The sequence below is a fragment of the Streptomyces silvisoli genome, assembly GCF_029269905.1.
GTDB lineage: Bacteria > Actinomycetota > Actinomycetes > Streptomycetales > Streptomycetaceae > Streptantibioticus_A > Streptantibioticus_A silvisoli_A.
The window spans coordinates 57,672-113,797 of the sequence record NZ_JARJBC010000025.1 but is presented as its reverse complement, the minus strand read 5'-3'; the positions used below and the strand labels follow the sequence as shown (position 1 = coordinate 113,797).

The 56,126-nt window shown below is 69.3% G+C and carries 51 protein-coding genes, 1 tRNA gene and 3 pseudogenes (2 of these 55 cut by a window edge); 27 read left to right on the top strand and 28 right to left on the bottom strand.

The features are described 5' to 3' along the window. A protein-coding gene (locus tag P3G67_RS30055) for an AfsR/SARP family transcriptional regulator (RefSeq protein WP_276096304.1) crosses the window boundary here: on the top strand, positions 1–479 show its 3' portion. It extends 316 nt beyond the left edge of the window; the window shows 479 of its 795 coding nt (coding positions 317–795); its start codon lies beyond the left edge, outside the window; the stop codon is at positions 477–479. Between the two features lie 48 nt (positions 480–527). Continuing rightward, positions 528–1,454 carry an MBL fold metallo-hydrolase gene (locus P3G67_RS30050; RefSeq protein ID WP_276096303.1) on the top strand — a complete coding sequence of 309 codons (927 nt, stop codon included), beginning with the start codon at positions 528–530 and terminating at the stop codon, positions 1,452–1,454. A gap of 60 nt (positions 1,455–1,514) precedes the next feature. Here P3G67_RS30050 and P3G67_RS30045 read toward each other — a convergent pair whose 3' ends face one another. Both P3G67_RS30045 and P3G67_RS30040 read right to left on the bottom strand, forming a co-directional pair. Continuing rightward, the gene (locus P3G67_RS30045; RefSeq protein WP_276096302.1) at positions 1,515–2,432 is read right to left on the bottom strand and encodes an NAD-dependent epimerase/dehydratase family protein; all 918 of its coding nucleotides are present in this window, start codon (positions 2,430–2,432) and stop codon (positions 1,515–1,517) included. Next, complete coding sequence (locus P3G67_RS30040; protein ID WP_276096301.1) at positions 2,429–3,025, bottom strand: dTDP-4-dehydrorhamnose 3,5-epimerase family protein; 597 nt, start codon at positions 3,023–3,025, stop codon at positions 2,429–2,431. The genes P3G67_RS30045 and P3G67_RS30040 overlap by 4 nt, the downstream gene beginning before the upstream one ends. Before the next feature lie 223 nt (positions 3,026–3,248). On the opposite strand from P3G67_RS30040, the gene P3G67_RS30035 reads away from it, so the two are divergent. Next, positions 3,249–4,514, top strand: coding sequence for a nucleotide disphospho-sugar-binding domain-containing protein (locus P3G67_RS30035; RefSeq protein ID WP_276096300.1), 1,266 nt, complete (start codon positions 3,249–3,251; stop codon positions 4,512–4,514). Here the strand turns inward: P3G67_RS30035 and P3G67_RS30030 are convergent. Beyond that, positions 4,490–5,236 (bottom strand): FkbM family methyltransferase, encoded by a 747-nt coding sequence (locus P3G67_RS30030; RefSeq protein ID WP_276096299.1) that lies wholly within the window; start codon positions 5,234–5,236, stop codon positions 4,490–4,492. The genes P3G67_RS30035 and P3G67_RS30030 overlap by 25 nt on opposite strands. A 75-nt stretch (positions 5,237–5,311) precedes the next feature. Further along, positions 5,312–6,298: a twin-arginine translocation signal domain-containing protein gene (locus P3G67_RS30025; RefSeq protein ID WP_276096298.1), complete on the bottom strand. Its 987-nt coding sequence runs from the start codon at positions 6,296–6,298 to the stop codon at positions 5,312–5,314. 174 nt (positions 6,299–6,472) lie between these two features. On the opposite strand from P3G67_RS30025, the gene fabD reads away from it, so the two are divergent. Further along, the gene (gene fabD / locus P3G67_RS30020; RefSeq protein WP_276096297.1) at positions 6,473–7,426 is read left to right on the top strand and encodes an ACP S-malonyltransferase; all 954 of its coding nucleotides are present in this window, start codon (positions 6,473–6,475) and stop codon (positions 7,424–7,426) included. Positions 7,427–7,507: 81 nt separating this feature from the next. Here fabD and P3G67_RS30015 read toward each other — a convergent pair whose 3' ends face one another. From P3G67_RS30015 to P3G67_RS30000, 4 genes are all read right to left on the bottom strand, one after another. Continuing rightward, positions 7,508–8,287 (bottom strand): SDR family NAD(P)-dependent oxidoreductase, encoded by a 780-nt coding sequence (locus tag P3G67_RS30015; RefSeq protein WP_276096296.1) that lies wholly within the window; start codon positions 8,285–8,287, stop codon positions 7,508–7,510. Continuing rightward, positions 8,284–9,489 (bottom strand): serine hydrolase domain-containing protein, encoded by a 1,206-nt coding sequence (locus P3G67_RS30010; protein ID WP_276096295.1) that lies wholly within the window; start codon positions 9,487–9,489, stop codon positions 8,284–8,286. The genes P3G67_RS30015 and P3G67_RS30010 overlap by 4 nt, the downstream gene beginning before the upstream one ends. Next, positions 9,482–10,468 carry an aromatase/cyclase gene (locus P3G67_RS30005; RefSeq protein ID WP_276096294.1) on the bottom strand — a complete coding sequence of 329 codons (987 nt, stop codon included), beginning with the start codon at positions 10,466–10,468 and terminating at the stop codon, positions 9,482–9,484. The genes P3G67_RS30010 and P3G67_RS30005 overlap by 8 nt, the downstream gene beginning before the upstream one ends. A 171-nt stretch (positions 10,469–10,639) precedes the next feature. Beyond that, positions 10,640–11,572 (bottom strand): nitroreductase/quinone reductase family protein, encoded by a 933-nt coding sequence (locus tag P3G67_RS30000; protein ID WP_276096293.1) that lies wholly within the window; start codon positions 11,570–11,572, stop codon positions 10,640–10,642. Between the two features lie 359 nt (positions 11,573–11,931). Here P3G67_RS30000 and P3G67_RS29995 point away from each other — a divergent pair, with 359 nt between their 5' ends. Then, on the top strand, positions 11,932–13,080 hold the full coding sequence (locus P3G67_RS29995; protein ID WP_276096292.1) for an acyltransferase family protein: 1,149 nt from the start codon (positions 11,932–11,934) through the stop codon (positions 13,078–13,080). Positions 13,081–13,123: 43 nt separating this feature from the next. Then, complete coding sequence (locus P3G67_RS29990) at positions 13,124–14,326, top strand: cytochrome P450 (RefSeq protein WP_276096291.1); 1,203 nt, start codon at positions 13,124–13,126, stop codon at positions 14,324–14,326. Positions 14,327–14,398: 72 nt separating this feature from the next. On the opposite strand, the gene P3G67_RS29985 is transcribed toward P3G67_RS29990, so the two are convergent. The 3 genes from P3G67_RS29985 to P3G67_RS29975 are packed head-to-tail and all read right to left on the bottom strand — an operon-like array spanning position 14,399 to position 16,664. Beyond that, positions 14,399–15,433: an LLM class flavin-dependent oxidoreductase gene (locus P3G67_RS29985; RefSeq protein WP_276096290.1), complete on the bottom strand. Its 1,035-nt coding sequence runs from the start codon at positions 15,431–15,433 to the stop codon at positions 14,399–14,401. A gap of 18 nt (positions 15,434–15,451) precedes the next feature. After that, entirely contained in the window at positions 15,452–16,186 is a 735-nt protein-coding gene (locus P3G67_RS29980; RefSeq protein ID WP_276096289.1) for an SDR family NAD(P)-dependent oxidoreductase, read from the bottom strand. A gap of 40 nt (positions 16,187–16,226) precedes the next feature. After that, positions 16,227–16,664, bottom strand: a complete 438-nt coding sequence (locus P3G67_RS29975; RefSeq protein WP_276096288.1) for a nuclear transport factor 2 family protein — start codon at positions 16,662–16,664, stop codon at positions 16,227–16,229. Positions 16,665–16,882: 218 nt separating this feature from the next. On the opposite strand from P3G67_RS29975, the gene P3G67_RS29970 reads away from it, so the two are divergent. Both P3G67_RS29970 and rfbB read left to right on the top strand, forming a co-directional pair. Next, positions 16,883–17,950, top strand: a complete 1,068-nt coding sequence (locus P3G67_RS29970) for a glucose-1-phosphate thymidylyltransferase (RefSeq protein WP_276096287.1) — start codon at positions 16,883–16,885, stop codon at positions 17,948–17,950. Continuing rightward, positions 17,947–18,927, top strand: coding sequence for a dTDP-glucose 4,6-dehydratase (rfbB, locus tag P3G67_RS29965; protein WP_276096286.1), 981 nt, complete (start codon positions 17,947–17,949; stop codon positions 18,925–18,927). Before P3G67_RS29970 ends, rfbB begins: the two co-directional genes overlap by 4 nt. 63 nt (positions 18,928–18,990) lie before the next feature. Here the strand turns inward: rfbB and P3G67_RS29960 are convergent, their stop codons facing one another. Then, positions 18,991–20,505 carry an NDP-hexose 2,3-dehydratase family protein gene (locus tag P3G67_RS29960; protein ID WP_391858382.1) on the bottom strand — a complete coding sequence of 505 codons (1,515 nt, stop codon included), beginning with the start codon at positions 20,503–20,505 and terminating at the stop codon, positions 18,991–18,993. After that, positions 20,396–21,628, bottom strand: a complete 1,233-nt coding sequence (locus P3G67_RS29955) for a nucleotide disphospho-sugar-binding domain-containing protein (RefSeq protein ID WP_276096284.1) — start codon at positions 21,626–21,628, stop codon at positions 20,396–20,398. Before P3G67_RS29955 ends, P3G67_RS29960 begins: the two co-directional genes overlap by 110 nt. A 193-nt stretch (positions 21,629–21,821) precedes the next feature. Here P3G67_RS29955 and P3G67_RS29950 point away from each other — a divergent pair, with 193 nt between their 5' ends. Next, on the top strand, positions 21,822–22,568 hold the full coding sequence (locus tag P3G67_RS29950) for an FkbM family methyltransferase (protein ID WP_276096283.1): 747 nt from the start codon (positions 21,822–21,824) through the stop codon (positions 22,566–22,568). Here P3G67_RS29950 and P3G67_RS29945 read toward each other — a convergent pair. Further along, complete coding sequence (locus tag P3G67_RS29945; protein ID WP_276096282.1) at positions 22,552–23,082, bottom strand: NADPH-dependent FMN reductase; 531 nt, start codon at positions 23,080–23,082, stop codon at positions 22,552–22,554. The genes P3G67_RS29950 and P3G67_RS29945 overlap by 17 nt on opposite strands. Before the next feature lie 104 nt (positions 23,083–23,186). Between P3G67_RS29945 and P3G67_RS29940 the strand changes: the two genes are divergently transcribed. The 3 genes and pseudogenes from P3G67_RS29940 to P3G67_RS29935 form a co-directional block, all read left to right on the top strand. Beyond that, positions 23,187–23,408 (top strand): hypothetical protein, encoded by a 222-nt coding sequence (locus P3G67_RS29940; protein ID WP_276096281.1) that lies wholly within the window; start codon positions 23,187–23,189, stop codon positions 23,406–23,408. Positions 23,409–23,578: 170 nt separating this feature from the next. Further along, positions 23,579–23,731, top strand: a pseudogene (locus P3G67_RS36230) (IS3-like element ISMasp3 family transposase); the annotation flags it as partial. 56 nt (positions 23,732–23,787) lie between these two features. Continuing rightward, a pseudogene (locus tag P3G67_RS29935) lies at positions 23,788–23,877 on the top strand (integrase); the annotation flags it as partial. 4 nt (positions 23,878–23,881) lie between these two features. Here the strand turns inward: P3G67_RS29935 and P3G67_RS29930 are convergent. Then, positions 23,882–24,031, bottom strand: a pseudogene (locus tag P3G67_RS29930) (M15 family metallopeptidase); the annotation flags it as partial. A gap of 151 nt (positions 24,032–24,182) precedes the next feature. Between P3G67_RS29930 and P3G67_RS29925 the strand changes: the two are divergent. Continuing rightward, complete coding sequence (locus tag P3G67_RS29925) at positions 24,183–25,115, top strand: trypsin-like serine peptidase (protein WP_276096280.1); 933 nt, start codon at positions 24,183–24,185, stop codon at positions 25,113–25,115. 140 nt (positions 25,116–25,255) lie between these two features. Here P3G67_RS29925 and P3G67_RS29920 read toward each other — a convergent pair. The 3 genes from P3G67_RS29920 to P3G67_RS29910 all read right to left on the bottom strand — a co-directional run bounded on the left by P3G67_RS29920 (position 25,256) and on the right by P3G67_RS29910 (position 27,350). Continuing rightward, positions 25,256–25,328: transfer RNA gene (locus tag P3G67_RS29920), tRNA-His, on the bottom strand. Between the two features lie 100 nt (positions 25,329–25,428). Continuing rightward, complete coding sequence (gene orn / locus P3G67_RS29915) at positions 25,429–26,031, bottom strand: oligoribonuclease (protein WP_269859298.1); 603 nt, start codon at positions 26,029–26,031, stop codon at positions 25,429–25,431. Between the two features lie 5 nt (positions 26,032–26,036). Continuing rightward, the gene (locus P3G67_RS29910) at positions 26,037–27,350 is read right to left on the bottom strand and encodes a helix-turn-helix domain-containing protein (RefSeq protein ID WP_276096317.1); all 1,314 of its coding nucleotides are present in this window, start codon (positions 27,348–27,350) and stop codon (positions 26,037–26,039) included. 1,083 nt (positions 27,351–28,433) lie between these two features. Between P3G67_RS29910 and P3G67_RS29905 the strand changes: the two genes are divergently transcribed. Next, the gene (locus P3G67_RS29905) at positions 28,434–28,955 is read left to right on the top strand and encodes a universal stress protein (RefSeq protein ID WP_269859297.1); all 522 of its coding nucleotides are present in this window, start codon (positions 28,434–28,436) and stop codon (positions 28,953–28,955) included. Between the two features lie 99 nt (positions 28,956–29,054). Here the strand turns inward: P3G67_RS29905 and glmS are convergent, their stop codons facing one another. From glmS to P3G67_RS29875, 6 genes are all read right to left on the bottom strand, one after another. After that, positions 29,055–30,869: a glutamine--fructose-6-phosphate transaminase (isomerizing) gene (gene glmS, locus P3G67_RS29900; protein ID WP_276096279.1), complete on the bottom strand. Its 1,815-nt coding sequence runs from the start codon at positions 30,867–30,869 to the stop codon at positions 29,055–29,057. A gap of 72 nt (positions 30,870–30,941) precedes the next feature. Further along, the gene (locus P3G67_RS29895) at positions 30,942–31,217 is read right to left on the bottom strand and encodes a hypothetical protein (protein WP_269859295.1); all 276 of its coding nucleotides are present in this window, start codon (positions 31,215–31,217) and stop codon (positions 30,942–30,944) included. A gap of 128 nt (positions 31,218–31,345) precedes the next feature. Next, on the bottom strand, positions 31,346–32,512 hold the full coding sequence (locus P3G67_RS29890; protein ID WP_276096278.1) for an acyl-CoA dehydrogenase family protein: 1,167 nt from the start codon (positions 32,510–32,512) through the stop codon (positions 31,346–31,348). Between the two features lie 5 nt (positions 32,513–32,517). Beyond that, entirely contained in the window at positions 32,518–33,483 is a 966-nt protein-coding gene (locus P3G67_RS29885) for a hydroxymethylglutaryl-CoA lyase (RefSeq protein ID WP_391858381.1), read from the bottom strand. Next, positions 33,480–35,498 carry an acetyl/propionyl/methylcrotonyl-CoA carboxylase subunit alpha gene (locus P3G67_RS29880; RefSeq protein WP_276096277.1) on the bottom strand — a complete coding sequence of 673 codons (2,019 nt, stop codon included), beginning with the start codon at positions 35,496–35,498 and terminating at the stop codon, positions 33,480–33,482. Before P3G67_RS29880 ends, P3G67_RS29885 begins: the two co-directional genes overlap by 4 nt. Before the next feature lie 13 nt (positions 35,499–35,511). After that, complete coding sequence (locus tag P3G67_RS29875) at positions 35,512–37,149, bottom strand: carboxyl transferase domain-containing protein (RefSeq protein WP_276096276.1); 1,638 nt, start codon at positions 37,147–37,149, stop codon at positions 35,512–35,514. A gap of 95 nt (positions 37,150–37,244) precedes the next feature. Between P3G67_RS29875 and P3G67_RS29870 the strand changes: the two genes are divergently transcribed. The 3 genes from P3G67_RS29870 (at position 37,245) to tesB (ending at position 40,002) form a co-directional block, all read left to right on the top strand. Next, the gene (locus P3G67_RS29870) at positions 37,245–37,844 is read left to right on the top strand and encodes an SACE_7040 family transcriptional regulator (RefSeq protein ID WP_276096275.1); all 600 of its coding nucleotides are present in this window, start codon (positions 37,245–37,247) and stop codon (positions 37,842–37,844) included. Positions 37,845–37,925: 81 nt separating this feature from the next. Continuing rightward, entirely contained in the window at positions 37,926–39,083 is a 1,158-nt protein-coding gene (locus P3G67_RS29865) for an acyl-CoA dehydrogenase family protein (RefSeq protein WP_276096274.1), read from the top strand. Between the two features lie 10 nt (positions 39,084–39,093). Beyond that, positions 39,094–40,002: an acyl-CoA thioesterase II gene (gene tesB, locus P3G67_RS29860; RefSeq protein ID WP_276096273.1), complete on the top strand. Its 909-nt coding sequence runs from the start codon at positions 39,094–39,096 to the stop codon at positions 40,000–40,002. Here tesB and P3G67_RS29855 read toward each other — a convergent pair. Together P3G67_RS29855 and P3G67_RS29850 are read right to left on the bottom strand one after the other, a co-directional pair. Next, on the bottom strand, positions 39,969–40,766 hold the full coding sequence (locus P3G67_RS29855; protein ID WP_276096272.1) for a phosphatase: 798 nt from the start codon (positions 40,764–40,766) through the stop codon (positions 39,969–39,971). The two genes, tesB and P3G67_RS29855, sit on opposite strands and share 34 nt — an antisense overlap. Before the next feature lie 101 nt (positions 40,767–40,867). Next, the gene (locus P3G67_RS29850) at positions 40,868–42,424 is read right to left on the bottom strand and encodes a PucR family transcriptional regulator (RefSeq protein ID WP_276096271.1); all 1,557 of its coding nucleotides are present in this window, start codon (positions 42,422–42,424) and stop codon (positions 40,868–40,870) included. Positions 42,425–42,538: 114 nt separating this feature from the next. Here P3G67_RS29850 and P3G67_RS29845 point away from each other — a divergent pair, with 114 nt between their 5' ends. The 7 genes from P3G67_RS29845 (at position 42,539) to P3G67_RS29815 (ending at position 52,497) form a co-directional block, all read left to right on the top strand. Then, on the top strand, positions 42,539–43,987 hold the full coding sequence (locus P3G67_RS29845; protein WP_276096270.1) for a sodium:solute symporter: 1,449 nt from the start codon (positions 42,539–42,541) through the stop codon (positions 43,985–43,987). A 110-nt stretch (positions 43,988–44,097) separates the two neighbouring features. Continuing rightward, positions 44,098–45,057, top strand: coding sequence for an agmatinase (gene speB / locus P3G67_RS29840; protein WP_269859285.1), 960 nt, complete (start codon positions 44,098–44,100; stop codon positions 45,055–45,057). After that, positions 45,054–46,670 carry a thiamine pyrophosphate-binding protein gene (locus P3G67_RS29835; RefSeq protein ID WP_276096269.1) on the top strand — a complete coding sequence of 539 codons (1,617 nt, stop codon included), beginning with the start codon at positions 45,054–45,056 and terminating at the stop codon, positions 46,668–46,670. Before speB ends, P3G67_RS29835 begins: the two co-directional genes overlap by 4 nt. A 93-nt stretch (positions 46,671–46,763) precedes the next feature. Beyond that, on the top strand, positions 46,764–48,014 hold the full coding sequence (locus P3G67_RS29830) for an AAA family ATPase (protein ID WP_276096268.1): 1,251 nt from the start codon (positions 46,764–46,766) through the stop codon (positions 48,012–48,014). Further along, positions 48,014–48,682 (top strand): RloB family protein, encoded by a 669-nt coding sequence (locus tag P3G67_RS29825; protein WP_276096267.1) that lies wholly within the window; start codon positions 48,014–48,016, stop codon positions 48,680–48,682. Before P3G67_RS29830 ends, P3G67_RS29825 begins: the two co-directional genes overlap by 1 nt. Positions 48,683–48,776: 94 nt before the next feature. Further along, complete coding sequence (locus P3G67_RS29820) at positions 48,777–51,344, top strand: type I restriction-modification system subunit M (RefSeq protein WP_276096266.1); 2,568 nt, start codon at positions 48,777–48,779, stop codon at positions 51,342–51,344. Beyond that, a complete protein-coding gene (locus P3G67_RS29815) occupies positions 51,337–52,497 on the top strand; it encodes a restriction endonuclease subunit S (protein ID WP_276096265.1) in 1,161 nt (386 codons plus the stop codon). Before P3G67_RS29820 ends, P3G67_RS29815 begins: the two co-directional genes overlap by 8 nt. 18 nt (positions 52,498–52,515) lie before the next feature. Here the strand turns inward: P3G67_RS29815 and P3G67_RS29810 are convergent, their stop codons facing one another. Both P3G67_RS29810 and P3G67_RS29805 read right to left on the bottom strand, forming a co-directional pair. Beyond that, on the bottom strand, positions 52,516–52,728 hold the full coding sequence (locus P3G67_RS29810) for a DUF397 domain-containing protein (protein WP_276096264.1): 213 nt from the start codon (positions 52,726–52,728) through the stop codon (positions 52,516–52,518). Next, positions 52,725–53,540: a helix-turn-helix domain-containing protein gene (locus P3G67_RS29805; protein WP_276096263.1), complete on the bottom strand. Its 816-nt coding sequence runs from the start codon at positions 53,538–53,540 to the stop codon at positions 52,725–52,727. Before P3G67_RS29805 ends, P3G67_RS29810 begins: the two co-directional genes overlap by 4 nt. Before the next feature lie 137 nt (positions 53,541–53,677). Here P3G67_RS29805 and P3G67_RS29800 point away from each other — a divergent pair, with 137 nt between their 5' ends. From P3G67_RS29800 to P3G67_RS29790, 3 genes are all read left to right on the top strand, one after another. Continuing rightward, entirely contained in the window at positions 53,678–53,878 is a 201-nt protein-coding gene (locus P3G67_RS29800) for a hypothetical protein (protein ID WP_276096262.1), read from the top strand. After that, complete coding sequence (locus P3G67_RS29795) at positions 53,875–54,123, top strand: hypothetical protein (protein WP_276096261.1); 249 nt, start codon at positions 53,875–53,877, stop codon at positions 54,121–54,123. Before P3G67_RS29800 ends, P3G67_RS29795 begins: the two co-directional genes overlap by 4 nt. Positions 54,124–54,221: 98 nt before the next feature. Next, positions 54,222–56,126 carry the 5' portion of a type I restriction endonuclease subunit R gene (locus tag P3G67_RS29790; RefSeq protein WP_276096260.1) on the top strand. Its footprint extends 1,665 nt past the window's final position, so the window shows 1,905 of its 3,570 coding nt (coding positions 1–1,905); the start codon lies at positions 54,222–54,224; its stop codon lies off the right edge, out of view.

The window sequence follows — 56,126 nt, the reverse complement described above, 5'->3', positions numbered from 1 at the left end:
ACCTGCGCGAGTTCGAGCGGCTCACGGTCGAGGGCGACGCCGCGCTGGCGGCCGGGGACGCGGAGACCGCCTCCCGCCAACTGGGACGCGCACTGGAGCTGTGGAGCGGTCCGGCCCTGATGAACGTACCGGCCGGGCAGGTCTTGGAGATGGAGGCGATGGGCATGGAGGAGGCTCGGATGCGGGCCCAGGAGCTGCGGATCCTGGCCGACCTCCAGTTGGGCCGGCACGCCATGTTGATTCCCGAGCTGCGGATGCTGGTCGCCCAGTGCCCGATGCACGAGAACTTCTGCGCCATGTTGATGATCGCTCTGCAGCGCTCGGGCGCACCGTGGCGGGCGCTTCAGGTCTTCCGCAACCTACGGCAGATCCTCATCGGCGAGCTCGGCGTCGAACCCTCCAACCGACTGCAGAGACTGCACCAGGCGGTGCTGTCGAACGTCCCGGACCTACCGCTGGCCGCCTACGACCTGGCCTGAACCACCTGACCGTGAAGTCAGAACCCTAGTTACGCCAAGGAGGCTTTCGTGTCCCCAGCAGCCAAAGAGCCGGTTCTCCAGGAGGTGGCCGCCGATGTCCTCGCCTATCTCCAGCCGGAGGGCGGTTGGTGCGTCAGCAACGCCGGTGTCATCGCGTCCGGCGGATCAGTCGCGCTGATCGACACCGCGGCGACCGAGGCGCGCACCCGCCGTCTTCGCCAGCAGGTGCTCGCCGACGGCCGTTCGGCTCCGTTCGCCCTGGTCAATACGCACTCCCACGGTGACCACACCTTCGGGAACTTCCTCTTCCCCGAGGCCACCGTGATCGCCCACGCCAGCGCCCGCGACGAGATGGCCCGGGCCGGGCTGCACCTGACCGAGCTGTGGCCGGAGGTGGCCTGGGGTGGCGTCGAGGTGCGGCTGCCCGCGGTCACCTACCAGGACCGACTGACCCTGCACGTCGGCGAGTTGACCGCCGAACTGATGCATCTCGGGCTGGCGCACACCGCCAATGACACCGTTGTCTGGATCCCGGAGCGGAAGGTGCTGTTCACCGGCGACATCGTGATGTCCGGGTTCACTCCGTTCGTGCCGCTCGGTTCGATCTCCGGTTCACTCAAGGCGATCCAGCATCTGCGCACCCTCGGTGCCACGACCGTGGTGACCGGGCACGGCCCAGTGGCTGGGCCGGAGGTCTTCGACGTGACCGAGGCGTACCTGCGGTGGATGCAGCAGCTGGCCGCGGACGGGATCGCCGCGGGCATGGCACCGCTGGAGGTGGCGCGCCAGGCCGAACTGGGCCGGTTCGCCGAACTCGGTGAGCCAGAGCGGCTGGTGGCCAACCTGCACCGCGCCTACGCCGAGCACCGCGACCCGGAGGCCGAACTCGACTTCGGTGTCCTGCTGAAGGAAATGGGCGTCATCTTCGGTGAGATGACGGACTACCATGGCGGCCCGCTGACCTGCTGCGCCTGAGCCGTCCGCGACAGGGAGCTGGCCCTCGCTCACCGCGAGGGCCAGCTCCCTGTCTGTCCGTCATGCGCCGAGGCTGTCCCACATCGCGGTCATGGACTCGGCCACGGTGAACCGCGGTTGCCAGTCCAGGGCCGAGGTGGCCAGAGAGATGTCGGCCCTAGTCCAGTCGCCCCCGTGGCTGTGCACCACGCCACCGGTCTCCCGGACGGTGTCGGGGGACAGGTCGGCCGCCCGCAGCAACTTCCCCACCAGGGTCCGCACACCGACGGCGGTACCGCTGCCGATGTTCAGCAGGAGTGGCGCCTCGGGCAGCAGCGCCGCGCGCACGATCGCCGCTGCGGCGTCCCGGACGTCGACGTAGTCCCGTCGCGCATCGGAGATGGTCAGCTCGATCCCGGCGGACAGGTCGTCGTGGCGCAGTCGCCGGGCCAGCGAGCCCAGGAAGGTCTCGGCCGCCGGATACGGGCCGATGGTGTTGGCCAGCCGGACCACCACACCGTCGATCCCGTCCGGCCCCGCAGCGTCGAGCACCGTCTCGGACGCGGCGAGCTTGACCCGTGCGTAGAGGCTGTCCGGTGCGGGGGGCAGCTTCTCGTGGATCGAACTCCCCTCGGGCACCGGACCGTACTCGTGCAGCGTGCCGATGTGCACCAGGCGCACACGGTTCGGCAGGCGGCGCAGCGCGTCGACGACGTGTTCGACGGGCCGGACGTTCAGCCGGCGCATTTCCGCTTCGGCCGAGCCCCAGCCGGTGAAGGCGTTGACCACGGTGTCGACGCGTTCGCGGGTGAGGAGTGCGGCCAGTTCGGCGCCGCCGGTGGCCACCAGGTCGAGCGGCACGAACCGGTGCAGGGCCGCGTGTGGTGCCGGGTTGCGGGCGACGGCGACCACCGTGTGCCCCTGCTCCGCGAAGGCGGCGCAGACGTGCCTGCCCACCGAGCCGGTGCCGCCCAGCACCGCGACTCGGCGCGAGGTCACGCGTTCACCTGCCGCTGGTCGACGCAGTCCTCGTACTTCGGGAGCAGTCCGCGTTCCAGCGCCTCGTTCAGGCTCATCGCGGCGCGGTCCCGGTCGGAGACGATGAACTCGGTCTCCTTCGGCCAAGGCAGGGCGAGTTCGGGGTCGAACGGGTCGATCGACTGCTCGAGTTCAGGCACGTAGCTGGTCGACATCAGGTAGGACATCGTCGTGTCATCCTCCAGTGCTAGGAAGGTGTGGCCGACCCCGATGGGCAGGTAGACGGCGCGGGACGACTCGGCGTCGAGTTCGACGCAGTCCCATGTGCCGAACGTGGGCGAGCCGACGCGGATGTCCACGACGAAGTCGAGCGCCCGCCCATGGGCGCAGTAGACGTACTTGGCCTGTCCGGGCGGTGCCGTGGTGAAGTGGATGCCGCGCAGCACTCCGCGGGACGAGTGGCTGAGGTTGGTCTGGGCGACGTGGAACTCGTGGCCGACGCGGGACCGGAAGACGGGGCCCTGCATCGGCGACACGAACACCCCGCGCCTGTCGGGAAAGAGCTCCGGAGTGAATTCGTAACTTCCCGGAACGGCGAGCTCGCGCACATGCATGACGGCATTCCTTGGCTGTTGGCCTATTTGTTGGTGGGAGACTGCGTACCGATGCTGCCAGAGAATCACCGTGTACGGTATGGGAAATGTCGGCGCATCATTCGCCCTCAAGAGGCGCACAGTTGCAAGTCAAGCGGTTCCCGTCTGCCGTTCGAGTCGTACCCGAGAAAACTCAGGAAGGATTTTCCTCCCGAACTGTGCCGGGCGAGAGGAAGATTAATCGATGCGTGTTCTGTTCTGTGCTTTCCCTGCGACGGCGCATGTGCACCCCCTGGTCCCGCTGGCCTGGGCGCTGCAGAACGCCGGACACGAGGTGCGCGTCGCGATCCATCCCGGTGCGGCGCATCTGGTGACCGAGGCCGGTCTTGCCCCGGTGCCGGTCGGCGCGGCGCTCACCGAGGTCATGCAGTGGAACGACAACTTCGAGAAGCTGGACACGCTCACCGACTTCCTGTCGGTGGACGCCGCACATGACGACGGCTGGGTCGGCAAGTGGGCGGGTATGACCCGGATGTTGGCCGGGTTCTCACCGATGCTGGACGATCTCGTGGACTTCTGCCGGACGTGGCAGCCGGATCTGGTGCTGTGGGATCCGTTCTGCGTGCCGGCTGCCGTCGCCGCCACCGTCACCGGGGCCGCGCAGGCACGGTTCCTGTGGGGCCAGGACAACATCGGTTGGCTGCACGCGCGTTCGCGGGAGCGGCTGGCGCAGCACAGCACCGGGCCGGAGGAGGACCCGGTGACCGCCCTGATGCGGCCGATGCTGGAGCCGTACGGCATCGCCTACCGCGAGGAGCTGCTGCTCGGTCAGTGGTCCATCGACCCGGTCCCGGCTCCTCTTCGGCTGCCGGTCGAGCTGTCGTACGAGCCGATCCGGCGGGTCCCGTACAACGGCAATCGCACCCCCCCGGCCTGGGTGCACGAGCGACCGGAGCGGCCCCGGGTGTGCCTCTCGCTCGGTATGGGGGGCCGCGGCCGACAGCTCTTCCGTGAGGCTGGGGTCTCCTTCGCCGACGTGGTCGCCGCCCTGGCCGAGCTGGACATCGAGCTGGTGACGACGTTGCACGCCGAGCAGTTGGCCACCGTGCGCCAGGTGCCGGAGAACGTGCGGCTGGTGGAGTACGTGCCGCTGAACTACCTGCTGCCCAGCTGTTCGGTGCTGATCCACCACGGCGGCGGCGGGACCTTCGCCGCGGCCGTGACGCACCGGGTGCCGCAGTTGGTCACACCGCTGCCGATGTGGGGCGAGGCGCGCACCGCGCGGTACGTCGCCGAGAGCGGCGCCGGGCTCATGCTCGAACCGCAGGAGCTCACTGTCGAGTCGCTGGCGCAGCAGGTGACTCGACTGCTGACGGAGCCGTCGTTCCGGGCTGGCGCGGAGCAACTGCACGCGCAGACGCAGTCCATGCCGAGCCCGGCCGAGGTCGTACGGAGGCTGGAGGCGCTGACCGTCCAGCACCGCGCTCAGCGTCGTGCGGTGACGTTGTAGATGCCGAGTTCCGGCCACATGTAGGGGGCGCGGGCGCTGCGGACGCTCAGTCCGCGCTCCCGCAGGACCCGTTCCACGGCCTGCCGGTCGCCGCCCGCCTCGATCAGCAGTGCGCCGATCCTGGGCCAGTCGTCCTCGGCGACGCCGTGCAGGACCTCCAGCTCCGCACCCTCGACATCCACCTTCACCAGGTCGATCGGCCCGGTCGGGGCGATCTCGCGCAGGGCCTGCGAGACGGGTTCCACCTCGACGGTGATGTGTGCTGTCGCGAAGAGCGCCGCCGCCTTCTCCGCTCCCATCTGGCGTGCCAACAGCCGTTGCTGTGCGGGCAGTTCCTCGGGGTGGAGAGTGGAGTTCCCGGCGAGCCGCGGCAGGTGCGTGAAGCCCGCGGCGGCGACCGGCTTGGCGCCCAGGCAGCTGGGGCGGATTACGACATCGTCCGCGATGCCGTGCAGCGCCAGATTGCGCCGCAACAGCCGGACGTTGCCCGGCACCGGCTCGAAGGCGATCACCCGGGCCCGCGGATATCTGCGCTTGATGAACAGGGTGAACAGTCCGATGCCCGCGCCTGCGTCGACCACGACCGGCGCCTCCGGGAGGTCGAAGGCGTAGCAGTCGTCCTCGAAGATCTCCCGGTAGCCGAAGTGGGCGGTGGCCTCGTCGTCGGCGTAGCAGGAGAACCCCTCGGCCAGCTCGACCAGTTGGATGCCGTCGTCGGCCATGCGTTCCCTTTCTCAGGACGGTGCTTTTCGGCAAGAGAGCAGGAGCCCGGCCGGGGCCGGGCTCCTGCTCCTGGACTACTCGGGCCGTGGGATGGCCACCGCGTTGTACGCCGTGGTCGGCGTCGGTGGAAGTGGGAACCGCGAGTTGGTCAGGTACAGCCGGTCCCGGAAGGGAGCGACGGCGCTCGGTGTGTCGAACCGGGGGTCGGTGATGCGGCGGACGAGGGCGCCACTGGTGCCGTCCGCAGCGAGCCGCAGCACCGCGAGGTCCTTCTGGGACGGCGCGTACATCGTGCGGTGGCTGACGGCGATCCCGTTGGTGGTCGGGAACTTGGCGCCATCGACGGGGACCTGGCGGGCGTCGCCGGTGCGCGGGTCGACCCGGAACAGGGCGCCGCCGTCGACGTATTGGTTGATGACCAGCAGGGCCCGGCCGTCGGGGGTCGGCGCGATGCCGGCGCCGGTGATCGTCCAGTGGTTCTGGCTCTGCTGCCACTCGCCGGTCAGCGGCAGCGTGACGATCCCGTCCGGTTCGGGCAGCGTGCCGCCCGGGCCGAACGGCACACCGAACAGTACTCCGTTGAAGCCGTCGGTGAACCACGCTGCCTCGTGCGTGACGGTCGCGAGGTTCACACAGGTGTTGGCGGCGCCCAGTCCCTCGTAGGTTCTGAGCACCGTTCCGGTGAGGCCGTCCATGACGGTGATGGTCCGGCCCCACCCGCCTCCGATGAACAGCCGCCCGAAGTGGTCCAGCGCCAGCCCGATCGCGTTGTGCCCCGAGCCGAGCCCCGGGAAGATGAACTCGCCTTCACCGGTGACGAGGTCGGCTCGGTAGACCGCGGCGGTGAGCAGCGAACCGAAGTAAGCGAAGGGGAGCCTGCCGATCGCCAGGGCGTCCGGATGCAGTCCGTCGGGCAGGTTCAAGGTGGTCGGCCACAGCTGCTCCTGCCGGGATCGTTCCCCCGCCCAGGTCGGGGGCGCCGCGGCGCCGACCACCGCCGCGCCACCGACAGCCGCACCCAGGCCCAGGAATCCCCGGCGGGTCAGCGCCTTGTTCTGCATGCCGCTTCTCCTCCTCGCAATCGACCGCCGCAGGGCGGTTGCCGCACGGTCGCAGATCGCACCAGAGAACCGCTTGAGCCGCCCTTTCGCAGGGTGAAGCGGTGTTCAAGCCGTGGTGTAGCCCGCTCCGGAAGACTGCCAACCCTTGCCACCAGCCGAGAGTGAGTGCCTGCAATGGACCAGATCGCCTTCCTCTTCCCCGGCCAAGGCTCGCAACGAGTAGGGATGGGGCTTGACCTGATGCGGCGTTGGCCGAAGCTGACCGAGGCGTACTACCGCCGCGCCGACGAGCTGCTCGGCTTCGAACTGTCCCGGCTGTGCTGGCAGGGCCCGGCCCAGGAACTGCGGCAGATGCCGGTCACCCAGCCCGCCGTGGTGCTGACCAGTGTGGTGGCGCTTGAGGTGCTGCGGGCGCACGGGCTGATGCCCGACATCGCGGCCGGGCACAGCCTGGGCGAGTTCAGCGCGCTGGTGTGCGCCGGCGTCCTCGACTGGACCGATGCGCTGCGGCTGGTCAGGCTGCGCGGCGAGCTGATGATGTCGGCCAACGAGCGGGTGCCGGGCAAGATGGCGGCGGTGGTCGGCCTCGACCTGGCGACTGTGGAGGAGATGTGCGCCAAGGCCGCAGCCGCTTCCGGGGAGGTCGTGGAGGTCGCCAACCACAACGACTTCACCCAGGTGGTGATCTCCGGGCAGACCGGCGGGGTGGACGCGCTTGCCGAACTGGTCTGGCAGGCCGGCGCCGACCGCGTGGTGATGCTGGAAATCGGCGGCGCCGCGCACTGCACGCTCCTCGGCGGCATCGAGGACGAGTTCGCGGCGGCCCTGGAGGAGGTGGAGTTCCGCGACCCGGTGATCCCGGTCATCTCCAGCTTCAGCGCGGCGCCGGTGGCCGACGGCGCCGATGCACGCGCCTGCCTGCGCCGTCAGCTCACCGGTCGGGTCAACTGGACTGGCACGGCACTGCGGTTGGCGGCCGAGGGCGCGGGTCGCCTGGTGGAGGTGGGCCCCGGCAAGGTCCTCGGCGGCCTGTGCCGCCGGATCACCCCGGGAGTGGTCGCCCACCGGACCGACGACGCGGGACAGCTGTCCCTCACCCTGGCCGCACTGGCCGACCGGGGCACCTGAACCGCCACCCGAAATCGCCCACGCCGAAGGGGCGTTCCCCGGACCAGAGCCGGAGGAACGCCCCCTCGCCGTGCTGGCCGGTCAGTAGTTGCCGAGACCACCGCAGACGTTCAGCGCCTGGGCGGTCACCGCGTCGCTGGCCGGGCCGACCAGGTAGGCCACCATCGCCGCCACCTCCTCGGGCACCACGTAGCGGCCGATCGGCACCCGGGCGCTCACCCGCTCGAGCACCTCGTCCGCCGGGACCCCCCACAGCCCGGAGTACACCTCGCGCACCCGCTCGGCCATCGGCGTCTCGACGAAGCCCGGGCAGACGGCGTTCACGGTCACCCCGGTCTTCGCCAGCTCCAGGCCGAGCGCCTTGGTGAACCCGACCACGCCGTGCTTGGCGGCGGAGTACGGAGCGCCGTTGACGACGCCCTGCTTGCCGCCTGTAGAAGCGATGTTGACGATCCGCCCCCAGCCGCGGTCCAGTATGCCGCCGTTGTTCAGGACCTCCTTGGTCACCATGAAGACGCTGTTGAGGTTCGTGTTGATCACGTCAAGCCACAGCTCGTCCGGAACCTCCTTGGTGATCCCCCCGCCGGACCGGCCGGCGTTGTTCACCAGGATGTCCACGGGTCCGAACCGCTCGGTGGCGGCCCGGACGTACGAGCGGACGTCCTCGCGCGAGGTGACGTCGCAGGCCTGCCCGTCGACGTCGAGGCCCTCGTCCCGCAGGGACTTGACGGTCTGGGTCAGCACGTCCTCCCGCCGCGCGCACAGGTAGACGCGTGCGCCGTCGCGGGCCAGGCGCCGGGTGACCTCCAGACCGATTCCGCTGGTGGCGCCGGTCACCAGGGCAACTGGGGTCGCGGTCATGATTCCTCCTTGGGTGAGCGCCGCTCGACACTCGAATAGACGGCTTGGACCAGCCGGTGGGCGCGGTCGTCGATGCTGCCCAGTTCCCGGGAACCGGAGTTCTGGACGTAGGCGAAGGCGAGGTCGTACCGCGGATCGGCGAAGGTGAAGGTGCCGTTGGCGCCGTCGAAGCCGAACGCGGTGGTCAGTCCGGCCGAGGCCGGGAAGGTCGGGCTGTCGGGCAGCATGAACCCCAGCCCCCAGGCGGTGGACATCATGGTGATACGGCAGGAGCCCTGCGCGTGCACCCGGCCGATATGGGCGGAGGTCCGCGGGCTGAGCAGCCGGAAGCCATCGACCTCGCCGAGGAGCGCGGCATACAGCCTGGCCAGCGACTGGGCACTGGCCCAGCCGCCGTAGGACGGGTCCTCCGCCGCCAGGTCCGGTTCCGGATCCAGGGCCATGCTGGCGACCGTCGAGCGGTGGGTGAGCGAGTCGGGTTTGCCGAGCTCGACCAGCATGGCGATGGCGTCGCCGGGGTCGCCGCCGGACATCACGTCCTCGGCCTTGGACTGGATCATGGTGGCCAGGTGCACCGCCCCCAGGTCGGGCAGGCCGATGTGGCAGTCGAGGCCCAGCGGCGCGGCGATCTCCTCGGCGAAGAACGCGCCGACGGTGCGGCCGGTGTGCCTGCGGACCAGTTCGCTGATCAGGTACCCGTAGGTCACGGCGTGGTAGCCGTGCGCGGTGTCCGGCTCCCACTCCGGTTTGGCCGCGGCGAGCGCCTCGGCGATCGGGGTGTGCCGGTGCATGTAGTCCGCGGTGATCGGGTCGTGGTCCAGGCAGACCACACCGGAGCGGTGGCTCATCACCATCCGCAGGGTGATCTTCTCCTTGCCGTTCGCGGCGAACTCCGGCCAGTGGTCGGCGATCGGCCGGTCCAGCTCCAGTACCCCGCGGTCGACCAGGAGCAGCGCGGCGCTGGAGACCAGGGCCTTGGTCGGGGAGGCGAGCACTCCAAGGGTCGACGCCCGCCACGGGTCGGTGCGGTCGGGGTCGGCGAAGCCGCCCCACAGGTCTACCACCGGCCGGCCCCGGTGGTAGACGCAAACGGCGGCGCCGATCTCCTCGCCGGCCGCGAAGTGCCCCTGGAAGGCCTGCGCCACCTCGGCGAAGTCACCGTCCCAAGTGCCGCCCCGCGGGGGCCCGTTGCGCTCACTCATGGGCGAACGTCCCGGCGTGGGCGAGCGTGCTGCGGCTGTTGCGGCCCAGCGCGGTGCGGATGTACTCCCGGGCGTCGGCGAGCGTCTTCCCGGCTCCCAGCACCTCGGCGACGGCGGCCGGGTTGATCGCCACGGTGTGCTCCGCCGTCACCAGTACCTCATCGCCCGCCCCGGCCAGCTCCCACCGTCCGCTGTGGCCGAACAGCAGCCTCGGCGGCACCAGTTGCTTGTAGACGATCAGCTGACCGGGCACGCACACCCGGACGGAGTGCGTGCTGTGCGTGGACCCGTCCGCGGTGACCGTCTCCATCACCATGTCCTGGACGTTGGGCTCGTCCTCCTTCAGCACCACGCGCTGCACATGGGGCAGCCGCTGCGGCCACAGGTCCGAGCGGTAAAGGAAGTCGTAGACCTCGGCGGCCGACCGCTTGAGGGCCACCGTGTCGGTGAAGGAGAACACCAACTCGTCCAGCGGGCGCCCAAGTTCGGCGATTCGGGTGAGCGCCTCCAGTTCCACCGCGCTGTTGCGGTCGAGTGCGGAGGTGATCCAGCTGGCCGTCTCCGGGTTGTCGTCGACGGCGGTGAACTCGTGCAGCAGCACGATCTCGGTCCCGCCGTCGGGCAGCGGCCGGAAGTGCCACTCGCCGCCCATGCTGGCGATGGGAGACGCGCTCTGCTCCTGGTCGAAGCGGATCCACAGCGCGTCGGGGTCGAGTTCGCGCCGGGAGACCCAGGACTTCACCTCCCCGTTCACCTGGGCCCACAGCCGGAACCGCTCGGTGCCCTGGCCGCGCCCCAGGTGCTGGGCGAAGACGCTCGGCCCGAAGATGGCGGGCCAGCGTGTGACGTCGGCGGCCAGTTCATAAAGGGTCTGGGCCGGCGCCATCGAGTACCTCAGGTGCTCGGTGCGCCGCAGTTCCGGCTGCCCGCCCCTCGCGGTCGGCGTGTGGTGCTGGCCGCCGACGGGGATGCTGCTCATCGTGGTTCCTCTCCTCCGAGGCGCGGCGATCGAACATACGGCCGCAGGTTGATGGCCGCGTCGATCTGCCGCGGCTTCCCGGTGGCGAGGCTGGCAGCGGACGCTAGAGGACAGCTCAAGAGCTACCGCGACGGTGGAGGGGTGGACGAACCGCCCCTCCACCGTGCGGAATCAGGCGAACGGCGGTGCCTCGGCGGTGGCGTTCAGCGCCGTCACCACGGTGCGCTCCTCGAACTCGAAGTGCGACTCAAGCTGGCCGGCCAGCCGCTCGAGCTCGGCGCGCAGCTCTACCGGGTCGGACTCCCCCGGGACGAAGCCCTCGATGAGCGCCTGGATCGAGTCCTGAAGCCGCGCCACCACCTTGTGCTGCTCGCTGAGTTGGGCGAGTGCCGGGGCCAGCGCCGGGAACTGCTTAGCCAGCTGCGGGAAGACGGCCATGTCCTCGCCGGTGTGGTGCCGGCGCAGCGCTCCGCAGAAGGTGAGGCAGTGGGTGCGCATCTGCTGGGCGAGGTCCGGCGGCGTCCGCTCGATGGTCTGCGCGGTGCCGTCGACCACCTTGTCCACCTGGGCGCGGAGCGTCTTGAGCTCCTGGCGCAGCCAGTCGTGCACCTCGACGACCCAGGTCCCCATGCCCTTCACCCGCTCCTCACCGGGCTTGGCCTCGATCCGGTGCAGCACGACGACCGGGATCTCACGGGTGGTCTTGGCCTGATAGTCGCCGTATCCGGGTGCCTCGGCGACCACCCGCTCGAAGAGCCTGTCACGCTCCGCGCCCTGCGGAATGGCGGCGATGGCCTGGTAGGTCTCCTCGCCGGTCTCGACCGTCACGATGGGGTTCTTGCGGATGTTGTGGTACCAGCCGGGATGGCGGTCTGAGCCGTTCGCGGAGGCGACGACGACGCCCTTCCCGTCGAACTCAAGGTATCCGAGGGGAGTCTCCCGGGGCAGCCCGCTCTTGGCGCCGACGGTCGTCAGCACCGTCAGCGACCAGCCCTCGAACATCCCGGTCATCTTGCCGTTGTTCGCACGGAACTCGGCGATGATCTGGCGCTGGAAAGCGTTGACGTCGAAGCCGGACCAGTTCTCGGCTTGCTCCTCGCTCATGCACTTCCTTTCGGATTCGTTTCCGGAAGGAGGGCGGCGGCACAGAAAAACCGACACAAAAATACCCGCATGCCTACGCAGTGGAGTGGGCGCAGTAACCCCCGCTTCAGGGGTTGACAAAGCTGCGAGAGACGGACGTGCCGATCTCTGTGCTGGCTGAGTAGCCGCTACCTCCATACGTAGGCCCATACGGGGCTCGCTTGAACTGTAACGCGGATCGTCAGCACGGGGCAAGATCGGCGGCCGATGTCAGCCGATCCGCGGCCTTGGAGCTCAAGTCAGGCCCTAGCGTGCGCTCTTACGTTCGGCCTCGTCCCGCGTCGGGAGGCCCACTCCCGCAATATCCCAGGAGCCGGAACATGGCCAACACTTCCCCACCGGTCCGTCAGCTTCCGTCGCTGACCGGCTACCGCGCGATCCTGTTCGTCGCGGTGTTCATCACCCACGCCCTCGGCGCGGGCTATTTCTTCGCGAACAATTCCATCAACCAGGCGGGCACGTACCTTCCCTACGGTACGGCGGCGCTGTCGACCTTCTTCGTGCTCAGCGGATTCGTGCTCACCTGGGGTGAGCCGTGGCGGAGCACGCTGCTGCGGTTCTGGCGGCGGCGGGTTGTCAAGATCTATCCCGGACACGTGATCGTCTGGGCCGGCACCCTGCTGTTGCTGCTGTTCGTGGGGCCGATGTCGCTGCTCGGCTCGCTGGCCATGACCAAACCGGGTCCGGTGGTCGCCAACCTGTTCCTGGTGCAGGACTGGACGCCCAAGATGCCCTACGTCTTCAGCGTGTACGGCGTGAACTGGTCCGTCTCCGTCGAGGTCGTGTTCTACCTGGCCCTGCCGCTGCTGATCCGCCCGATCCGGCGGATCGCCGACAACCGCCTGTGGACCTGGTTCGCGGGATGCGCCGTGGTGATCATCGCGATCCCCACCGCCACGCATTACTTCCTTGCCGGTCCGCACGCGCCGGGGCAGAACATGTCCTGGAACCAGGACTACTTCACCGACTTCTTCCCGCTCGCCCGGATGCCTGAATTCCTACTCGGTGTCTTCCTGGCCCGCATCCTGCAGACCGGGCGCCGGCCGCGGTTCATGGTGTGGTGGGGGGTGCTGCTCACAGCCGCACTCACCGCTCTGATGTTCCAGCTCCCCGAGACCTTCCGGGTCAGCGGCCTGCTCACGATCGGCCTCTGCCTGATCGTCGCCGGTATCGCGGCCCGCGATCTGGCGGACAAGCCGAGCTGGCTGAGCAACAGGTTCATGGTGCTGCTCGGCAACTCCTCCTACGCCGCCTATCTGGTCCACTTCCCGCTGCTGGGGCTGACCCGGCACCTGGTGGGCGAGGGCAAGCAGTTCGGAGTGGGCACGGGCCTGCTCATCGTGGTGGTGCTTTTCACGGTCATCCAACTGCTCGGTGTGGCGCTGTTCGTGGTGGTCGAACGGCCGCTCATGCGCCGCTTCTCCGCCCCGCGCAAGAAGCAGCCGGCCGTCGCCGCGGTGCCCGCCTGACCGCCCATCACCGACCGAGGCCACAACACAGTGAGGAGTACTGGTGACGACACCGGACCAGGCGATGACATACCCGTTCCCGGACGGCCACCGGTTGGAGGTGCCGACGGAGTTCGCCGAGCTGCGGGCCAAGTGCCCGGTGCAGCGGGTGGCACTGCCCTACGGTGGTGAGGGCTGGCTGGTGACCAGACAGGCCGAGGTCAGGACTGTGCTGGGCGATCCCCGGTTCTCCCGGGCCGCCACAGTGCAGGCCGACGTCCCGCGGACCAAGGAGTGGCTCAACCCGGGCGGCGACATCCTCTCCCTCGATCCGCCGGAGCACTCCAGGCTGCGCCGACTGGTCTCGGGGGCGTTCTCCCGTCGCAACGTCGAGCTGTGGCGGCCCCGTATCGAGGATCTGGTTGGTGAACTGGTCGCGGACATGCGCGCGGCGGGCCCGCCGGTAGACCTGGTCGCGGCGTTCTCGATGCCGCTGCCGGTCACGGTGATATGCGAGATGCTCGGCGTGCCCGCCGCCGACCGGCACCTTTTCGAGCGCTTCTCGGAGCTGCTCTTCAGCGGCACCGGTGTGGCGGCCGAGGAGGTCCAGCAGGCCGCGGTCTCGCTCATGGCCTACCTCACCGAACACGTCGCCCGCCACCGCGCCGAGCCGCAGGACGACCTGCTCTCCCAGCTCATCGCGGCCCGGGACGAGGACGAGGGGCGGCTGACCGAGGAGGAGCTGGTCAGCCTTGGTGTCACCATCCTGGCGGCCGGACATGAGACCACCGCCAACGCGATCGCAAACTTCGTCTACACCCTGCTCACCGAAGGGCTCTGGTCCGGTCTGGTGGAGCGTCCGGAGCGGCTCGACACCGCGGTGGAGGAGCTGCTGCGGCACGTCCCGCTGGGCGGCAGCGAGTCCCTGCCAAGGATCGCCACCGAGGACGTGGAGTTGGCGGGTACCACCGTGTGCGAGGGGGAGGCGGTCTTCCCCGCGATGGTCTCGGCCAACTTCGACGACGCGGTTTTCACCGATCCGCAACTGCTCGACCTCGACCGGAACCACAATCCGCACCTGGCGTTCGGGTACGGACCGCACTTCTGCCTTGGCGCCCAACTGGCCAGGACGGAGATCCGGATCGCACTCGGCACGCTTCTGCGCGAGTTCCCCGAACTGCGTCTGGCGGTACCGCAACCCGAGGTCGTCTGGCGTGCGGAGACCGCGTTGATCCGCGGCCCACGCCACCTGCCGGTGGCCTGGTGAACCCAGTCGAGCCGGAAGGCGAACTGCGCGCTGAGGACGATGTCCTCAGCGCGCAGTTCGCTGTTCGCGGGATCAGCCGCCGACTCCAGACTTCTCCAGCGCATTCATGGCCTGCTCCAGGATGGCCAGTCGGCCCGTCAGATCGGTGGCCGCCGCCGAGATCATGATGCTCAAGGTGGTCACCCCGGCCGCGGCATAGGCCGCCATCCGCTGTGCGATCCGGGAGACCGGGCCGACCAGTGACGTCTGGTCGACGAAGCCCGCGGGCAGGGCCGCGGCCGCCCCCGCCCGGTCACCGGCCCGCACCCGCAGGCTAACCTCCTGCGCCTCCTGCGGCCAGCCGAGCCGGGCGGCCAGCTTGCAGTAGAAGTTCCGCGCGGGATCGCCGATGCCCATCAGATGGGCGTAGTGGGCGCGCAGCATGTCTACACAGCCCTCGATGTCCTCGCCCACTGCGGTGGCCAGGCACGGGATCACCTCGAATCCGGCCATGGCCGAGCCGCGCAGGGCACGGCCGACGGCGATCCGCTCGACCGACTCCGCGACCTGCTCGGGCGCGGCGAACACGCCGATCCAGCCGTCGGCTATCTCGCCCGCCAACTGGAGGTTGCGCGGCCCCACCGCGCCCAGGTAGACGGGCACGCGGGTGCCCGCCGGCTCGGTGATGACGTGCAGCGGGGCGCCGCCGGAGCCCGAGTACGGCAGCCGGTAGTGCCGACCCTCGTAGACCACCGGCTCGCCGGCGAGTGCCATCCGCACGATCTCTACGTACTCGCGGGTGCGCTCCAGCGGCCGGTCGAAGGGAACCCCGTACCAGCCGTCGGAGACGTCCGGGTTGGACACCCCGAGGCCCAGCCGGAACCGGCCGCCGGAGAGCGAGTTGAGCGTCGCCGCGGTCAGCGCCGCCAACCCCGGTGTGCGGGCCGGGATCTGCATCACGCCCGAGGCCAGCCCGATCCGGTTGGTCCGTCCGGCGACCAGGCCGAGCACGCTGGCCGCGTCCGATCGGTAGCCTTCGGGGGCGAAGGCGACGTCGTAGCCGAGGCGTTCTGCGGCGACGGCCAGTTCTGACGCACCCTGATAGGTCAGGTTCACGCCAAGCTTCATCGCGGTAACCCTTCCGACTCAGATCAGCAGGTGTGCGCCGCCGTCGACGAGAACGACCTCGCCAGTGGTGTAACCGGCGCGCTGGAGCCCGGCCACGACCTCGGCCACGTCCTCGGGCGCGCCGACCCGGCGCAGCGGGGTGGTGGCCTCGACCCGGTCCCGGATCTCAGTGAAGCCCTTGGTCCACGGGGTGTCGATCAGACCGGGCGCGACCGCGTTGACCCGGATGTCCGGGCCGAGCGCCCCGGCGAGCAGCCGGGTCATGTGGTCCACCGCGGCCTTGCTCACGGCGTACGGAATGGAGCTGCCGGCCGGACGGGTACCGGCGATCGAGGAGATGTTGACGACATGGCCGCCACCGGGCGACCTGCGCAGCCACGGCACGGCCGCGGCCGTCGTCTGCCAGGTGCCGATGACGTTGACGCCGAGGATCTCCCGCCAGACGTCTCCGGTCGCGGCGGCCAGGTCCGCGTGCGGGATCGGCCGGGTGACGCCGGCGTTGTTGACCAGCAGGTCCAGCCGTCCGTACTGCGCGACAACGTCGTCGACGAGTTGCTGGGCCTGGGCCTCGTCGGAGACGTCGGCGCGGACGAACCTGGCGTCGGGCAGGGACGCGGCCAACTCCTCTCCCGCCTCGACGCTGCGCACCGAGTTGACGACGACCGCCATGCCCTCGGCGGACATGCGGCGGGCGATGGCGGCACCGATTCCGGATGACGATCCGGTGATCAGGGCGACCGGCTTGCCAGTCATGGGATTCCTTTCCAGGTGGGACAGCGGTTCCGCACCGATGTCAGAGGTTGAACATGTGGTCGTGGGTCACCCGGCGGGACCGGTTGCGCACTTCGCCGTCCTCGATCACCAGAACGTCGTGCACCAGGCAACTCGGGCCGACAACAGGCTGCTTGCCGCCGGGACGGGTGGTGAGGACCAGCGCGTAGAAGGTGGCGTCGAAGGCGCCGTCCTCCCGCCGGCTCAGGTTGAGCATGCTGAACATGTGCCGCCGCTGCACCGGATCGTCGTCGAACCGGGTGTTGAACCGGCGCAGTTCCTCGATGATCCCGGTGTGGGTGCGCGCCGGCGGAACGCCGGGGGTGTGCTGGAACTCCCCGTCTGCGGTGAAGGTCTGGGCGTACTCTTCGAACCGGTTGCTGTCGAGCAACTGGACCTGCCTGCCGTAGAACTGGGAAACGGCCACGTAGATGTCCGTGAAAGTCGCCGTGGCGTGCATGTGGATGAGGCCTCCGCGGATCTCGGGGTGGAGGGGCCATGGGCGGCCCGGTCCGGGATCAGCGAGTCTGCGTCCACGGCCTTGAACCCGGCTTGAACACCCGGCCCTGGAGGTCGGCGTTCCGGCGCTCCTCCGCCACGGCTCGACTTCTGCTGCAGCGGCGGCGGCCACGCTCGGACGGAGGGAAGACCGGTGTCGTCTGCTCTGGAGGCTCGTACATGAAGGCGCTCGTACTGTCCGGCGGGTCCGGGACCCGGCTGCGCCCCATCACCCACACATCGGCCAAACAGCTGGTGCCGGTGGCCAACAAACCCGTTCTCTTCTACGGTCTGGAGGCGATCGCCGAGGCCGGCATCACCGAGGTCGGCGTCGTCGTGGGAGACACGGCCGACGAGATCCGCGAGGCGGTGCAGGACGGTTCCCGCTTCGGCCTCGACGTGACCTACATACGCCAGGAGGCGCCGCTGGGGCTAGCCCACGCGGTCCTGATCGCACGGGACTTCCTCGGCGACGACGACTTCGTGATGTACCTCGGTGACAACTTCATCGTCGGCGGTATCACCGGTCTGGTCCAGGAGTTCCGTGCGGAGCGGCCGGATGCCAGCATCCTGCTGACGCAGGTCCTCGACCCCCGGGCGTTCGGCGTGGCGGAGCTCGACGCGGACGGCCGGGTGGCCTCGCTGGTGGAGAAGCCTGAGCATCCCAAGAGCGACCTCGCCCTGGTGGGCGTCTACCTCTTCGCCCCGACCATCCACGATGCCGTGCGCGCCATCCGGCCCTCCGAGCGCGGCGAGTTGGAGATCACCCATGCCATCCAGTGGCTCATCGACCAGGGACGGGACGTGTGCTCGACCACGATCTCGGGCTACTGGAAGGACACCGGCAACGTCGCCGACATGCTGGAGGTCAACCGCTCGGTGCTGGAGACGATCGAGCCCTGCACGGCCGGGGTGGTCGACGGCAGCAGCGAGATCATCGGCCGGGTCCGGATCGAGAAGGGCGCAACGGTCAGCGGCAGTCGCATCGTCGGCCCCGTGGTCATCGGAGCCGGTGCCGTGATCAGCGGCTCGTACATCGGGCCGTTTACCTCCGTTTCCGAGGGGTGCCGCATCGAGGACAGCGAGGTGGAGTACTCCATCGTCCTGCGGGACTCGACGCTCACCGGTGTGCGCCGCGTCGAGGCCTCGCTCATCGGCCGCGACGTGCAGGTGACGCCGGCCCCGCGCAACCCGTCCGCCCACCGGCTCGTACTCGGTGACCACAGTAAGGTGCAGATCTCGTCATGACGACCCGTCTCCTGGTGACCGGCGGCGCCGGTTTCATCGGCTCCCACTACGTCCGCACGCTGCTGGGCCCCGAGGGGCCGGACGACGTCTCCGTGACGGTGCTGGACAAGCTCACCTACGCGGGTAACCTCGCCAACCTGGACGAGGTGCGCTCGCATCCGCGCTTCTCGTTCGTCCAGGGCGACATCTGCGACGCCCAAACGGTCGCGGGACTGATGGCCGAGCACGACCAGGTGGTCCACTTCGCGGCCGAGTCACACGTGGACCGTTCGATCGACGACGGTGGCCAGTTCGTGCGGACCAACGTACTGGGCACGCACACCCTGGTCGACGCCGCGCACCGGGCGGGCGTCGAGCGGTTCGTGCACATCTCCACCGACGAGGTCTACGGCTCGATCGAGACGGGTTCCTGGCCCGAGACCGATCCGCTGCAGCCCAACTCCCCGTACTCCTCTTCGAAGGCGTCCAGCGACCTGGTCGCGCTCTCCTACCACCGCACGCACGGCCTGGACGTGCGGGTGACCCGCTGCTCCAACAACTACGGGCACCACCAGTTCCCGGAGAAGCTCATCCCGCTGTTCACCACTCACCTGCTGGAGGGCCGGAAGGTGCCGTTGTACGGCGACGGCGGCAACGTGCGGGACTGGCTGCACATCGACGACCACGTGCAGGGCATCGAGCTCGTACGGACCCGAGGGCGTGCCGGGGAGGTGTACAACATCGGCGGCGGTGCTGAACTGTCCAACAACGAGATCACCCGCCTGCTGCTGGAGCCGCTCGGCGCCGACTGGGACAGCTACGTCGTCTACATCGAGGACCGCAAGGGACACGACCGCCGGTACTCGGTCGACTGGACCAAGATCCGCGAAGAGCTCGGCTACGCCCCGCGGGTGCGGTTCGAGGACGGCCTGGCTGCCACGGTGCGCTGGTACCGGGACCATCGTGCCTGGTGGGAGCCGCTCAAGGCGCGGGTCTGATCGGCCCCCGAGCCAACCCTGAGGGGGCCTGCCATCCGGCAGGCCCCCTCAGGGTTTGTAACGCTAAGCGGCGTCCCGCAGCAACGGGGGCTCCAGGTCGGCAAAGTTGAGGAAGGTCAACAGGCTTCTGGCCTCCACATTGATGTAGTTGCCGTAGCGCACGAACTCAGTGAGCTGACGAAGCGTCATCCAAACGTAGTTCTCCGGGACTTCGGTAGGGAAGTCGTCATCGGCCTCGACCAGCATGTACCGGTTCTGTGCGTGGTAGAAGCGGCCCCCCTCCTCGGAGTGCACCGACTCGAAGCGGATGCGCTCCCTCGGCGCGCCGATCACCTCGTCCAGGTACCTCGGCCGGGCGCCGTTGAGCGGGTAGTTGCCCGGCTGGCAGTGGATCGTCGGCGCCAGTTCGATCAGATCACCGGCCCCGGTCTCGGTCCTGGCCTGTACCAGCAGGTGCATCACGCCGTTGATGGGCTTGGCCAGGAAGGCGATGACACCCTCGCTGCGCGGCTGGAGCATCACCTGCGACCAACTGGCGACCTCGCGGCTGCTGGCCTGGACGTCGACCCCCACCACGGTGAAGTGCTTGCCCTCGTCGTGGGCGATGGCCTCATCGGCTCTCGACCAACCGCTCACCTTTGACAGCGGAATGCGCTGCCGGGCCAGTGAGGACCGGCACTTCGCGTCGGTGAACCAGCTGAGCAGCGCTGCCGTGTCGCGGTGCGGGGCCGCCCCCGGCCACCACGAGCGGTTCAGCGCCTCGCGGAAGGGCGTGCCTCCGTCGAAGCCGGTCAGGCGGAACGGGGTCGCGCCGGAGAGCACGGTCCGGGTGTCCATGTTGACCAGGTTGTCGACCGTGAGCAGTTCGCTGATCTGGGAGACGCTCAACCAGCAGAAGTCATCGAGCAGTTCGACCTCCTCGTCGACCTCGATGACCATGTTGCGGTTGCGTTTGCCCAGGAACCAGGAGGCCTGCTCGGACTGGAGCGCGTCGTGGAGCACGCGCCCGCGGTGCGGGGTGATGAAGTGCTCCAGATAGGGCACCGGCTTGCCGCCGTGTACCCGGGTGTAGTTGCTCTTCGTCGCCTGCACGGTGGGCGAGAGCTGCACCAGGTTGACGTTGCCCGGTTCCATCTTGGCCTGGAGCAGGAAGTGCGGGACGCCGTGGAACCTCTTGACCAGGATCCCGAGGATCCCGTATTCGGGCTGCACGATGATCGGTTGCTGCCATGCGTCGACCTCGCGGCCCGCGCCCCGGACATCCAGGCCCTCGACGGAGAAGAAGCGACCGCTGCGGTGGACCAGGTTCCCGGTACCCCGCTGGAACCGCCATCCATCGAGCCGGTCGAGCGGGACCCGGGACACGTGGTACTCGTGCGCCCGACAGCGATCGGCGAACCAGCTGCTGAAGTCTGCCGTTGTGGAGAACAAGTGGAGCTCCCAAGTGCTGATCCGAGCTTGACGGTGCCTAACGGAGGGCCAGTTGCCGTACCAGCCGGTCGATGACGGACGCCGGGCTGGGCTGGGTCGCCATCTCCTCGCTGACCGCCCGTGCCGCCTGCGCGTACGCGGGTTCACCGAGCAGGCGGCGGACCAGCTCCCGCACCGCGGTCAGCTCGATGTCGGCGAAGGGCAGCGAAAGACCGGCCTTGCAGTCGACCACCCGCTGCGCGACCAGGGGGTTGTCGGCGCCCTCGGGCAGGATCAACTGCGGAACACCGTGGTGCAGCGCGGCGGCCGTGGTGCCGGAGCCGCCGTGGTGCACGATCAGCGAGCAGGTGTCCAGGAAGGCCGACAACGGCAGGTACCCGGCCAGTCGTACGTTCTCCGGCAGCGCCCCGAGAGCGGAGAAATCCGTCGAGTGGTCGGCGAGCACCACCTCGGCGTCCAACTCGCCCAGTGCCTGCATCAGCTGCGAGAGCTTGCTGCCATCGGACATCAGCGGGATGACGGTGCCGAGGGTCAGGCAGATCCTCGGCCGCTGCGGTCGCCGCAGCGCCCAGTCGGGCACCAACGCACCCCCGTTGTAAGGGATGTAGCGCATCGGCCACCACTCGGCGCCGCCCGCGGGATCCGGGGCGTCGGTCGCCAGGCCACCGAGGCTCGGCGGACGCGGATCGATCCGGGCGATCAGATCGGGCCGCCGGTCGCCGATGCCCAACCGCTCCCGCAGCCCGGCGATGATCGGCGAGTTGTCGGGGATGACCCCGGTCCGGTGGTTCTGCGCGCCGCTCGCCTTGACGCCGTCGTCGCGCATCGACCAGGAGACGCGGTTGCCGACCTCCAGGGCGGGTACGCCCAGCGCGGCGGCGGCCAGCATCCCCGCGGCGTGGTCGGACGGGTAGACCACGAGGTCCGCGCCGAAGTCGCGGCCGACCTCGATGGTGCCCTCAGTCATGGCGAGCGTGAACAGGTCGAAGGGCCGCATCGCGCCGGCCAGGCTCCAGTACCCGGGCGGCAGTCCGTCCCCCGGCTCCTCGGTCTGCGGGGCCTGCCCCTTCGAACCGAGCAGCAGGTCCGCGCCGACGTCGCGGGTCGGAAAGACGTCCACCGTCGGCAGCCCCGACTCGGCGGCGGCCTTGGTCACATAGGCGGTGGTCGCCAGCAGGACTTCGTGGCCGGCCGCCCGAGCGGCCCAGGCCAACGGGATGACCGGTAGCAGCAGCCCGTATCCGGGTGCGGCGGGAAAAAGGATTCTCATGGTCGGGATGCTGCCACAGAAAGGCCTGCCCGGTCTCCAGAAGAATTACCGGCAACCGCTCGTTTCAGGAATACACAGCCGGGATTCAAGCGGGCCGCGAGCGGAACTCCACTATTCACGTGGAAACATCACTGACCGGGGCGGGCCGGCGGCTGGCCGACGCTCCGGACCCAGCGGAAGGAGTCCACTGCTCATGGGCCTGCACCTCATCGAAATGGAAGAGGGATTCTCCTGCTACGCCAGCGGGGAGTTCGAAGCCCGCTTTATCTACCAGGAGATATTCAAGGACAACAGCTACGACCAGCCCGGGCTTCCCGAGGCGCCGTTCATCATCGACGTGGGGGCGAACATCGGGCTGTTCTCCCTGTACATGAAGCAGAAGTACCCGGCGGGCCGGATAATCGCCTTCGAACCCGCTCCGGAGAACCACCAGGCGCTGCGGCAGAACCTGGAGCTGCACCAGATCGGCGATGTCACGGTGTACCCGTACGCCATCGGCTCCGAAGCCCATGAGGCCACCTTCACCTACTATCCGGCGATGCCCGGCAACTCCACCCTCCATCCGGAGGAGAAAGTCCTGCAGAAGCGCCTGATGGGCGAACGGCTCGGTGAGCAGGCGGCCATCGACCTGTTCCAAGCCACGACGATCGCGGTCAAGGTGGACCGGCTGTCTCGCTTCCTGGCGGAAAACCACCCCGAAATCACCACCATCGATCTGCTCAAGATCGACGTCGAGGGCGCGGAGTTGGAGGTACTACGCGGGATCGACGACGCGGACTGGGCGAAGGTGCGCAACGTCCTGCTGGAGGTGAACAACACAGACGGCGCGCTGGCCGAGGTCGAGGCCCTGCTACGGCAGAAGGGCCTCACGGTCGCCAGCGAGCCGGTTCCCCTGATGTGGGAGGAGATGGAGCTCTACTACGTCACCGCCCACCGCTGACGCCAACGCCCGACAGTTGGTCCAGCAGGGATTCGGCGGCAGCCGAAGGCCCTGCTGGATCTGTCAGCGCACCGGCCTCGTCGAACTGCTGCGAGGCGTTGTGGAGACTCACCACATCGCGGATCGCCACGGCGTGCAACTCACGGGAGACCTGGCGTAGTTGCTCCGCCGCACGCAGTCCACCGCAGACCCCGCTGTAGGAGACGAAGCCCACGGGTTTGGTCCGCCACTCGGCGTAGTGCCAGTCGATCCGGTTCTTCAGCACCGCGGGAAAGCCGTGGTTGTACTCGGGCGTGACCACGACGAAGGCGTCGAGACCGCGCGAGGTCGACTCCCGCTCATGAAGGGTCAATTGACCCACTTGCCGTTGCTGGACCGGTGGAACGTATCCGCCGTTGGAAGTCAGGATCGTGAAGATCGAGCCACGCGGCCTGCCCAGTGCCCGCGAGATCTCGTTGATCGACTCACCTGGCTTCCAGCGGTCCCACAACTCACGCTTCTGTGCGTCCGACATACCCGGACGACCCAACCTCGCCATGCGCTACATCCTCCGTCACCTGGGATGTCGCGCTGACGGGTTGAGTGCACCGCGGCCTCCTTCGCGAAGGACCGTGATCGATGAGCGAGGTCCACCGGTTCATCGCTGTGGAGAAGGCCCTCTATCCGGTTGCCCTGCTGTGCCATGTCCTGGCCGTGGCTCGTTCCTCGCTGCACGCCTGGTTGGAGGCGAAGGGGGTCCGGCGGCCACGTGAGCGTGCTGATGACGCGCTCGCCCACGAGATCACGGTCATTCATCTGGCGTCCAAAGGTGCCTACGGGTGTCCCACGCGTGCACGCTGAGTTGACGCGGCTCGGGCGGGCGTAGGCGGGTGGAGCGGGTCATGCGCGAGGCGGGATCCGCGGTGTCACTCGCCGCGGACACCGCCCGCTGACCCGCCCGGACGGGTGGTTGCTGCCGACACCAGACCTGATCGGCCGAGCCTTCACCCCATGCGGCCGGGACCAAGCCGGTGCGGGACATCGCCTACCTGCCGACTCGGGAAGACTGGCTCTACCTCGCCTGCTGGCAGGACTTTGCCACCCGCGAGATAGTCGGCTACGCCATGGCCGACCACCACCGCGCCGAACTCGTCTTCGACGCACTGCGGATGGCCCATGGCAGAGGCGATCTGCAGCGCGGCTGCATCCTGCACAGCGATCGAGGCGGCGAGTACAGCTCAGCGTCCTCGCCGCCCAACGTCGCGAACGCGCCCGCCTCCGCAGGGAGAAGGGCATCCGCTGGGGCGGACGCCCCGCCATGGCCGCGTGATCGGTCAGTCTGGCAGAGCCGGGCCAGTCTCCTTGGGGCCGTAGCATGCAGCGGACCTTCCCGTGACCAGAGCCCAGTAGCGGTCACCGAAGGACCAATGCCACCACTGTGTGGGGTAGTTCACCACGCTCGCAGCGGTGAGCGCGGCGCCCAACGACTGACTGACATCTACGAGAGGTTCACCGCACTCCGTAACGGGGCGAGCCGAGAGTTCGCCCTCGCTGGACGGGCAAGGCCCTGCCGACGCTCCCGCGCTCGGCTGGCTCCTGCCGTGGCGCGCCCGCGCCACGCAGTAGACCGCCGCCATGCCCTACGACGCTGCGCTCCCGGCGGTTCTGCTCTTCTTGGTTCTCGCCAGCCGAGTCATCAGCCCGCAGTACATGATCTGGCTGGCTGGCCTCGCCTCTGTCTGCCTCACCGTCGAGCAGATCCGTTCACCGGCCGGTGGCCGCCCTGATCCTGCTGGCCACCGCAGTCACCACACTCGGCCACCAGCTCTACTCTCCGACGTTGTCACCGATACCGACCGGGGCGTCGCGATCATCGTGCTGCGCAACGTCCTGCTGGCCGGCGCCGCCCGGCTCTCGTGCGTCCGCCTCTGGCGCGGTTCGGTCGTGCGCTATGGAGCAGGCCGCAGCCTCTGTAGCGACAATGCCGCTGGGCACTGCGTCGGCAGCAATGGGATGTTCGTTCCCATGTACGACCACACCAAGTCGGCTGCCGACCAGCCGTACGGGGTGTGGCCGGTCAAGGAGTGGTTCCGCGACTCGCAGTACGCCTCGGACAGGAGTCCCAGGTCCGACCTGGACTTCGCCTTCGCGAGCCTGAAGGACAACAACGGTCGGTACATCCAGGACGTCGTGGGCGCCAACTCTCTCGCGCACACGCCGGGTTGCAACAACAAGGTGACCGTCATCGGCTACCCGATGGTCAAGTACGACTCGCAGGACCGCGCGTTCCGCTGCCCCGATGTCCAGACGACTGCGCTGCCGAGCTACAACCAGATGCAGATCGACTGCGCCGGTATGTGGGGCGGGGTCTCGGGCGGACCGTGGTTCTCCTCCATCGATCCTTCGGGCGATACCGGAGAGATCATCGGCAATGTGGGCGGCTTTCTGCAGGGCGGCCCCGATGTGCCCGTCAGCGACCCGCGGTACAACCGGATCACCTACAGCCCCCTGCACAGGATCGGTTCCGAAGAGCCACACACTGTGCGACGGGGTCAATTCAGAAAGTGATATTTCTATCGGGTCTTGTAGCTACCGTTCTGTTGCAGCCGACTCTCACCGGTGGGTGGTCGGGCAATGGTTTGGCCACGGCCAAACGACAGACAAGCCCATGACCCGCGTTTCCGCAGGTCATGGGCTTGCCCCATCAGGGTGAGTGACGGGACTCGAACCCGCGACATCCTGGACCACAACCAGGTGCTCTACCAGCTGAGCTACACCCACCACGACCGGCGCTTGCTGCTTCCCGCACCGGCCGAGAAGAAGCATACAGGGTTTTGGCGGGTGCTCGCGCCAGCCTTTTACGGGGCCTTAAGCACTGACCTCATTCGGCGGGCAGCACGTGCTTCGCCGCGATGGCCCGCGCGGTGTCCGTGTCCGGGCCGGGGGCCGGGACGAAGACCGCCTCGCGGTAGTACCGCAGCTCCGCGATGCTCTCCCGGATGTCGGCCAGCGCGCGGTGGTTGCCGTTCTTCGGCGGGCTGTTGAAGTACGCCCGCGGGTACCAGCGGCGGGACAGCTCCTTGATGGAGGAGACGTCCACGATCCGGTAGTGCAGATGCTGTTCGAGGCCGGGCATGTCGCGGGCGAGAAAGCCCCGGTCGGTGCCCACCGAGTTTCCGCACAGCGGTGCCTTGCGCGGCTCCGGTACATAGCTGCGCACATAGTCGAGCACCTGTTTCTCCGCTTCGGCGAGCGTCGTCCCCCCGGGCAGCTCGTCGAGCAGGCCGGAGGCGGTGTGCATCTCGCGCACCACCTCCGGCATGGTCTCCAGCGCCTCGGCGGGCGGCCGGATAACGATGTCCACCCCGTCACCGAGGACGTTCAGCTCGGAATCGGTGACTAGGGCGGCCACCTCGATCAGCGCGTCATGCCGGAGCGAGAGCCCGGTCATTTCGCAGTCGATCCACACCATGCGGTCGTTCATACGTCTCACCCTACGGGGCGATCCCGTTGACCTGGCATAGCCGTGCTACGAGCGGATCCCGGCAGCAGCCCGGGAACGCTCCCGGGGCGCCCGCCCGGCCGCCCGCCGCGGTCGCCGCGCAGCCGGGTCAGCCCGGGGGTGCCGGTCAGCCCGGAGATCTCCGGACCGTCCGCCCGGCCGTGCTGCTCGGGCGTCCGCGCCGCGTACACGTCGGACTCCGGCTTGCCCGGTTCGTGCCGCTTGCCGGGCTCCAGCCGCCGCCCGGCCTGCGGGCCGTCCAGCGTCTGGGGGCCGCGCCGCTGGTGCGGCAGGCTCTCGGCCGGGGCGTCGCCGCGCTCGGGTCGCTCCGGCCGGTCGCCGCGGTCCTGGCGCTCGGCCCCCTCCTGTGGTCTGCGCGCCCGGAACGCCATCCGGTACGAGGCCGGGGACGAGCCCAGCTGCCGCCGGAAGTGCCCGCGCAGCGCCACCGGCGAGCGGAAGCCGCACCGCCCGGCCACCTCGTCCACCGAGTAGTCCGACGTCTCCAGCAGCCGCTGCGCCTGGAGCACCCGCTGGGTGATCAGCCACTGCAGCGGAGCGCTGCCGGTGAGCGAGCGGAACCGGCGGTCGAAGGTACGGCGGCTCATGTAGGCACGTGCGGCCAGCGTCTCCACGTCGAACTGCTCGTGGAGGTGCTCCAGCGCCCACGCCACGACCTCGGCCAGCGGGTCCCCGCCGATTTCCTCTGGTAAGGACCTGTCGAGGTACCGCTCCTGCCCGCCGCTGCGCCGGGGCGGTACGACCAGGCGGCGGGCGAGCGCGTTGGCCGCGTCGGCGCCGTGGTCGGTCCGCACCACGTGCAGGCACAGATCGATTCCCGCGGCCGTACCGGCCGAGGTGAGTATGTCCCCGTCGTCCACGTACAGCTCGCGCGGATCGACGTGCACGGACGGATAGCGCTTGGCCAGCGTCGGCGCGTACATCCAGTGCGTGGTGGCCGGGCGGCCGTCCAGCAGCCCGGCGGCGGCCAGCACGAAGGCGCCCGTGCACAGGCCGATGATCCGTGCCCCCTCCTCGTGCGCCCGGCGCAGCGCGGTCAGCGCCGAGGCGGGTGGCGGCTGGGAGATCGAGCGCCAGGCGGGGACCACCACGGTCCCGGCCCGGCCCAGCGCGTCCAGCCCGTACGGGGCGGTCAGCTCAAGGCCGCCGGTGGTGCGCAGCGGGCCGTCCTCGCCGGCGCAGACCAGCAGCCGGTAGCGCGGTACACCGGCGTCCTGCCGGTCGACGCCGAAGACCGAGAGCGGGATCGAGCTCTCGAAGATCGGGCCGCCGCTGAACATGAGCACGGCGACGACCTCCTTGCGACGCCGTGCGGATAGTTTGCGGCCTCCGGTGCCGATGGTGGTGGCCGCGCTGGTGGTGGTGCCGCCAGTGGTCGCACCACTGGTCGTACCGCAGCAGCTCGGTACCGCGGTGCGGAGGGACGGAGTTGACGAGATCGCGGTCTCCGTCGCCGCACCGGTCCTGGAGTCCTGGGTCATGGCGGATGAGCCCCCCTCGGTCGACGCAACGTCCTTTCGGTACTGCACGTTTCCCCCGCCGTGTTACCCAAGATCGAATCTACTGTGTGTTCGCTCGGGATGCGGTGACAAGTTCACCATCCGGCACTAAGTCGACAAGACAACTTGGCGCGAAGCATTCGATCACGAAGCGTTCCACTCACCGGCTCCGCTGGGAAGTGCGCCTCGGTTATGCCCCTCGGTAACACACCGGCGCGGCTGGGGCGGTGCGCCCCCCTCCTTTGCGTTTCCGCTGGTGGTGGGGGTGTTGGAAGCGGACGTTCCGGACACCCATACCCCACAGAAAAGTTGGCCGAAAAGCATCGCGGAAATGGCCGCGTCACCCGGCCAACGCGCCGTCGTGCGCCCGGATTTACACCTCGCGCCGCTGTGCCCACCGGGCGCCGCCCCGATGTTGGACAGTCCGTGGGTACCGGCGATGACGCTCTGCGGCACGGTTCCGTGCGGGGATTCCCGGCGACGGGTGACGGTGGGGCGGCGTGAGGGCGGCAGGTGGTTGAGCGTCAAACGGATTCCGCTGGGAAGTGCAACCGGCCGTCCGGTTTTCAGCCGCCGGAGACGGGCGGCGGACGCCGGTTCGGGGTCTCGGCGACCCGGGTCGGCGACCAGAGCGGCAAGAGGCGTTGCGCTTCCCGCCGGGCTCCGGCATTCTCCTGGAATCTCCGGGTACTAAGTCCCACGGCGGGGCGTCAAACGGATCTGTCCAGGAACGCGCCGCCGCCGTACTCTGGAGGCAGCGGGAGGGCAACGCCCTTACCGGCCAACCTGGCCGTTCCCGTGGCCACCGCTGTCCGTGTCCGCTCTAGCGGCGCCCACCGCGCCGCTCTCGCCGAAAATCGCATCATGGCCGGTTACGAGCACCACGACCCCGCCGACGGCAAACCGCTCGCCGACTCGGTGGCGAAACCCGACGCGGCGGCGCAGGCGCGCCATTCTTGCGACCCGGCCTTCCAGCACGGCGTGGTCGTCGGCTTCGATGGCTCGGTCTCCAGCGAGCGCGCCCTCGCCTATGCCATCGGCATGGCCCGGCGGCTGCGCTCGGGGCTGATCATCGTCCATGTGGCCAACCGGCTGCCCGCCACCGTCTGGGCCGGCTGTGAGCCGCCGGTCTTCGTGGACGTGCCGGACCACCGCACCGAGGTACTCGGCCTGGAACTGGCCTGTGCCGACTACCTGTCCGAGGTGTCCTGGATCCTGGTCGAGCGCGGCGGCGACATCTGCCACGAACTGGAGGAGGTCGGCCGCGAGTACGCGGCGGACGCCATCGTGGTGGGCAGCACGCACGGTGTGATCGGCAAGATCTTCGGCTCGGTCGCGGGCCGCCTGGCCCGCCGCGCCCAGCGCCCGGTGATCGTGATCCCCTAGATAAAACGTTTTATCTGACTTGGGTCGGCCGCTGGGTGGCAGTCGTCCCGGGATTCCGCCGAGGGTCCCGGGAGGCCTGCCCCCGGGACCCTCAGTGCGCTACTCGACCGTCACCGACTTCGCCAGGTTGCGCGGCTTGTCGATGTCGCGGCCCAGGGCCAACGCCGCGTGGTACGCGAGGAGTTGCAGCGGGATGCCCAGCAGGATCGGGTCCAACTCGGGCTCGTTGCGCGGTACCACGATCGTGTGGTCCGCGACCTCCTGCTCCTGGTGGCCCACCGCGAGGATGCGGCCGCTGCGCGCCTTGATCTCCTCCAGCGTGGCGCGGTTCTTCTCCAGCAGCTCGTCGTCCGGCACGATCGCCACCGACGGCACCTCGGGCTCGATCAGCGCCAGCGGCCCGTGCTTCAACTCCGAGGCGGGGTAGGCCTCGGCGTGCACGTAGGAGACCTCCTTGAGCTTCAGCGAGGCCTCACGGGCCACCGGGTAACCGCGCACCCGGCCGACGAACATCATGCTCTTGGCGCCCGCGTAACCGGCGGCAAGCTTCTTGATCTCCTCCTCGCCGCGCAGGATCTCCGCGATCTGCTCGGGCAGCCTGCGCAGCCCCGCGATGATCCGACGACCGTCGGCGACCGACAGGTCCCGCACCCGGCCCAGGTGCAGCGCCAGCAGCGCGAAGGCCACCGCGGTGTTGGTGAAGCACTTGGTGGACACCACGCACACCTCGGGCCCGGCGTGCACGTACACCCCGCCGTCCGTTTCCCGGGCGATGGCGCTGCCGACCACGTTGACCACGCCGAGCACCCGGGCGCCCTTGCGCTTCAGCTCCTGTACGGCGGCGAGCGTGTCATAGGTCTCGCCGGACTGGCTGACCGCGATGTACAGCGTGTCGGGGTCCACCACCGCGTTGCGGTACCGGAACTCGCTGGCCGGCTCGGCGTCCGCCGGGATCCTGGCCAGTTCCTCGATCATCTGGGCGCCGATCTGGCCCGCGTGGTACGCCGAACCGCAACCGAGGATCTTCACCCGGCGCACCCCGCGTGCCTCGCGGGCGTCGATGCCCAGGCCACCGAGGTGCACGGTGGCGAACCGGTCGTCGATCCGGCCGCGCAGCACCCGGTCCACGGCGTCCGCCTGCTCGCAGATCTCCTTGTGCATGTAGGTGTCGTGGCCGTCCATGTCATAGCTCTCGGCCTCCCACTCGATGGTGGTCGGCGAGGCGGCGGTACGGCTGCCCTCGGTGGTGTAGGTGCGGTACTCACCGGCCTTGATGGTGGCCATCTCGCCGTCGTCCAGGGTGATCACCTGGCGGGTGTGCCGCACCAGGGCGGCCACGTCGGAGGCGACGAACATCTCGTTCTCACCGATGCCCAGTACCACCGGCGAGCCGTTGCGGGCGACCACTATGCGGTCGGCGAAGTCGGCGTGCAGCACCGCGATGCCGTAGGTGCCCTCCACCCGCGACAGCGCCTCCTGGACCCTGGCCTCCAGCGTCTCGGCGGTGGAGCGGCCGATCAGATGGGACAGCACCTCGGAGTCGGTCTCGGAGGCGAACTCCACGCCGTCCGCGAGGAGTTTGGCGCGCAGTTCGGCGGCGTTGTCGATGATGCCGTTGTGGACGACGGCGACCTTGCCCGCTGCGTCCAGGTGAGGATGTGCGTTGTCGTCGCTCGGCGCACCATGGGTGGCCCAACGGGTGTGGGCGATACCGGTAGTTCCGCTGAATCGCTTGGGTACCCGGGACTCCAGTTCGCGTACCCGGCCCTTGGCCTTGACGGTCTTCAGTGCCCCCGACTTGCCGCTGATCGCGACGCCCGCCGAGTCATAGCCGCGGTACTCCAGTCGCTGTAGTCCCTCCAGCAACAGCGGAGCAGCGTCACGTTTCCCGATATATCCAACGATCCCGCACATGGATGTGGGCCCTCCCTGGTGGTGCCTGGTGCTTGTGGTGCTTGAGTGGCTTGTGTGGCGCTGCCGGTGCCGTCAGCCGTAGACGATGCGGCGCAGCTGGCGGAGCGAGAACTCGGGCGGGGCCACCGCGCGGTGCGGCAGCTCCTCGGTGACCTGTTCGAAGATCTCGGCGTTTGACAGGCCCTTGGCCTGGAGTTCCCGGTGGCGCCGGCGTACGTAGTCCTCAGCCGACTCGTCGAAGTACGCCAGGACGTCGAGTACCACCCGGACGGCCTCGCCGCGCTGCAGCGTAGTGGTCCGTACCAGGTGGTCTACGAGTTCGTCGTGAGAAGTCCGGCGTTCGAGCACCGGACGATCCTGCGGGAGAGAGGCCCCGCAGTGCAACATTCCTGCCCGATATCGGGCAGGGGTCACTCGATATCGGGGTCAGCCGCAAAGCATCCGGGAGGTTTGCCCTGTTTTGGGGGATTGGTTCGTCAGGCGATCAGCCCCAGTTCGCGAGCGATCAGCATGCGCTGCACCTCGCTGGTGCCCTCGCCGATCTCCAGGATCTTGGAGTCCCGCCAGAACCGCGCCACCGGGTACTCGTTCATGAAGCCGTATCCGCCGTGGATCTGGGTGGCCTCACGGGCGTTGGTCACCGCGATCTCCGAGGAGTACAGCTTGGCCAGCGCCGCCTCCTTCTTGAACGGCTCGCCGTGCAGCAGCCGGGACGCGGCGTCCCGCCAGGCCAGCCGGGCGGTGTGGGTGCGCATCTCCATGTCGGCCAGCTTGAACTGGATCGCCTGGTTCGCGCCGATCGGCTTGCCGAAGGCCTGCCGGGTCTTGGCGTAGGACACCGACTCGTCGACACAGCCCTGGGCGAGACCGGTGGCCAGCGCCGAGATCGCGATCCGGCCCTCGTCCAGGATCCGCAGGAACTGGGCGTAGCCCCGGCCGATCTCGCCCAGCAGGTTGGCCGCCGGGACCCGGCAGTCGGCGAAGGACAACTCACGGGTGTCCGAGGCGTTCCAGCCGACCTTGGAGTACGGGGCCGCGACCGTGAAGCCCGCAGTGCCGGACGGCACGATGATCGAGGAGATCTCCGGCCGGCCGTCCTCCCCCCGGCCGGTGACCGCGGTGACCGTCACCAGTCCTGTGATGTCGGTACCGGAGTTGGTGATGAAGCACTTGGTGCCGTTGATCACCCACTCGTTGGTGGCCTCGTCCAGCCGCGCGGTGGTACGCGTACCGCCCGCGTCGGAGCCGCACTCCGGCTCCGTGAGCCCGAACGCGCCGAGCATCTCGCCGGAGCAGAGCCGGGGCAGCCACTCGCGCTTCTGCTCCTCGGTGCCGAACCGGAAGATGGGCATCGCCCCCAGCGACACCCCGGCCTCCAGGGTGATCGCGACGGAGGAGTCGACCCGGGCCAGCTCCTCAAGCGCCAGGCACAGCGCGAAGTAGTCGCCGCCCATGCCGCCGTACTCCTCGGGGAACGGCAGCCCGAACAGCCCCATGCGCCCCATCTCGCGCACGATCTCGTACGGGAACTCATGGTGTTCGTAGAACTCCCCGATCTTCGGGGCGATGACGTCATGGGCGAACTCCTCGACGGTGCGCCGGAGTTCCTCGTATTCGGCGGGTAGCCGGTGGTCGATCGTCATGGAGTTCACTCCTTGTGGGAGAGGGCGCGAACGGTACGGGACGGGCTTGGTCGGCCCAGGTGTGCCGCCATCCAGACGCTGGTAGCGGTGAGGCGGCCGAGGTCCACCCCGGTGTCGATGCCGAGACCCTTCAGCATCCAGACCAGGTCCTCGGTTGCGAGGTTTCCGGTGGCGCTCTTGGCGTAGGGGCAGCCGCCGAGTCCTCCGGCCGAGGCGTCCACGGTGGAGACGCCCGACTGGAGCGCGGCCAGGGTGTTGGCGAGCGCCTGGCCGTAGGTGTCGTGGAAGTGCACCGCGAGCCGGTCGGCGGTCAGCCCGTCCTCGCGCAGCGCGGCGAGCAGTGCGGTGACATGGCCGGGGGTGGCCACCCCGATGGTGTCGCCCAGGCTGAGTTCGTGGCAGCCCAGGTCGAACAACCGCCGCGCCACCCCGACCACCTGGTGGACCGGGACCGGCCCCTCCCAGGGGTCGCCGAAGCACATCGACAGATAGCCGCGCACCCGCGCACCCGCGTCCCTGGCCCGGGACACCACCGGCTCGAACATGGCCAGTGACTCGTCGACGCTTCGGTTGAGGTTGGCCTTGGCGAACGACTCGGTGGCGCTGCCGAACACCGCGATCTCATCGACGCCCAGCGCCAACGCCCGCTCCAGACCACGCTCGTTGGGTACCAGCGCCGGAAGCCGGGCGTCCACGCCGGACAGCATCGGCATCAGCTGTTCCGCGTCGGCGAGTTGGGGAACCCACTTGGGGTGGACGAAGCTGGTCGCCTCGATGGTGCTCAGCCCCGCGTCCGCCAGGCGGCGGATGAACTCCGCCTTCACCTCGGTGGGCACGACGGCCTTCTCGTTCTGCAGCCCGTCGCGCGGCCCCACCTCATGGATCCGGACCTGGTCCGGCATGTCCTCGGCGGCGAAGGGCATGGGCAGCCCGGAGGGCTCGGATGCCGCGGGCAGTCCGCTGCTCGTCATGACTCCTCCTGCGGAACGGCGGTCGGGGTGACGACGGCCAGCACCTGGTCCATGGCGACCGTGCTGCCCGGGGTGACGTCGATCTCGGTGACGGTGCCGTCGTGCGGGGCGGTGATGACGTGCTCCATCTTCATCGCCTCGACCACCAACAGGCTCTGCCCGGCGGCGACCTGGTCCCCGGCGGAGACCTTGACCACTGTGACCGTGCCGGGCATGGGCGCGGTCAGGGTGTCGGTGCCCGACGCGCCACCGGCGCCGCGCAGCGCCGCCTCGACCGGGTCATGGTCGGTGACGTGCCAGGCGTCGCCGTCCCTGCCCAGCCAGCCGTCGGCGTGGCGGAAGACATGGGTCACGCCGTCCCAGTGCAGTACCGCCCGGTCCCGGTCGAGGCGAAGGGCCGCGTCGACCGGCTCGCCGTCGCCGACCCGCACCCGGCCGGGGCGCACGCGCACCGCCACCGGCTCGTGTCCCGGGACCCGCAGGTGGTGCACGGTCCACGCGGGCTCGCCGCCCAGCCGCCAGCCGCTGGGCACCGAGAACGGGTCCGTCCACGCCGGGCCGTCCGGCGCGGTCAACGCCGCCTGCCGCAGCAGCGCCGCCGCCGCGTACACCTCGTCCGGGATCGCCGACGCCACCAGTGCGGACGCGTCACGGTCGATCAGACCTGTGTCCAGCTCACCTGAGATGACGGCCGGATGCGCCAGCAGCCGCCGTAGGAAAGCCGTGTTGGTGTCCACCCCGAGCACCACGGAGTCGGCGAGTGCGGCGCGCAGTCGGCGCAGCGCCGTCGGGCGGTCCGGCCCGTGTGCGATCACCTTGGCCACCATGGGGTCGTACGCGGTGCCCACCTCGGTGCCCAGGGCCAGCCCCGAGTCGACGCGGACGCCCTCCCCGTCCGGCTCGCGCAGCGCCAGCACCGTCCCGGCCGAGGGCAGGAAGTCCACCCTTGCCCGGCCTGCGGGCCCCTCGGTGACCCGGGCGGTCTCGGCGCAGATCCGGGCCTCCACGGCATGTCCGGTCAGGGCGATGTCGGACTGCCCGAACGGCAGCGGGTCCCCGGCGGCGACGCGCAACTGCCACTCGACCAGGTCGAGTCCGGTCACCAACTCGGTTACCGGATGCTCCACCTGGAGCCGGGTGTTCATCTCCATGAAGCAGTAGGCGGCCGGATCGGCGCCGGGCACGATGAACTCCACCGTGCCCGCGCCCCGGTAGCCACAGGAGCGGGCTGCCTGTACGGCGGCCTCGCCCATGGCCGCGCGGGTCGCCTCGTCCAGCAGTACGGACGGTGCCTCCTCGATGACCTTCTGGTGGCGGCGCTGGAGCGAGCACTCGCGCTCGCCGAGGTGCACCACCTGGCCATGGCCGTCGGCCAGTACCTGGATCTCGATGTGCCTCGGGCGGTCGATCCACCGCTCCACCAGCAGGGTGTCATCGCCGAAGGAGCCCAGCGCCTCCCGGCGGGCGGCGGCGATCTCCTCGGCCAGCAGCGCCTCGTCGCGGACCAGGCGCATGCCCTTGCCGCCTCCGCCCGCCGAGGGCTTGAGCAGCACCGGGACGCCGATCTTCTGTGCGGCCTCGATGAGTTGGGCGTCGGTGAGCCCGCTGCCGTCACTGCCGGGGACGACCGGCACGCCCGCCGCCCGTACCGTCTCCTTGGCGCGGATCTTGTCGCCCATCAACTCGATGGCGCCGGCGGGCGGCCCGATGAAGACCAGCCCGGCGACCTCGCAGGCCCGGGCGAAGGCGGCGTTCTCGGCAAGGAAGCCGTAGCCGGGATGGACCGCCTGCGCGCCGGTGCGCTCCGCCGCCTCCAGCAGCCGCTCGATGGACAGATAGCTCTGGCTGGCCGCGGGCGGCCCGATCCGCACCGCCTGGTCGGCCTCCCGCACATGGCGTGCCTCGGCGTCGGCGTCGCTGTGGACCGCGACGGAGCGGATGCCGAGCCGCCGCAGGGTTCGGATCACCCGGACGGCGATCTCGCCCCGGTTCGCCACAAGGACCGTCTCGAACATCTGGTGATCCCCCCTACATCCGGAAGACGCCGTAGCCGGGAGACGCCGGATCTCGTTGTGGAATGGGCGAGTTGGCGCAGGCCGTCAGGGCGAGGCCGAGGACCGTGCGGGTCTCCAGCGGGTCGATCACCCCGTCGTCCCAGAGCCGGGCGGTGGCGTAGTAGGCGTTGCCCTGGGTCTCGTACTGGGCGCGGATCGGGGCCTTGAACCGCTCCTCCTCCTCGACCGGCCACTGCTCGCCGGTCGCCTCCAACTGGTCCCGCTTGACGGTGGCGAGCACGGAGGCGGCCTGCTCGCCGCCCATCACGGAGATCTTCGCGTTGGGCCACATCCACAGGAAGCGGGGGGAGTAGGCCCGGCCGCACATCGAGTAGTTGCCCGCGCCGTACGAGCCGCCGATCACCACGGTCAGCTTCGGCACCCGGGTGCAGGCCACGGCGGTGACCATCTTGGCGCCGTGCTTGGCGATGCCGCCCGCCTCGTACTGCCTGCCGACCATGAAGCCGGAGATGTTCTGCAGGAACAGCAGCGGGATGCCGCGCTGGTCGCACAACTCGATGAAGTGCGCGCCCTTGAGCGCCGATTCGGCGAACAGGATGCCGTTGTTGGCGACGATGCCCACCGGGTGGCCGTGCAGCCGGGCGAAGCCGGTGACCAGGGTCGTGCCGTACTCCGCCTTGAACTCGGCGAACCGGCTGCCGTCTACCAGCCGGGCGATGACCTCGCGCACGTCATAGGGGGTGCGCGAGTCGACCGGCACCGCGCCGTACAGCCCGGCGGGGTCGACCGCCGGTTCCTCGACCGGCGTCACCGACCACGGCAGCGGTCCGCGCTGCGGCAGGGTGCCGACGATGTTCCGCACGATGCGCAGTGCGTGGGCGTCGTCCTCCGCCAGGTGGTCGGTCACTCCGGAGACCTTGGAGTGCACATCTCCGCCGCCCAGCTCCTCGGCGGTGACCACCTCGCCGGTGGCCGCCTTCACCAGTGGCGGGCCGCCGAGAAAGATCGTGCCCTGGTTGCGGACGATCACCGCCTCGTCGCTCATCGCCGGTACGTAGGCGCCGCCCGCGGTGCACGAGCCCAGTACTGCCGCGATCTGCGGGATGCCGCGCGCCGACATCGTCGCCTGGTTGTAGAAGATCCGGCCGAAGTGCTCGCGGTCCGGGAAGACCTCGTCCTGGCGCGGTAGGAAGGCGCCGCCGGAGTCCACCAGGTAGACGCACGGCAGCCGGTTGTCCAGCGCCACTTCCTGGGCGCGCAGATGCTTCTTGACCGTGATCGGGTAGTACGTGCCGCCCTTGACCGTGGCGTCGTTGGCGACCACCACGACCTCGCGGCCCGCCACCCGGCCGATCCCGGCGATCACCCCGGCCGCGGGCGCCTGCCCGTCGTACATCCCGTCCGCCGCCAGTGGGGCCAGCTCAAGGAAGGATGAGCCCGGGTCCAGCAGCCCGTCCACCCGGTCCCGCGGCAGCAGCTTGCCGCGCGCGGTGTGCCGGGCGCGGGCCTTCTCGCCGCCGCCGAGCCGCGCTGCGGCCAGCTTCTCGCGTAGCCCTGCCGACAGTTCGGCGTGCGCGGCGGCGTTGGCCGCGAAGGCCTCGGATGCCGGGTCGACCGCGCTGCGCAGCGCGGGTGGTGCCGTGTCACGCATTGCCTTGAGCCCCCTTGCCCACGGCGCGGATGTTAGTGGTCGTTAACCTGACCTCAGGTTAACGCTCGCTAACGCGTCTGTCTACAATTAATTCCATGCAGTCGACGAGGGCCGGGGCGACCCGGCGTGAGCAGATCCTGAAGGAAGCCGCACAGCTCTTCGCCGAGCGCGGCTTCCACGGCGTCGGCGTCGACGAGATCGGTGCCGCGGTCGGGATCAGCGGCCCTGGCCTGTACCGGCACTTCGCGGGCAAGGACGCGATGCTCGCCGAGCTGCTGGTCGGCATCAGCGGCCGACTGCTCGCCGAGGGCAAGCGCCGGGTGGCCGAGGCGGCGGACCCCGCGCGGGCGCTGGACGCGCTGGTGCGCGGGCACGTCGAGTTCGCCCTGGACGACCGGCCGCTGATCGTGCTGCACGACCGCGAGCTGGACCGGCTGCGGGACTCCGACCGCAAGCTGGTGCGCCAACTGCAGCGGCAGTACGTCGAGTTGTGGGTCGAGGTGGCGCGCCAGCGGCATCCGGGCGCCACCGAGGTCGAGGCGCGGGCCGCTGTGCACGCGGTCTTCGGCCTGCTCAACTCCACGCCCCACCTGGGCCTGAGCGGTGAACTGCCGGGCCGGCAGGCCACCGGGTCGCTGCTGCGCCGCCTCGCGCTGGGCGCCTTCGCCGCGCTGGACGGCTCGGCCCCCGAATAGTCCGGCCTGGACAGATTCCAAACCGGGAAGTAACTTGCTGAGCGCTTGCTTAGGCTGAAACTCGCCCATGGGGAGGCGCAAGTGCGTCGCACGGTTTTCCACGAGGACCACGAGGCGTTCCGTTCCACGATCCGTGACTTCATCGCCGCCGAGGTCGCGCCGGTCTACCACGAGTGGGAAGCGGCCGGGCACGCACCGCGCGACTTCTACTACAAGCTCGGTGAGCTGGGCGTCTTCGGTATAGAGGTGCCCGAGGAGTACGGCGGCGCGGGCGAGCGCAGCTTCAAGTTCAACGCCGTCATCAGCGAGGAACTGGCCCGCGCCGGAGTGAGCTTCGGCGGCAGCAGCGTGCACACCGCGCTGTGCCTGCCGTACCTGCTCAAGTACGCCAACGAGGAGCAGAAGAAGCGCTGGCTGCCGGGGTTCGTCAGCGGTGAGATCATGACCGCCATCGCCATGACCGAGCCCGGCACCGGCTCCGACCTGGCCGGGATGAAGACCACCGCCAAGCTGTCCGAGGACGGCACGCACTACGTGCTCAACGGTGCCAAGACCTTCATCACCGGCGGTGTGCTCGCCGACCGCGTCCTGGTCTGCTGCCGCACCTCGCCGCCGGACCCGCAGGACCGGCGCGGCGGGATCTCCATCCTCGTGGTGGACACCAGGAGCGAGGGGTACGCCGTCGGCCGCACGCTGGACAAGCTGGGTCTGAAGACCTCGGACACCGCCGAACTCTCCTTCAGCGACGTCAAGGTGCCGGTGGAGGACCTGCTGGGCGAGGAGGGCAAGGCGTTCGGCTACCTCACCCACAACCTCCCGCAGGAGCGGCTCGGCATCGCCGTCAGCGCCTACGCGCAGGCCTCCGCCGCCGTACGGTTCGCGACCGAGTACGTCAGGGAGCGCACCGTCTTCGGCAGGACGGTCGCCGAGTTCCAGAACACCAAGTTCGTGCTCGCCGACTGCAAGGCCGAGGTGGACGCCGCGCAGGCGGTGGTCGACCGGGCGCTGGAGGCCCATGACGCGGGGGAGTTGACCCCCGCCGACGCCGCCTCCGCCAAGCTGTTCTGCACCGAGGTCGCCGCCCGCGTCATCGACAAGTGCCTCCAACTGCACGGCGGTTACGGCTACATGATGGAGTACCCGATCGCCCGGCTGTACGCCGACACCCGCGTCACCCGCATCTACGGCGGCACCAGCGAGGTCATGCGGTCCATCATCGCCAAGTCGCTCGGGCTGTGACCACGGCGCCATGAACGAACCACTGCGATCCCTGCTCGAACTGCTCGACCTGGAGCCGATCGAACGGGACATCTTCCGGGGGGCCAGCCGCCCCGCCCTGGTGCCCAGGGTCTTCGGCGGCCAGGTCGCCGCCCAGGCACTGGTCGCGGCGGGCCGCACCGTGCCCGCGGAACGGCACGCGCACTCGCTGCACGCCTACTTCCTGCGCCCCGGCGACCCGGGCGCGCCGATCGTCTACGACGTCGACCGGATCCGCGACGGGCGCTCCTTCACCACCCGGCGGGTGGTGGCGATCCAGCACGGCCAGCCGATCTTCCATCTGTCGGCGTCATTCCAGACCTACGAGGAAGGGCTCGAACACCAGGAACCCATGCCGTCCGCGCCGGATCCCGAGTCGCTGCCGACCGCCGAGGAACTGCTGCCCCGGCACGCCGACCGGTTCCCCGACCCCACCGTGGTGGACCGGCTGCTGGAGGCCCGCGCCGCGGTCGACCTGCGGTACGCGGAGGATCCGCCGTTCCTCACCGCCGGGCAGCGCCGTGAGCCGCGCTCACAGGTTTGGTTCCGTACCCGCGGCAAACTGGACGACGATCCGCTGCTGCACGTCTGCCTGGCCACCTATGTGTCGGACATGACGCTGCTCGACTCGATCCTGCTGGCGCACGGCCGCGGCGGCTGGGCGGTCGGCGACGTGGTGGGCGCCAGCCTGGACCACGCCATGTGGTTCCACCGGCCGTTCCGCGCCGACGAATGGCTGCTGTACGACCAGCAGAGCCCGTCGGCGTCGGGAGGCCGCGGCCTGGGCACGGCACGGATCTACACCCAGGACGGGCGGCTGGCCGTCTCGGTGATCCAGGAGGGCCTGGTACGGGTGCCGCGCGCCGACTACTCGGCGAGCCCCGCGGCGGACAGCAGATAGGCGGTCATCGGCTCGTAGTGCTGCGGTGCCACATGGTCGTCCAGCGGCACGGTGACCAGCAGCGACCCCTCCGCCTCGCCGAGGAACAGCGCCGGGTCGTTGCAGTCCGCGTAGCCGGTCGCGTCGATGCCGCGCTGGCCCGCGCACCCGGCCCAGCCGTGGTCGGCCACCACCAGCTGAGGCAGCGGACGTCCCTCGCGCTCCATGGCGTCCAGGATCGCCGACATGGGGTCGGGGGAGTGGGTGTGCACCAGCGCGGCGGTGCGCAGCACCATGGCGACGCCGCCCATCTGCAGCACCCTGCCGTCGTCCGCGCGCAGGTCCCCGGGAATCTCGACGATCTCGCACCCCACGGCCCGCAGCGCGGCGGCCGTCGCAAGGTGGACGCCCAGTAGCCCACCCGGGTGTCCGGTGGCGAACAGCACCCGCTGCCTGCCGGCCGCGGCCTTGCGCAGCACGACTGCCATCCGGTCCAGCGCGTCGACGGTCAGCTCAGGGTCGATGGTGTCCTGCCCCGACCGGTGCGCCGGGTCGGCGACCACACCGCAGCGCTCGGTCATCACCTTCAGCACGGCGTCCTCGTCGGTCCAGCGGTCGCCGAGGTCCAGTCCCAGCCAGTAGTACCGGTTACCGGACGCCAACTCGCGGTAGTGCTCAAGGTTGTTCTCGCGACTGGTGGCGACGTTCCCGGCGATCCGGGTCCGTATGAGGTGGTCGATCAGGGCCTGGCGGGACGGGGTGCGAACTGTCGGCATACGACCCATTGTCTCGTGCCCGGGAACGGACGTACGACGAGCGGCCAATCGCAACGAAGGCGTGACCCTACCGAGTGGTTTATGGCAGTGGCCGCACAGAAGCGCGGCGCTCACACATAGCGCAGGGCGAACCACAGGTCGGCGCGCACCTCGGCGTCGTCCAGATCGGCGTCCAGCAGCGCCGCGGCCCGGGCGATGCGCTGCCGCACGGTGTTGCGGTGCACGCCGAGCGCCACGGCGGCTCGGTCCCAGCTGCCGTGCAGTGAGATCCAGGCGCGCAGGGTGTCGACCAGCGCCGGAGAGCCGGCCAGCGGCGCCAGCCGCGCCACCGCGTAGGCGCGCGCCTCCCCCTCAGCCACCAGCGAGGCGAAACCGGACCGCGCCGACCGGTGCCGCTCCAGTGCCGTTCGGTGGGCGACGGCCCGCCGCAACGCCGCCGAGGCCTGTGCGTCCGCCGTGGGCAGCGAGCCCGCCGGTACCGGCTCGCTGACCCCCAGCGTCCAGCCGGGCCGCGCGGTGACCCCGCGCCCCTCGGGCAGCAGTGCCCGCAGCGTGCCGTCGGCCGCGTCCACCAGCGCGGTGCCCAGGGCCGCCGCCAGCTCTCCGACGGCCCGCTCATCGGTGTCGGCGCCCCGGCGCCGGGCGTGCACCACCGTCCAGCGTCCCGCACCGTCCGCCGCCTCGGTGAGCAGCGCGACGGCCTTGTCCGGGGAGGCGCCCAGCAGCAGCCGGACCAGGGCCGCGGTGCGCCGCTCGTCGCCCGCGCCCCGGTAGGACCCGGTCAGCAACGAGAGCAGCACCGCGGCCATCGCCGCGATGGTCTGCTCGCGGAACTCCCGCCGCTCGGCGGCCAGCGCCAGCACCGGGCTGCCCTCCCCGGGGCCGCCTCCGGCCAGCGCGTAGGCGGCCAGCCGGGTGCCGCCGACCGCGTCCGTGGCGGACGCGGGGGCGCCCGGCCGGTCCGGTCGCACCACGGCGGCCAGTGCGTTGAGCGCGGCCCGCGCCTCGGGGCTCACCGGCGGCCCGGCCGCGTACAACTCGGCGCCCCGAGGATCGAGCAGCACGGCCCGCGCGTCCAGGTGGTGGGCGAGCTGGCGCAGTACGGCCGGTACCGGGTCCGGGCGGGCGGCGGCGGAGGCCAGCCCCTGCTGCGCCTCCGTGATCCGGCGCAGCTCCCGGTGCCGCGCCTCGGCCATCGCCTGCCACACGGCGCGCGCGACGGCCGTGAACGGCGTGCGTGGCGGCACTTCGAGCAGCGGCAGCCCGTGCCGTTCGCAGGCGGCCACCAGGGCGGGCGGCGTGGTGTCGTGCACCGGCGCCAGACCGAAGCCGAGGGCGGCGGCGCCCGCCTCCACGGTCCGCGCCACGTAGCGCTCCAGATACTCCCCGCCGGAACCGCCGCCTGCGACCGCGCTCCCCGTGCCGGAACCGCCGCTTCCGTCGGCTTCCCCAGCACCGGCCGCGCCCCCCGCGAAGTGCACCCCCGCGGTCAACAGCAGCTCGCCGCCGAGCAGATACGGCACCGGATCGGCCATCTCGCTGGTGTGCACCCAGTACACGAGGACCTCGTCCGGGGGCGGCCCGGCCACCTGCCGCAGCCCGAGGTCGGCGCGGAGCAGCAGCGATGACAGGGGAACCGCCGTGGTGGGAGGCGTCAGCTCCGGCATGGATGTTCCATCCACTTCAGTGGTTTCTTATGGATGAAACGTACACTTCAAGGTCATTCGGCGGCCACCTAGGGTCAACGCACGAATCGCTACCCCCGAAGTGGAGGCGTGCGCATGGCCCTGGATTACGTGGTGATCGCCGCATATCTGCTGGCCATGCTCGGCATGGGCTGGTGGGGCATGCGCCGGGCCCGGTCCAAGAGCGACTTCCTGGTGGCGGGCCGACGGCTCGGCCCGGTGATGTACTCCGGCACCATGGCGGCGATCGTGCTGGGCGGCGCCTCCACCATCGGCGGAGTCGGCCTCGGCTACCAGTACGGCCTGTCCGGCGCGTGGATGGTGTTCACCATCGGGCTCGGCCTGCTGGCGCTGAGCATCCTGTTCTCCGCGCGCATCGCCCGGCTGCGCGTCTACACGGTCTCCCAGATGCTGGACCTGCGGTACGGCGGCTCGGCAGGGGTCATCTCGGGCGTCGTGATGTGGGCGTACACCCTGATGCTCGCCGTCACCTCGACCATCGCCTACGCGACCATCTTCGACGTGCTGTTCGGCATCGACCGCACGCTGGCGATCGTGCTGGGCGGCGCGATCGTGGTCGCGTACTCCACACTCGGCGGCATGTGGTCGATCACCCTGACCGACATGGTGCAGTTCGTGGTCAAGACGATCGGGGTGCTGCTGCTCCTGCTGCCGATCGCGGTCGTCAAGGCGGGCGGCTTCGCGCGGATGCGGGCGGAGCTGCCGCACGAGTACTTCGCCCCGCTGGGCATCGGCGGGCAGACCGTCTTCACCTATGTGCTGATCTACACGTTCGGCATGCTGATCGGGCAGGACATCTGGCAGCGGGTGTTCACCGCGCGCAGCGACCGGGTGGCCAGGGCGGGCGGCACCGTCGCCGGTACATACTGTCTTCTGTACGCCCTCGCGGGGGCCGTCATAGGCACCGCGGCCAAGGTCCTGTACCCCCGGCTGACCAGCGCCGACGACGCCTTCGCGACGATCGTCAAGGACACCCTGCCGGTGGGCGTACGAGGACTGGTGCTGGCGGCGGCCCTGTCCGCCGTCATGTCCACGTCCTCCGGCGCGCTGATCGCCTGCGCCACGGTGGCCAACAACGACATCTGGGCACGGCTGCACGGCCGTTCGGCGCGCGCCGGAGGCGAGCACGACGAGGTGCGCGGCAACCGGATGTTCATCCTCGTGATGGGGCTGGCCGTGATCGGGATCGCGACCGCGCTCAACGACGTGGTGGAGGCGCTGACCGTCGCCTACAACCTCCTCGTCGGCGGGCTGCTGGTGCCGATCCTCGGCGGCCTGCTGTGGCGACGCGGCACCGGCGCGGGCGCGCTGGCGTCGGTCGCGGTGGGCGGCGTGACGGTGATCGGCCTGATGGCGTGGAAGGGCGTCCTCGCCAACGAGCCGGTCTACTGCGGGCTGTTGGCCTCGCTGGCCGCGTACGTGACCGTCAGCCTGGCCTCCAAGCCGACGGACGCGGACACGCTGGCCGTCTGGAAGGAACGGCTGACTGGGGCAAGCCCCCAGGAGGCGGTACAGCTTCATTAACCGGGGGCTTCACCCCCAAACCCCCACCGGGGCTTCGCCCCGGACCCCTCGGGCATCGCCCGCACCCCTGGGCCAGCCCAAAACCGTTGAGGAAGAAGGAAGTTCACCCCATGACCACCACCGAGCCGCGCGGTCCCGTCGACTCCTCGCGCGTACCCCGGTACGCGGGCCCCGCCACCTTCGCCCGGCTGCCCCGGCTGGACGAGGTCGGCACCGCAGACGTGGCCGTCGTGGGCGTCCCGTTCGACGCCGGCGTCTCCTACCGGCCCGGCGCCCGCTTCGGCGGCAACGCGATCCGCGAGGCCTCCCGGCTGCTGCGCCCGTACAACCCGGCACAGGACGCCTCGCCGTTCGCCCTCGCCCAGGTCGCCGACGCCGGTGACATCGCGGCCAACCCGTTCAACATCAACGAGGCCGTGGACACCATCGAGGCCGCCGCCGACGACCTGCTGGGCACCGGCGCCCGGCTGATGACGCTGGGCGGCGACCACACCATCGCGCTGCCCCTGCTGCGCGCCGTGGCCCGCAAGCACGGGCCCGTCGCGCTGCTGCACTTCGACGCGCACCTGGACACCTGGGACACCTACTTCGGTGCCGAGTACACCCACGGCACCCCGTTCCGCCGGGCCGTCGAGGAGGGCATCCTCGACACCTCCGCCCTCTCGCACGTGGGCACCCGCGGCCCGCTGTACGGCAAGCAGGACCTGGACGACGACGAGAAAATGGGCTTCGGCATCGTCACCTCGGCCGACGTCATGCGGCGCGGCGTGGACGAGGTCGCCCAGCAGCTGCGCGAGCGCATCGGCGACCGCCCGCTGTACATCTCCATCGACATCGACGTCCTGGACCCGGCGCACGCCCCCGGCACCGGCACTCCCGAGGCGGGTGGGCTGACCTCGCGCGAGCTGCTGGAGATCCTGCGCGCACTGGCCGGCTGCCACCTGGTCTCCGCCGACGTGGTGGAGGTCGCCCCGGCCTACGACCACGCCGAGATCACCTCGGTGGCGGCCTCGCACACCGCGTACGAGCTGACCACGATCATGTCCCGGCAGATCGCGGCCGCTCGATGACCGTGCGCAACGGCGGCGACCTGGTCGTCGAGTCGCTCACCGCGCTCGGCGCCACGACCGTGTTCGGGCTGCCCGGACAGCACGCGCTGGGCGCCTTCGACGCCCTGCGCAGGTCCCAACTGGCGTACGTCGGGCTGCGGGTGGAGAACAACGCGGGCTTCGCCGCCGACGCCTTCGCCCGTGTCACCGGCACCGCCGCGCCGTTGCTGGTCTCCACCGGGCCCGGCGCCCTGATGACGCTGGCCGCGCTCCAGGAGTCGGCGGCCGCGTCGGCGCCCGTCGTGGCCGTCGGCAGCCAGGTGCCGGTGGCCGGGCTCGGCGGCGGGCGCCATGGCTACCTGCACGAACTGGCCGACCAGAAGGCGTCGTTCCGCGACGTGGTGAAGTCCGTGCATCCGGTGCGCACCGCCTCGCAGATACCGTCGGCCATCGCCGCCGCCTGGGAGTCCGCGCTCACCGCGCCGTTCGGCCCGGTGTGGGTGGAGATCCCGCAGGACGTGCTGCTCGGCGCGGTGGACGTGCCGCCGGTCACCGCGCTGGAGGCGGCGCCTCGTCCGCTGCGCCCGCGACCTGAGCTGATCGCGGAGGCGGCGGCCCGGCTGTCGGCCGCCGAGCGGCCGGCGATCGTCGCGGGTGGCGGAGTCATCCGCTCCGGCGGTACGGCCGAACTCCTGGCGCTGGCCGAGAAGTTGGCCGCCCCGGTGGCCACCACCTTCGGCGGCAAGGGCGCGTTCCCCTGGGAACATCCGCTGTCCCTCCAGTCCTGGCTGGAGGACCGGCACACCACCGAGTTCCTGGCCGACGCCGACGTCCTGCTGGTGGTCGGCTCGGGCCTGGGCGAGCTGTCCTCGAACTACCACACGTTCCGGCCGCGCGGCCGGGTGATCCAGATCGAGGCGGACCTGGGCAAGCTGGAGTCCAACCATCCGGGACTGGGCATCCACTCCGACGCGGCGCTCGCACTGCGCGCGCTCGGCGAAGCCGTCGAGCGGCGCGACGATCCGGCCGCGCCGAAGGCCGCGGCCGAGTTGCTGGCGCGGGTCCGCGATCGGCTGGCCACCCAGGACCTGGACACCGAACAGGGCGTCGTGGCCGCGGTACGCCAGGCCCTGCCGCAGGACTCGCCCAGCTTCTGGGACATGACCATCCTCGCCTACTGGGCGTGGTCCGCCTGGCCGGGCCCGATGCACTCCGCCCAGGGCGCGGGCGGCCTCGGCTACGGCTTCCCGGCGGCCCTGGGCGCCGCCGCGGCGGACCGCGGCAGGCCCGTACTGGCCGTCTCCGGCGACGGCGGCGCCATGTACTCGATCGCCGAGCTGGCCACCGCCCGGCAGTACGACCTGCCGGTGACCTGGCTGATCGTGGACGACGGCGGTTACGGCATCCTGCGCGAGTACATGACCGACGCCTTCGGCGCGGCGACTGCCACCGAACTGTCCCGGCCCGACTTCGTCGCCCTCGCCGAGTCCTTCGGCGTCCCCGCGGTACGCACCACCACGGAACGCCTGGCGGCCGACCTCGGCGCGGCGCTGGCCAGCCCCGGTCCGTCCGTGGTCGTCCTCCCGGCGGTACTGCGGATGTTCGCGCCGACGCATCTGGCGGACGGCGGCTGATCCCGCTGGCGGTGGGTTTCCGGAGGCCACGCCGGTGCCGACCGCGCTGATGTCGGACCGTACGACTACTCTGTGTGCGGCGAGGAGGGCGGCATGCTGCTGAGGTTCCGTGTGGCGAACGTACGGTCCCTGCGCGATGAGCAGGAACTGTCCTTTGTCGTGCCCCCCGAAGAGGACGCCCCCGCGGCGCGATCAGTGAAACTGTCCGACGGCAGCACGGTCGAGGTCTTCCCCCTGGTGGGGATCTTCGGGGCCAACGCCTCGGGCAAGTCCAACGTGCTGGCCGCGCTGACCCAGATGCGCAACGCCGTCCTCAACTCCTATGCGCAGTGGACCTCTTACAAGGGCATTCCCCGGGAGTCGTTCGCCCTCGACGCCAAGTCGGTCGGGGAGAGTTCGTTCTACGAGGTCGACTTCGTCGGCGACGACGGCGTCCGCTGGACGTACGGCTTCGAGTTGGGGGAGCAGCGCGTCGAAGCCGAATGGCTGCACTCGTATCCGCGGGGCCGTCGGCAGGAGTGGCTGGACCGGGACGCCTCACGAGAGCAGGAGTTCGCGTTTCCCGGCAACCGGATCCACGACCGGGCCAGACTGGCCCGTACGACCCGGCCCAACGCCCTCTTCCTCTCCCGCGCCGCCACCGACAACCACCCCCAACTGTCCGTCCTCTACCGCTGGTTCAACGACAACCTCTGGCTGATCAACCCCGAGGACGACCGTGTCGCCCGTGAGGGCTTCACCACCGAGCAACTGCAGGGCCCCCGTAAGCAGCGGATCGAGGAACTCCTCAGCGTCGCGGATCTGGGCATCACCGGGGCCCGGGTGGAGCGGCGGCCGGACGGAACCCATCAAGTGGCCCTGCTGCACACCGCGGAATCCGGAGCCGTCACCGCGCTCGACTGGTCCCAGGAGTCGTTCGGCACCCGATCGTGGTTCGCGCTGCTGGGGCCGATGCTGCTCGCCCTGGACACCGGCGCCGTCCTGCTCGTCGACGAACTCGACTCAAGCCTGCACCCGCGGTTCGCCGCCGAAGTGGTGCGGATCTTCCATGATCCGCTGGTCAACCCGCACGGTGCGCAGTTGGCGTTCACATCCCATGATCCGTCGATGCTCAGCACTCCCAGCGGCGGTCGGCTGCTCGACGCGGGACAGGTATGGCTGACCGAGAAGGACGATCACGGGGCCACTGACCTGTATCCGCTGACCGCCGCCGAGCCGGGCGACGAGGAAGACCTCACCAAGTCCTATCTGGCAGGCGCCTTCGGCGCGGTGCCTGGTGTCATCGAGGGGCAGATCGGTCGTCGGCTCCTCGCCGTTCGTGAGAGGGAGGCAGAAGGTTCCTGATGGCGAGGACGAGGGGGAAGGACACACTGGCGCGGCCGAAGAGGGGCGGCAAGCGCAGGCGCATCGTCCATGTCTTCACGGAGGGCGCGGTCACCGAGCCCTCGTACATCGACATCCTCAAGAAGCACGGGACGCCCAAGGACGGATCGGTCACCGTCGAGGTCCACGTCGCCAACCTCAAGGCACCCGGCTCACAGCGCAAACCGATCAAGCTTGTCGAGGCCGGGACCAGGCTCATGGCCGAGCTGAAGCGTGACGCCAGACGCGCCAAGCTTCCGGAGGCCGAATGGCCGCAGGTGTGGTGCCTGTTCGACCGCGACGAGCACGACCAGATCGAGACCGCCCTGGCACAGGCCAACAGCGGTGGCGTTGGTGTCGCCTTCTCTCATCCCTGCTTCGAGCTGTGGCGGCTGCTGCACTACAAGCCCGTCACCGGCACGTTCAACGGGGTGTGCGACAGCGCGGCGAAAAAGCTGCCGTTCGCCGCCACCGACCCCAGCCCCAAGGTCGTGCGCGAGGAACAGGTCATCGACCGCTACGCGGAGGCGCGCAGACGCGCCGAGGCCCTGAACGCCCAGCACCCGGACCACACGCCCCGCGTCAAGCGCGACCCCTACACCGACGTGTGGAAGTTCGTCGAGGACGGCATGGGCATCGCCAGCTACTGACCGCGGTTCCCGGGTTCGCCGGATCGGTTTCTACCGGTGGCGGAATCGCCGTAAAGTTCCTGTGCACACGGGACAAGAGCACAGGGAGTCGTACGTGGCCAAGCTCACGCTCGCGCAGCTCGAACGCCACCTCTTCGCGGCGGCGGACATTCTGCGCGGCACGATGGATGCCGCCGAGTACAAGGACTACATCTTCGTCCTGATGTTTTTGAAGCGTGCCAACGACGAGTTCGAGGCCGCACGCAAACGGATCATTAATGAGGAACTGGCGAACGGCCTCCCGCAGGAGATGGCCGAGGCGTTGGTGAGGGTCTCCGACCCCTTCACCAAACGGAACATCCTCTACGTCCCGGAAGAGGCCCGCTGGGAGCGCCTCCTCGGAGCGGTGGACGAGGTCAATGACCAGTACCTGCAACCCGCGTTGCGGGAAATCGTGGCGAAGAACGGGCACCTCAGGCTCCAGGGCCTCTTCGACCATGTGAAGTTCAGCCGGATCGGCGGCGGTGGCGGCAGCGCGTCCGCCGCCAAGCTGGCCGACCAGCGGCTGAGAGCGCTGATCCAGCACTTCGACCGGCTGTCGCTCAGGGGCGAGGACTTCGAGTTCCCCGACATGATCGGTGCGGCGTACGAGTACCTGATCAAGGAGTTCGCGGACTCGGCGGGCAGCAAGGGCGGCGAGTTCTACACCCCGCGCTCGGTTGTGCGGATGATGGTCGAGCTGGCCCGCCCGAGCCAGTCCACCCGGATCTACGACCCGTGCGTCGGCTCCGGCGGCATGCTCATCCACGCCATGGAGTACGTCGACGAGCATGGCGGGGAGTCCCAGAACCTGTACCTGGCGGGACAGGATGCCAACAGCGGGTCCTGGGTCATGGCCACCATGAACATGTTGTTCCACGGCGTGCAGCACTTCGACCTGCGCACCGGGGACACGCTCACGCATCCGCTGCACCCCGTGGGCGACTTCGATCTCGTGCTCAGCAACCCGCCGTTCTCCATGGACTACAAGCTCGCGGAGATCAAGGACGCGGACCAGCGGATGCCGCACGGCAGGACATCGGAGCGCGGCAAGGCCGACCTGATGTTCCTCCAGCACATGCTGGCCATGGTCGGCAAGCGGGGCGGCACCGTCATCACGGTCATGCCGCACGGCGTGCTCTTCCGGGGCGGCGCGGAACGGGACATCCGGGCGGCGCTGTTGAAGGACGACCTGATCGAGGCCGTCATCGGCCTCGCGCCCAACCTCTTCTACGGGACCGGCATCCCGGCGTGCGTGCTGGTGCTGCGCGCGCCGGGGGTGAAGGTACGCAAGCGGCACGGCAAGGTGCTGTTCATCAACGCCGACCGTGAGTTCCACGCTGAGCGTGCGCAGAACGTGCTGCTGCCGGAGCACGTTGAAAAGATCGTCTCAACCTTCCACGCGGACGAGTTCCCCGACGCGGACTTCGCACGGATGGTCACCCGCGAGGAACTGGAGGAGAACGACTGGAACCTCAACATCCGCCGGTACGTGGACAACACTCCGCCGCCTGAGCCGCAGGATGTGCGGGCGCATCTGGAGGGCGGGGTTCCGCGCGCCGAGGTCGAGGCGAAGAAGGAGCTACTGGACTCCTACGGGATCGGCATCGGTGAGCTCTTCGCCGATGATGGTTCGGACTACCTCCAGTTTCCGATGGAGCCCGAGCGGGCTGACGCCGCGCGCCTTGCCGAACTGGCCGAGCCGCGTGAGGCCGCGCTGCGCGATGCCTTCGAGCGGTGGTGGTCGCAGGAGGCAGAAACGATCGCAGCGCTTGCCCCGGTGGAGGGCGACGACCGCACCACCTCGGAGCGGCGCGGTCAACTGGTCCGGGTGCGGGCTGATTTGCTGGAGTCGTTCGGCTCGGAACTGGGCCGGATCGGCCTGCTCGACCGTTACGCGCTGTCCGGCGCGATTGCCGGTTGGTGGCAGGCGGCCAAGTACGAGCTGATGGCACTGGCGGGGAACGGCTTCGGCGGTGTGGTCGACGGCTGGGTCGAAACGGTCCAGACGGCGCTGGCACCCGAGCCGGATCCGCGTACGGGCAAGGAGCGCAAGCGCTCGGGCGCCGAGCGGCGGCAGGCGTACGACCACAAGGTGGTCGCGGCGATCGTCCCCGAGTTCCTGGCGGAACTCGCGGCGGCGGACGCCCGCAAGGCGGACCTGGACGCGAAGTGGAAGGCGGCGCAGGCCGCAGAGGCCGCAGAGGCCGCCGAAGGCGGCGAGGCTGACGGCGAGGGCGAGTCCGAGACCGAATCAGCGGAACCCGCGCTTACCGAAGACGAGTTGGACCAACTGAAGAAGCAGCGCACGAAGGCGAACGCGCTCGTCAAGCAGTTGGAAGCGGACTTCTGGTATCCGTGGCCTCCCGCAGGCCAGCCGACACTGGGCGAGGAGCCACCGCGCTTGTTCCGGGCCCGGGAGGCGCTCGACGCGCAGGCGGAGCGTCGGGTCGTACTCGGGGTGCTGAAGGATGACCTGGCAGCCAAGCTGGAGGGGCATATCGCCCGGCGGCGGCGGGAGTTGATCGCGGCGGTGCGGGTGTGGGACGACAAGTACGCGGTGTCGCTGCGGGACATTGAGGCGCGGCGGACTGAGGCTGCTGAGCGCTTCGACATGTTCATGAGGGAGCTTGGCTATGCGTGATCTATATCGCCCCTTGGATGAACTCGTGGTTCAGTCGCGGCAGGTAGTAAGTGCCAGCAAGAATGGGGATTTGCCGTACGTTGGTCTGGAACATCTTGAACCAGGGTGCTCGACACTGACGGAAATGGGAAGTCCCGAAGACTCGGTGAGCGCTAACGGTGTTTTTCGTCCGGGGGACGTACTCTTCGGCAAGCTGCGCCCAAACCTGAGAAAGTGCGTACTCTCAGATCGCGACGGCTACTGCTCGACGGACATCATGGTCCTCCGCGCCAGGGAAGGTATCGAACCGGCTTACGCGGGATGGGTCCTACGCTCCGAGCGGGTTGTCGCCGAAGCGGTCCGCACTGCGGAGGGGACTAAAATGCCGCGAACTTCCTGGTCTCGGTTGAAGTGTCTGCGTGTGTTTGCCCCGCCCATGCCTGAGCAACGGCGAATCGTCGAGGTGCTCGACGCCGTGGCCGAGACTGAGCGATCTATCGAAGCTTCGATGCAGAAGCTGAGAACTCTACGTGCAGGAGTCCTGGAAGAGCTTTCCGCCTTTGAAGTGACCGAACTCGGCCAGGTTCTGGCGTCGGGGCCAAAGAACGGCTTGTATAAGCCTGGATCCGCCTACGGCGCCGAGGGGACACCCATCGTGCGCATCAACAGTTTTGAGGGAGGCCCCTCCGACTTGACTCGCGGCCTGTTGCGAATCGCAGCGACTGGGCGGGAAATCCGTCAGTATGGGATCCAGTCGGGAGACATCCTTATCAACCGAGTGAACACACCTGAATTGGTGGGTAAGTCCACTGCGGTTGCGAGGCTTAACGAGCCAACTGTATTCGAGTCGAACGTCATGCGATGTACGCTCAATCCAGAAAGAGCTCTGCCCGGATTTACTGAGGCGTGGTTGGGCACTGCGACCGTGAAGGCGCATTTTCTGCGCCGCGCCAAGAGCGCGGTGTCTCAAGCAAGCATCAACCGAAGCGATGTTCTGAGTTGTCCTTTTCCGGTGGCTGATGTGGCTGAGCAACGGGAGTTCCTTCGGCGGCTCGATGCCGTTGACTCTCAGTGCTCTGCTGGCGCCGAGGAACTCCTCAAACTGCGAAAGCTCAAGCGAGGGCTTGCGGATGATCTGTTGACGGCACGTGTACGGATCAACGGATTCGCCTGAACAGGTCATCAGTTCTGGTCAGGAGTAGCGGCCAGCCTTCACGTCGCGTATGAAGGCGGTCCATGCCTCGGCGGAGAAGAGTAGGGTGTGGCCTTCGGGGTCCTTGCTGTCGCGAAGGGGGACCACGCCGGGGAACCCGTCGGCGACCTCTACGCAGTTGCCGCCGTTGTTGGAGCTGTAACTGCTCTTGCGCCAAGCGGCACCCCGCGGGCTGGATTCGCTGGTTATCACTTCAGGTCCTTCATGATTTTGACGATGAGGTCAATCGATGAGTCGGGCGACAAGGCGATGGCCCGCAACAGATCATAGGTGTGGTGAGCTGTCGCCAACGTCGCGGGCTCGCCACGGAGTTCGCCTTGGCAGAAGCCGTCAACATAGAGTACGTCCGACCCTTCAGTGAACGATAGGCATGCGAAGGGGTGGTAGGCGGCGTGAGTACGTACGTTGGCAGGCACCACCTGTACAACGATTCGGGGGATTTCCGAGGCCTGGAGCAGCCGCGCGAGTTGTGCGTGCATGACGGACGGGCCGCCGAAGTTCGCGCGGAGCGCGTTTTCATCCATGATCGCCCACAGGCGCGGCGGAGCGTCCCCGGTGAGGACGCGCTGCCGGTTTAGCCGTGCCGCGACCAACTCCTCGACCTTGTCGGGTCGTCCTCCTGCGAAGAGCGCCCTCGCGTACTCCTCTGTCTGAAGCAGGCCCGGCACCACCCGGTTTTCGAACGACCGAATGGCCGTCGCCTGTTCCTCCAGTTCCACGAACGGTCGGAACCACGCCGGATACGCGTACTTGATCACCAGCGGCCACAGGCGTGCGAAGTGGCCGCCCGTGTTCAGGGCCGCATCCGTGGCCACTGCCAGTTCCTCGCTCGGTACCCTCTGCGCCGCCTCGATCTTGCACAGGAGCGACGGAGTGCAGAAGACCAGCTTCGCCAGCCGCGCCTGCGACATCTTCGCCTCGGTCCGGATCCGCCGCTGCTCCGCTCCGTAGAACGTGAGCATCGAGGATGCCGAGTCCAGGTCAACCTCCAGCTCAGTGGCCACAGTTACGCAGACCCTCCCCTTGACAAGTGCTGTGTCACTACTCGGCCCCTGCCGAGCGTAGCGCCGATCGGTCAGCCTTTGGATACACAAAGTCATAACTCGCTCACGCAGCGACCGAGACAACGGAAGGCGCACATATGTACAGCACCCCCCACGACGCGCTTCGCATCGGCAAACGTGCGGCCGAGGACCTGGCCGACGCGTTGAGGCTCGTGGGCTTCGTTCTGCCGTCACTAAACGGCGAGTTCCCCCTCACCGGAGTCCCGCAGGTACGGCTCGGCAGCCTGTCGGCGAAGGAGGCCCACCGGCTGGCGGCGTGGATCCGGGACCACGGATGAGCGTTTCCGGACACGAGGGCCACGACGACCACGAGGGACCGCCCCGGATGACGTTGCGGGTGTACCGCATCGATCCGCACGGCGGCCTCGTCACTGACGTGTCGTCGTCCGAAGTGAGGGTCGGGGACAGGCCGCAGGAGTTCAACCCGTTCGCGTTCCCACCGTGCGAGTGCCGCCGTTGCCGGGCCGAGCGCCAGGAGGACCAGGCGCAGACAGCGGCGGCGCTGCGGCGCCTGTCCCGATGAGGCAGGCGCCCCAGGCCACTTCGTGACCCCGGGTGTGCGTCCCGTACCCCCTCGCGCACAATGGACCGACTGATGGATCGGTCGGAGGGGCGCGGGCGATGGTGGTTGCGGTCGAGCGGGAAGAGGTGGAGCGGCCGTTCGTCGAGCAGCTGAAGGCGATGGGCTGGACCCACGTCCACGGGCCCGATCTGAAGCAGGAGCGGCGCGAGTACGAGGACGTATTACTCACCCAACGGCTCACCGAGGCCCTCAAGCGCGTTAACCTCCACAACGGTTCGCCCTGGATGACGGACTCCAACGCGGCCCGCGCCATCGGCCAACTGGGCGCGGTCTCCACCGGTGAGCGCGGACTGCTCGGCGCCAATCTCGCTTCCACCGACACGCTGCTGCACGGCGCGCAGATCCCCGGTCATCCGACGCTCCACGGCGATGACGAGACGCACGTCCAGTACATCGACTGGCGGATCGATGACGAGCCCGAGCTGATCACCGAACGCAATGACTTCCTCGTCGTGGACCAACTGGAAGTGCGCACTCGGGGCGGGGAGAGGTCCGTCCTCGACCTTGTCCTGTTCGTCAACGGCATTCCGCTCGCCGTCGTGGAGTGCAAGAGCCCGCACGGCAGTGACCCGCTCGGGCTGGCGATCCGGGATCTGCGCGCGTACACCGGCGAACCGCTCGACTACGACGAGCGCGACACCCGGGATGTCCCCTGCGGTGTCCCCGACCTGTTCAGGACGGTCCAACTTCTCATCGCCGCCACCGGGGAGACCGCGCACCTGGGCACCATCTCCTCCAGTGAGGAGCACTTCGCCGCATGGCGCAGCATCGAGCCTGAGCAAGAGGGCACGCTGCGCCACGAGTTGAGGCAGGCGAAACTCCTCGGCCCCACCCCTGACGGCGAGGCCCCGCCACCCCTGACCGAGCAGCAGAAGCTGATCGGCGTCGTACTGCGCCCGGCGAACCTGCTCAACATCGTCCGCCACTACGTCCTCGCGCTTCCGCTCAAGGACGGCGGCGAGGTCAAGACGGTCTGCCGACACCAGCAGTTCCGCGCCGTTGAGAAGGCCCTGTGCAAGCTGCGCACCGGCCGGACCCGGCTCGACCCAGGGCCCGACACGGACGATCGCGGCGGTGTCATCTGGCACACGCAGGGCTCGGGCAAGAGCCTCACCATGGCGTTCCTCGCCCGACGGCTGCACATGCACAAGGACCCGGCGCTCAATCTGTTCACGATCGTCGTGGTCACGGACCGCACCCAGTTGCAGGACCAACTCTCCGCCGCCGTAAGGATCAGCGGCAGCGAGGTGCAGATCGGGGAGACACAGTCCCAGGTCGAAGGGCTGCTGCGGGGCGGCGGCCGTCGCGTCGTCTTCGCGATGATCCAGAAGTACGGCGGCGGTGGGCGCTTCTCCTTCGCCAGGGACGCGAACGAGGACGGCGACGACCGTGATCTCGCGTCGGAGTTGCGGGCCGGGGAGGAGCGGCCTGAGGCCGTCGCGCGGCCCACCTTCCCGCGGTGCAACGAGTCGACCCGGATCCTCGTCCTGATCGACGAGGCACACCGCTCGCACACCTCCGTACTTCACGCCTGCCTGCGCGAGGCCGTACCGAACGCCGCGCGTATCGGTTTCACCGGTACACCGATCATGCGCGGCAGGCTGGAGGACACCGGGCGGATCTTCGGTATCGAGCCGAGCGGGCGGTTCCTGGACGAGTACCGGATGGACGAGGCGGAGCGGGACGGCGTCGTCGTCCGGGTGCGGTACGAGGGCCGTACCGGTGAGGGCGCGGTACGCGAAGGCGCCGCTCTGGACCGCAAGTTCGACGACCTGGTCAGGCGCCGCAGCCCGCAGGAGCAGGCGGCGCTCGCCCGACGGTGGAGCAGGCCCACTGAGCGGGATGTCGCCGAGTCCGTACCGATGATCCGGGCCAAGGCCGCCGACATGCTGGAGCACTGGGTGACGACCGTGCTCACCGGCGGCTTCAAGGCCCAGGTCGCG

Coding starts and splice junctions, on each gene's coding strand:
- P3G67_RS29795 (WP_276096261.1), top strand. CDS start 53,875: ATGAGCGTTTCCGGACACGAGGGCCACGACGACCACGAGGGACCGCCC.
- speB (WP_269859285.1), top strand. CDS start 44,098: ATGACCACCACCGAGCCGCGCGGTCCCGTCGACTCCTCGCGCGTACCC.
- P3G67_RS30010 (WP_276096295.1), bottom strand. CDS start 9,489: ATGAGTGAGCGCAACGGGCCCCCGCGGGGCGGCACTTGGGACGGTGAC.
- P3G67_RS30025 (WP_276096298.1), bottom strand. CDS start 6,298: ATGCAGAACAAGGCGCTGACCCGCCGGGGATTCCTGGGCCTGGGTGCG.
- P3G67_RS30040 (WP_276096301.1), bottom strand. CDS start 3,025: ATGCATGTGCGCGAGCTCGCCGTTCCGGGAAGTTACGAATTCACTCCG.
- P3G67_RS29940 (WP_276096281.1), top strand. CDS start 23,187: ATGAGCGAGGTCCACCGGTTCATCGCTGTGGAGAAGGCCCTCTATCCG.
- P3G67_RS30000 (WP_276096293.1), bottom strand. CDS start 11,572: ATGAGCGAGGAGCAAGCCGAGAACTGGTCCGGCTTCGACGTCAACGCT.
- P3G67_RS30005 (WP_276096294.1), bottom strand. CDS start 10,468: ATGAGCAGCATCCCCGTCGGCGGCCAGCACCACACGCCGACCGCGAGG.
- tesB (WP_276096273.1), top strand. CDS start 39,094: ATGAACGAACCACTGCGATCCCTGCTCGAACTGCTCGACCTGGAGCCG.
- P3G67_RS29970 (WP_276096287.1), top strand. CDS start 16,883: ATGAAGGCGCTCGTACTGTCCGGCGGGTCCGGGACCCGGCTGCGCCCC.
- P3G67_RS30035 (WP_276096300.1), top strand. CDS start 3,249: ATGCGTGTTCTGTTCTGTGCTTTCCCTGCGACGGCGCATGTGCACCCC.
- P3G67_RS29880 (WP_276096277.1), bottom strand. CDS start 35,498: ATGTTCGAGACGGTCCTTGTGGCGAACCGGGGCGAGATCGCCGTCCGG.
- P3G67_RS29870 (WP_276096275.1), top strand. CDS start 37,245: ATGCAGTCGACGAGGGCCGGGGCGACCCGGCGTGAGCAGATCCTGAAG.
- P3G67_RS29845 (WP_276096270.1), top strand. CDS start 42,539: ATGGCCCTGGATTACGTGGTGATCGCCGCATATCTGCTGGCCATGCTC.
- P3G67_RS29910 (WP_276096317.1), bottom strand. CDS start 27,350: ATGTTCAGCGGCGGCCCGATCTTCGAGAGCTCGATCCCGCTCTCGGTC.
- P3G67_RS29815 (WP_276096265.1), top strand. CDS start 51,337: ATGCGTGATCTATATCGCCCCTTGGATGAACTCGTGGTTCAGTCGCGG.
- P3G67_RS29975 (WP_276096288.1), bottom strand. CDS start 16,664: ATGCACGCCACGGCGACTTTCACGGACATCTACGTGGCCGTTTCCCAG.
- glmS (WP_276096279.1), bottom strand. CDS start 30,869: ATGTGCGGGATCGTTGGATATATCGGGAAACGTGACGCTGCTCCGCTG.
- P3G67_RS29890 (WP_276096278.1), bottom strand. CDS start 32,512: ATGACGATCGACCACCGGCTACCCGCCGAATACGAGGAACTCCGGCGC.
- P3G67_RS29950 (WP_276096283.1), top strand. CDS start 21,822: ATGGGCCTGCACCTCATCGAAATGGAAGAGGGATTCTCCTGCTACGCC.
- P3G67_RS29985 (WP_276096290.1), bottom strand. CDS start 15,433: ATGAAGCTTGGCGTGAACCTGACCTATCAGGGTGCGTCAGAACTGGCC.
- fabD (WP_276096297.1), top strand. CDS start 6,473: ATGGACCAGATCGCCTTCCTCTTCCCCGGCCAAGGCTCGCAACGAGTA.
- P3G67_RS29980 (WP_276096289.1), bottom strand. CDS start 16,186: ATGACTGGCAAGCCGGTCGCCCTGATCACCGGATCGTCATCCGGAATC.
- P3G67_RS29955 (WP_276096284.1), bottom strand. CDS start 21,628: ATGAGAATCCTTTTTCCCGCCGCACCCGGATACGGGCTGCTGCTACCG.
- orn (WP_269859298.1), bottom strand. CDS start 26,031: ATGAACGACCGCATGGTGTGGATCGACTGCGAAATGACCGGGCTCTCG.
- P3G67_RS29800 (WP_276096262.1), top strand. CDS start 53,678: ATGTACAGCACCCCCCACGACGCGCTTCGCATCGGCAAACGTGCGGCC.
- P3G67_RS29885 (WP_391858381.1), bottom strand. CDS start 33,483: ATGACGAGCAGCGGACTGCCCGCGGCATCCGAGCCCTCCGGGCTGCCC.
- P3G67_RS29855 (WP_276096272.1), bottom strand. CDS start 40,766: ATGGGTCGTATGCCGACAGTTCGCACCCCGTCCCGCCAGGCCCTGATC.
- P3G67_RS29925 (WP_276096280.1), top strand. CDS start 24,183: ATGCCCTACGACGCTGCGCTCCCGGCGGTTCTGCTCTTCTTGGTTCTC.
- P3G67_RS29850 (WP_276096271.1), bottom strand. CDS start 42,424: ATGCCGGAGCTGACGCCTCCCACCACGGCGGTTCCCCTGTCATCGCTG.
- P3G67_RS30030 (WP_276096299.1), bottom strand. CDS start 5,236: ATGGCCGACGACGGCATCCAACTGGTCGAGCTGGCCGAGGGGTTCTCC.
- P3G67_RS29825 (WP_276096267.1), top strand. CDS start 48,014: ATGGCGAGGACGAGGGGGAAGGACACACTGGCGCGGCCGAAGAGGGGC.
- rfbB (WP_276096286.1), top strand. CDS start 17,947: ATGACGACCCGTCTCCTGGTGACCGGCGGCGCCGGTTTCATCGGCTCC.
- P3G67_RS29995 (WP_276096292.1), top strand. CDS start 11,932: ATGGCCAACACTTCCCCACCGGTCCGTCAGCTTCCGTCGCTGACCGGC.
- P3G67_RS29875 (WP_276096276.1), bottom strand. CDS start 37,149: ATGCGTGACACGGCACCACCCGCGCTGCGCAGCGCGGTCGACCCGGCA.
- P3G67_RS29945 (WP_276096282.1), bottom strand. CDS start 23,082: ATGTCGGACGCACAGAAGCGTGAGTTGTGGGACCGCTGGAAGCCAGGT.
- P3G67_RS29905 (WP_269859297.1), top strand. CDS start 28,434: ATGGCCGGTTACGAGCACCACGACCCCGCCGACGGCAAACCGCTCGCC.
- P3G67_RS29830 (WP_276096268.1), top strand. CDS start 46,764: ATGCTGCTGAGGTTCCGTGTGGCGAACGTACGGTCCCTGCGCGATGAG.
- P3G67_RS29835 (WP_276096269.1), top strand. CDS start 45,054: ATGACCGTGCGCAACGGCGGCGACCTGGTCGTCGAGTCGCTCACCGCG.
- P3G67_RS30015 (WP_276096296.1), bottom strand. CDS start 8,287: ATGACCGCGACCCCAGTTGCCCTGGTGACCGGCGCCACCAGCGGAATC.